33 protein-coding genes, 2 tRNA genes and 1 pseudogene are annotated in these 50,995 nt (G+C 60.9%); 15 read left to right on the plus strand and 21 right to left on the minus strand.

Annotated features, from left to right (window positions below):
* Both AB5Z09_RS03185 and AB5Z09_RS03190 read left to right on the plus strand, forming a co-directional pair.
* Nucleotides 1-178, plus strand: a pseudogene (locus AB5Z09_RS03185) (succinate--CoA ligase subunit alpha); the annotation flags it as partial.
* A gap of 277 nt (nt 179-455) precedes the next feature.
* Nucleotides 456-1,904, plus strand: a complete 1,449-nt coding sequence (locus AB5Z09_RS03190) for an autotransporter outer membrane beta-barrel domain-containing protein (protein WP_368194620.1) — start codon at nt 456-458, stop codon at nt 1,902-1,904.
* Between the two features lie 151 nt (nt 1,905-2,055).
* Here the strand turns inward: AB5Z09_RS03190 and AB5Z09_RS03195 are convergent, their stop codons facing one another.
* The 5 genes from AB5Z09_RS03195 to phnR form a co-directional block, all read right to left on the minus strand.
* Nucleotides 2,056-3,462 (minus strand): FAD-dependent oxidoreductase, encoded by a 1,407-nt coding sequence (locus AB5Z09_RS03195; protein WP_368194621.1) that lies wholly within the window; start codon nt 3,460-3,462, stop codon nt 2,056-2,058.
* Nucleotides 3,463-3,480: 18 nt separating this feature from the next.
* Nucleotides 3,481-5,229: a putative 2-aminoethylphosphonate ABC transporter permease subunit gene (locus AB5Z09_RS03200; RefSeq protein ID WP_368194622.1), complete on the minus strand. Its 1,749-nt coding sequence runs from the start codon at nt 5,227-5,229 to the stop codon at nt 3,481-3,483.
* On the minus strand, nt 5,226-6,320 hold the full coding sequence (locus AB5Z09_RS03205; protein ID WP_368194623.1) for a putative 2-aminoethylphosphonate ABC transporter ATP-binding protein: 1,095 nt from the start codon (nt 6,318-6,320) through the stop codon (nt 5,226-5,228). The genes AB5Z09_RS03200 and AB5Z09_RS03205 overlap by 4 nt, the downstream gene beginning before the upstream one ends.
* A 272-nt stretch (nt 6,321-6,592) precedes the next feature.
* Nucleotides 6,593-7,612 (minus strand): putative 2-aminoethylphosphonate ABC transporter substrate-binding protein, encoded by a 1,020-nt coding sequence (locus AB5Z09_RS03210; RefSeq protein ID WP_368194624.1) that lies wholly within the window; start codon nt 7,610-7,612, stop codon nt 6,593-6,595.
* A 120-nt stretch (nt 7,613-7,732) separates the two neighbouring features.
* Entirely contained in the window at nt 7,733-8,440 is a 708-nt protein-coding gene (phnR, locus tag AB5Z09_RS03215; protein ID WP_047438836.1) for a phosphonate utilization transcriptional regulator PhnR, read from the minus strand.
* A gap of 253 nt (nt 8,441-8,693) precedes the next feature.
* Between phnR and phnW the strand changes: the two genes are divergently transcribed.
* From phnW to phnX, 3 genes are read left to right on the plus strand one after another with little or no spacing between them, the layout of a single operon-like run.
* Nucleotides 8,694-9,836, plus strand: coding sequence for a 2-aminoethylphosphonate--pyruvate transaminase (phnW, locus tag AB5Z09_RS03220; RefSeq protein ID WP_368194625.1), 1,143 nt, complete (start codon nt 8,694-8,696; stop codon nt 9,834-9,836).
* On the plus strand, nt 9,833-11,272 hold the full coding sequence (locus AB5Z09_RS03225) for an aspartate aminotransferase family protein (RefSeq protein ID WP_368194626.1): 1,440 nt from the start codon (nt 9,833-9,835) through the stop codon (nt 11,270-11,272). The genes phnW and AB5Z09_RS03225 overlap by 4 nt, the downstream gene beginning before the upstream one ends.
* Nucleotides 11,265-12,104: a phosphonoacetaldehyde hydrolase gene (gene phnX / locus AB5Z09_RS03230; RefSeq protein WP_368194627.1), complete on the plus strand. Its 840-nt coding sequence runs from the start codon at nt 11,265-11,267 to the stop codon at nt 12,102-12,104. The genes AB5Z09_RS03225 and phnX overlap by 8 nt, the downstream gene beginning before the upstream one ends.
* Before the next feature lie 99 nt (nt 12,105-12,203).
* On the opposite strand, the gene AB5Z09_RS03235 is transcribed toward phnX, so the two are convergent.
* The 9 genes from AB5Z09_RS03235 to nrfA all read right to left on the minus strand — a co-directional run bounded on the left by AB5Z09_RS03235 (nt 12,204) and on the right by nrfA (nt 21,171).
* On the minus strand, nt 12,204-12,656 hold the full coding sequence (locus AB5Z09_RS03235; RefSeq protein ID WP_368194628.1) for an NUDIX pyrophosphatase: 453 nt from the start codon (nt 12,654-12,656) through the stop codon (nt 12,204-12,206).
* 54 nt (nt 12,657-12,710) lie between these two features.
* Nucleotides 12,711-13,340: a DUF2268 domain-containing putative Zn-dependent protease gene (locus tag AB5Z09_RS03240; RefSeq protein ID WP_368194629.1), complete on the minus strand. Its 630-nt coding sequence runs from the start codon at nt 13,338-13,340 to the stop codon at nt 12,711-12,713.
* 91 nt (nt 13,341-13,431) lie between these two features.
* On the minus strand, nt 13,432-14,625 hold the full coding sequence (nrfF, locus tag AB5Z09_RS03245) for a heme lyase NrfEFG subunit NrfF (protein ID WP_368194630.1): 1,194 nt from the start codon (nt 14,623-14,625) through the stop codon (nt 13,432-13,434).
* Nucleotides 14,622-15,236: a DsbE family thiol:disulfide interchange protein gene (locus AB5Z09_RS03250; RefSeq protein ID WP_245097653.1), complete on the minus strand. Its 615-nt coding sequence runs from the start codon at nt 15,234-15,236 to the stop codon at nt 14,622-14,624. The genes nrfF and AB5Z09_RS03250 overlap by 4 nt, the downstream gene beginning before the upstream one ends.
* A complete protein-coding gene (nrfE, locus tag AB5Z09_RS03255) occupies nt 15,233-17,194 on the minus strand; it encodes a heme lyase NrfEFG subunit NrfE (RefSeq protein WP_368194631.1) in 1,962 nt (653 codons plus the stop codon). Before nrfE ends, AB5Z09_RS03250 begins: the two co-directional genes overlap by 4 nt.
* Before the next feature lie 163 nt (nt 17,195-17,357).
* Nucleotides 17,358-18,311 carry a cytochrome c nitrite reductase subunit NrfD gene (gene nrfD / locus AB5Z09_RS03260; protein ID WP_368194632.1) on the minus strand — a complete coding sequence of 318 codons (954 nt, stop codon included), beginning with the start codon at nt 18,309-18,311 and terminating at the stop codon, nt 17,358-17,360.
* An 87-nt stretch (nt 18,312-18,398) separates the two neighbouring features.
* The gene (gene nrfC, locus AB5Z09_RS03265) at nt 18,399-19,079 is read right to left on the minus strand and encodes a cytochrome c nitrite reductase Fe-S protein (protein ID WP_368194633.1); all 681 of its coding nucleotides are present in this window, start codon (nt 19,077-19,079) and stop codon (nt 18,399-18,401) included.
* Nucleotides 19,076-19,675: a cytochrome c nitrite reductase pentaheme subunit gene (gene nrfB, locus AB5Z09_RS03270; protein ID WP_368194634.1), complete on the minus strand. Its 600-nt coding sequence runs from the start codon at nt 19,673-19,675 to the stop codon at nt 19,076-19,078. The genes nrfC and nrfB overlap by 4 nt, the downstream gene beginning before the upstream one ends.
* A gap of 53 nt (nt 19,676-19,728) precedes the next feature.
* On the minus strand, nt 19,729-21,171 hold the full coding sequence (nrfA, locus tag AB5Z09_RS03275; protein WP_368194645.1) for an ammonia-forming nitrite reductase cytochrome c552 subunit: 1,443 nt from the start codon (nt 21,169-21,171) through the stop codon (nt 19,729-19,731).
* A 720-nt stretch (nt 21,172-21,891) separates the two neighbouring features.
* On the opposite strand from nrfA, the gene AB5Z09_RS03280 reads away from it, so the two are divergent.
* Nucleotides 21,892-32,583 (plus strand): retention module-containing protein, encoded by a 10,692-nt coding sequence (locus AB5Z09_RS03280; protein ID WP_368194635.1) that lies wholly within the window; start codon nt 21,892-21,894, stop codon nt 32,581-32,583.
* A 99-nt stretch (nt 32,584-32,682) separates the two neighbouring features.
* On the opposite strand, the gene glpC is transcribed toward AB5Z09_RS03280, so the two are convergent.
* The 4 genes from glpC to AB5Z09_RS03300 form a co-directional block, all read right to left on the minus strand.
* The gene (gene glpC / locus AB5Z09_RS03285) at nt 32,683-33,885 is read right to left on the minus strand and encodes an anaerobic glycerol-3-phosphate dehydrogenase subunit GlpC (RefSeq protein WP_368194636.1); all 1,203 of its coding nucleotides are present in this window, start codon (nt 33,883-33,885) and stop codon (nt 32,683-32,685) included.
* 51 nt (nt 33,886-33,936) lie between these two features.
* Nucleotides 33,937-35,202 carry a glycerol-3-phosphate dehydrogenase subunit GlpB gene (glpB, locus tag AB5Z09_RS03290; protein WP_005361049.1) on the minus strand — a complete coding sequence of 422 codons (1,266 nt, stop codon included), beginning with the start codon at nt 35,200-35,202 and terminating at the stop codon, nt 33,937-33,939.
* On the minus strand, nt 35,192-36,865 hold the full coding sequence (gene glpA / locus AB5Z09_RS03295) for an anaerobic glycerol-3-phosphate dehydrogenase subunit A (RefSeq protein ID WP_368194637.1): 1,674 nt from the start codon (nt 36,863-36,865) through the stop codon (nt 35,192-35,194). Before glpA ends, glpB begins: the two co-directional genes overlap by 11 nt.
* Nucleotides 36,866-37,107: 242 nt before the next feature.
* Nucleotides 37,108-37,563 (minus strand): YchJ family protein, encoded by a 456-nt coding sequence (locus AB5Z09_RS03300; RefSeq protein ID WP_368194638.1) that lies wholly within the window; start codon nt 37,561-37,563, stop codon nt 37,108-37,110.
* Nucleotides 37,564-37,686: 123 nt separating this feature from the next.
* Here AB5Z09_RS03300 and AB5Z09_RS03305 point away from each other — a divergent pair, with 123 nt between their 5' ends.
* From AB5Z09_RS03305 to AB5Z09_RS03320, 4 genes are all read left to right on the plus strand, one after another.
* Entirely contained in the window at nt 37,687-39,354 is a 1,668-nt protein-coding gene (locus AB5Z09_RS03305) for a methyl-accepting chemotaxis protein (RefSeq protein WP_088868830.1), read from the plus strand.
* A 132-nt stretch (nt 39,355-39,486) separates the two neighbouring features.
* Nucleotides 39,487-40,698, plus strand: a complete 1,212-nt coding sequence (locus AB5Z09_RS03310; protein WP_108540956.1) for an ROK family transcriptional regulator — start codon at nt 39,487-39,489, stop codon at nt 40,696-40,698.
* A 177-nt stretch (nt 40,699-40,875) separates the two neighbouring features.
* A complete protein-coding gene (locus AB5Z09_RS03315) occupies nt 40,876-41,631 on the plus strand; it encodes a tRNA-uridine aminocarboxypropyltransferase (RefSeq protein ID WP_368194639.1) in 756 nt (251 codons plus the stop codon).
* A gap of 181 nt (nt 41,632-41,812) precedes the next feature.
* The gene (locus AB5Z09_RS03320; RefSeq protein ID WP_005333472.1) at nt 41,813-42,589 is read left to right on the plus strand and encodes a TSUP family transporter; all 777 of its coding nucleotides are present in this window, start codon (nt 41,813-41,815) and stop codon (nt 42,587-42,589) included.
* 76 nt (nt 42,590-42,665) lie between these two features.
* Here AB5Z09_RS03320 and AB5Z09_RS03325 read toward each other — a convergent pair whose 3' ends face one another.
* Both AB5Z09_RS03325 and AB5Z09_RS03330 read right to left on the minus strand, forming a co-directional pair.
* Nucleotides 42,666-43,532: a LysR family transcriptional regulator gene (locus AB5Z09_RS03325; RefSeq protein WP_368194640.1), complete on the minus strand. Its 867-nt coding sequence runs from the start codon at nt 43,530-43,532 to the stop codon at nt 42,666-42,668.
* Nucleotides 43,533-43,601: 69 nt separating this feature from the next.
* Nucleotides 43,602-44,519 carry a DMT family transporter gene (locus AB5Z09_RS03330; protein WP_368194641.1) on the minus strand — a complete coding sequence of 306 codons (918 nt, stop codon included), beginning with the start codon at nt 44,517-44,519 and terminating at the stop codon, nt 43,602-43,604.
* 168 nt (nt 44,520-44,687) lie between these two features.
* Here AB5Z09_RS03330 and AB5Z09_RS03335 point away from each other — a divergent pair, with 168 nt between their 5' ends.
* The 3 genes from AB5Z09_RS03335 to AB5Z09_RS03345 all read left to right on the plus strand — a co-directional run bounded on the left by AB5Z09_RS03335 (nt 44,688) and on the right by AB5Z09_RS03345 (nt 48,383).
* On the plus strand, nt 44,688-45,566 hold the full coding sequence (locus AB5Z09_RS03335) for a helix-turn-helix domain-containing protein (RefSeq protein WP_368194642.1): 879 nt from the start codon (nt 44,688-44,690) through the stop codon (nt 45,564-45,566).
* Between the two features lie 262 nt (nt 45,567-45,828).
* Nucleotides 45,829-47,466, plus strand: coding sequence for an ATP-dependent endonuclease (locus tag AB5Z09_RS03340; RefSeq protein WP_368194643.1), 1,638 nt, complete (start codon nt 45,829-45,831; stop codon nt 47,464-47,466).
* Nucleotides 47,467-47,663: 197 nt separating this feature from the next.
* Nucleotides 47,664-48,383 (plus strand): hypothetical protein, encoded by a 720-nt coding sequence (locus AB5Z09_RS03345; RefSeq protein WP_139732229.1) that lies wholly within the window; start codon nt 47,664-47,666, stop codon nt 48,381-48,383.
* A 94-nt stretch (nt 48,384-48,477) separates the two neighbouring features.
* On the opposite strand, the gene glgX is transcribed toward AB5Z09_RS03345, so the two are convergent.
* Nucleotides 48,478-50,541: a glycogen debranching protein GlgX gene (gene glgX / locus AB5Z09_RS03350; RefSeq protein ID WP_368194644.1), complete on the minus strand. Its 2,064-nt coding sequence runs from the start codon at nt 50,539-50,541 to the stop codon at nt 48,478-48,480.
* Between the two features lie 196 nt (nt 50,542-50,737).
* On the opposite strand from glgX, the gene AB5Z09_RS03355 reads away from it, so the two are divergent.
* Together AB5Z09_RS03355 and AB5Z09_RS03360 are read left to right on the plus strand one after the other, a co-directional pair.
* A tRNA-Met gene (locus tag AB5Z09_RS03355) sits at nt 50,738-50,814 on the plus strand.
* 94 nt (nt 50,815-50,908) lie between these two features.
* Nucleotides 50,909-50,985 (plus strand) — tRNA-Met (locus AB5Z09_RS03360).
* Nucleotides 50,986-50,995 lie beyond the last annotated feature (10 nt).

Genomic DNA, 50,995 nt, shown 5'->3' on the forward strand with positions numbered 1-50,995 from the left:
CTATATCGCGGGTGTTACTGCCCCTCCCGGCAAGCGGATGGGCCACGCTGGCGCCATCATCTCCGGTGGCAAGGGTACTGCCGCCGAGAAGTTTGCCGCGCTGGAAGATGCTGGCGTGAAAACCGTGCGGTCGCTCGCCGATATCGGCAAGGCCTTGCGCGAAGTAACCGGCTGGTAATTCCTGTTAGCCCGTTATCTCTAATAAAAGTGCCGCCCGATGGGCGGCATTTTTTATGGGTTTTAAAGTGGTTTGATTTAATCAATCATCGCGATTCAGGTGCTAGACGAATTTTATTACAGGAGACCATAAACAGTGTGGATACTAAAATAGTCTGCGATTTGAACTTGTCAGATTGATTTGTTCCTTTACCCATTGCATCGAGTGACCTGTTTGTGGGTAATGCTAAAAGTCATGCAAGGATGTCAGTGAGATAACGCAGTGTCAGGAGGACATAATGATTTCACGTATTTTGGGAATTGGCTGCCTTACCAGTATCTGCTTGCCAACAGCATGGGCGGCGGATTGCCCGAACAGGCAACCGGGGCAGCATCTAGAGTTTCTTGGGCGTTCGGCTGACAATTCGGTATCACTATGGCTTTCAAGTCCAGGTTCCGGGGGTAATTTTCGCCTCTCTGCTCCCGGGGTATCTGAAATCGATAGTTGGAATGCAAACCGCGCGTCGTTGCACTTGAGTGTCTCACCTGTAGTACTTGATGACCTTAACGGGACTCACAAACTGGATCTCCTCAATGCGGATGGTTCTTTCAACTGCTTCCTCGATTCGAGAAACCAGAACAATCCGGTATTTCCAAATATTCCCCCGATCGATGGGGGAGACAGTAACGGTGGCACTGGTGGCGGAACCGGAGGTGGTGGCGGCAGCAATGGTGGAACTGGTGGCGGAAGCGGCGGTGGGGATGGCAGCAATGGTGGTAGTGGTGGTGGCTCCGGTGGTGGGAGTGACCCGATCCGCAATATTGTGACCAGTATCAGTGCAGATGCCTTGATGGGCTATTTGAGCGGCTCTCTCAGTATTTCAGATCGTGTCGTTGTCGGGCTTGACCAATTTGAAGATATTGCCAGTCAAAAGGGGTTGTGGCAGGTATGGACTGATGTACGCCATACCGGAGTCTCCGATGATCGTAACGAGATAGACACATCCGGACATGCCAACAGCTTTTTGATCGGTATACACAGATCCCTTGGTAAAGACGGGCTGGGTGGTATTGCATTTGCCAATAGCAAAACCTCTCTTGGCACGTTTGGCAGTTCGGTACGAAATGAGGGGGACAGCTTCTTTGTTGGGCCATATGGCGGCTATAGGCTAGATACGCACTGGCTGCTGGATGGCTGGGCTGCATGGGGACGAACTGATAACGATACCGAACTCGATGTACTTAAAGGGAGTTTCAAGACAACGACCGGGTTGATCTCAGCCAACCTGACCGGTGGCTACGACGTTGGTGAATATCTGCTGCGGCCCAAGCTTGCCCTCTTTTACAGTCACAATAAATCCGATGCGTTTGATTACACAGGCTCATTGCCTTATGCAAACCAGATTTATAACGTGACATTGCGGGTTAATGAAAACTCTTTTGAATATGCCACCAGTGAAGCATCAGGGGATATCAGTCGTATTTTCACCACAACCGATGGGGTTCAAATTATACCGGCCCTGCGTCTTGGGGTTCGTTATGATATTGAGCGTCCCAATGATGGTCAGATCCTGAATGAAAATCTGACAATGGAAAGTACGACCCCGTGGAGTGGATCTGCACGGATTGCGCTGGCGGTAGCCCCTCAGCGTCATCAGCGTTTTGAAGTTATCACCGGTTATTACAGTATCGGGCGTCAGGACCTTGACCTCTGGGATATTAGATTTAACGCCGCAGTGAATTTTTAATTAGAGTTGTAACAATATATGTGCTGACCTTCGGGTCAGCACATTGTTATGGATGATTGCCGATGAAGATGTGGATAGCTCATCCACGATGAGGTCGCCTGAGAGGCCAAGCGTTAGAGCCTGGTGCAATATCAAGGTCAAGTGAAATAACTTATTTATCCGCCTTGCCCGCCGCATCGGCAAGTTTGGCCAGCTGTTTGTCATACCAGGCCACCGGGCGGTTCTCATCTTCCGCCCGCTCTTTGCGCCGGATGGCGTTGCGCACCGTCATGGCCCCCAGCCAGCGGAATGGCTCGGGCGGAAAATAGCCGCGCGGGCCGCTGACTAGGGCGCATTCGCGCCACGGTTTGTCCTCCTCCCGCACTTCATCGCGCACCAAAGCCGCTAGGATCTGGCCGCCGATCCAGCTCTGGGCCACTCCGTTGCCAGAGTAGCCGAGGCCATAGACGATATTGGGCTGCCCTCGCCAGTGGCCGAAGAAGGGGAGGCCATCGACCGAGCGGTCGGAGGCGCCGCACCAGCTGGCGGCGATGGGCACCTCTTTGAGCGCCGGAAAGAAGCGGCGCAGGGTGCGGGTAAGGGGGGCAAGGTAACGGCTGGGGGCATCAAACTCGGCCAGATGGCGGTTGGCAAAGGCGAAGGTGTTGCCCCCCTTGCCCAGCATCAGCCGCCCTTGTGGAGTGGAGCGGTAGTAATGGACAAAGGTGCGGCCATCCACCACGGTGCGACCGTGCGCGAGCTGCTGGGCGGCAAGCGCCTGTGGCGCCGGGTCGGTGATCACCATATCGGAGGAGACCAGCACGATACTGCGGCGAAACTCGCGAAAGTGCTGCACCATGGCGCTGTTGAGGGCCAGTACCACCTTGCGGGCACGTACCTCACCTTGCGGTGTTTGCACCCGCGCTGGCTGGCCCGCCTCAAGGCGCTGCATGGGGGAGTGCTCATAGACCTCGATCCCCAGTTCCCGCGCTACCCGCAGCAGGCCGCGCACCAAGAGCGCCGGTTGCACCGAGCCCGCGTGGGGGCTGTAGAGCCCCTCCAGATGAACGTGGGAACCGCACTGGCTCGCCAGTTCACCCTCTTCAATCGCCTGCCACTGGTTAAGGTCTGCGCGCTTGAGTTCCTGCAATACCGGCTCCATCAGGCCGCGCTGGGCCTCGCTGGTGGCGGTGTAGCAGGTGCCCTCGACCCTCAGCTCTGCCTCTATGTTGTGCGTTTCGCAGAAGTGGGCGATCTCGTGCACCGCCTGCTCGGATCTTTGTACCAGCCAGGCTGCCTGCTGCTCGCCAAAGAGGCGCCTTAACGTCAAATACTTGGCCGACCAGGTGAGCAAACAGCCGCCGTTGCGCCCGGAGGCGCCGCTGCCGCAGCGATCTTTCTCCAGCACCAGGATGCGCAAGTGTGGCTCGGCCTGTTTAAGGGCGATGGCGCTCCACAGCCCGGTAAAGCCGCCACCGACGATGCAGACATCGACCTCGTGGCTGCCGACTAGGGGCGTGGGCGGTGCGGGTTGTTCGGCGGCGAGCGCCTCGGCCAGCCAGAAGGGGAGAGTGGACATGATGACTCCTCGATAAGGTTATTGGTGGCGCCAGCGCTGGGTGCGATCCAGCAGGGCGCGGCTCAAAAAGAGCTGGAGCAGCTTGACGGTGGCGGCGGCCAGCAGGATCAGGGTGGCCATGGCGGCGGCCGCGGCGGTATCGCCGGAATCCTCCATGTTCAGCACGGCGATGGAGGCGAGCACGCTGTCGCTCGAGTAGAGGAAGATCACCGCCGAGGTGGTGGTCATGGCGTTGACGAACAGATAGATAAAGATCTCCAGCAGTGCGGGCAGGGAGGCGGGCAGCGTCACTCGCCAGAACGCCTTCCAGAGCGGAATGCGCAATGAGATGGCCACCAGCTCCAGCTCCTTGGGCAACTGCTTGAGGCTGGTCAGCGCCGTCATATGACCCACCGTGTAGTAGTGAATGATGCAGGAGAGCACCATCAGCGGCAGAGTGCCATAGAGAGTGCCGTATAGGCCGCCAAAGAGCGGATTGCCGTTGAAAAAGAAGATGTAACCGAGCCCCAGCACCATGCCGGGCACCGCCAGCGACAGCATGGCAAGCAGATGCAACAGCTGGCGCAGCGGCGCAAAGTGGCGTCCCTTCTCCTGCGCCCAGGCCAGCACCATCACCAGCACGGTGCCGATAAGCGCGGTATAGAGGCCCAGCTGCAAGGTGTTGGTAAAGGGCTGCCAGCCGTAGACGCTGTTGCTGTCAAAGGCGTAGTGATCCAGCGTCAGCCCGAGGTTATAGGGCCAGAACTGCACCAGGGAGCCGTAAACGGCCATCCCCACCAGCGCCAGAAACAGCAGGGCCCAGAGCGTGCACCAGCCGAGCGCCAGCAGATCACGCAGCCGATGGGGTTTGGGCTGATAGGGCACCGCCTTGGTGCTGCTCTGCTCCTGCATCTTGCTGCGCACTCTGTGCTCCAGGGCAAAGCTCAACAGTGCCGGCAGCAGCAGGGTGACGCTGGCAACGGCGCCCAGCGAGAAGTTCTGCATCCCGATCACCTGCCGGTAGATATCGGTAGCCAGCACGCTGTACTGGCCGCCAATCACCTTGGCTACCCCGAAGTCGCAGATGGTAAGGGTGAAGACGGCGATGGCGGCGCTGAGCAGGCCATAACGGGCGGTAGGCAGGGTGACGGTGACAAAAGTGCGCCAGCCGCTGCTGCCCAGCACCCGGGAGGCTTCATAGAGGCGGGCGTCGCTCTGACCGAGCGCCGTGATAAGGATCATCAGGGCGTGGGGGAAGCACCAGAAGCCCAGACCGATGACGATGCCGATGGGGCCGTAGATGCTCTCGCCGCCGAGCAGCCCCTTGGCGATCCCCTGATTGCCAAACCAGTAGACCAGACTGATGGCGGGCAACAGGGAGGGCATCAACAGCGGGATCAAACCGATGAGGCGAAACAGGCTCTTGCCCGGCATACAGGTGCGGGTGAGGGCGTAGGCGTAGCCAAAGGCGATGGTCACCACCAGCGCGGTGATCAGCACCCCGAGCCAGAGGGTGTTGCCTATGGTGCGCCCCAGATGAGGGGAGTCAAAGTAGGCGCTGAAGTTGGCAAGGCCCACCCAGAGGCCGTTCTCATCTTGCAGGCTCTTTTGCAGCATGGTGAGCAACGGCAGCAGCAGACCGCCGGTGAGCAGGGCAATGCCGAGCACCAGCAGGATCAGTTGCAGCAGCTGATCTCGGCTCCAGCCGCGACAGAGCCGCTGCCAGCGGGCGTCTTGCCGGGCTGTCGCTGGTGGCAGCAGGGAAGAGGTCGCAAAGGGGGCAGTCATGGGCGCTCTCCTTCAAACAGCTGCATCGCCCCGGCGGGCCAGTGCAGCGAGCAGCGCATGCCGCTGCGCCAGCCACCCTGTTCGTGGCGGGGCAACTCGTGGGTCGGGCGCTCCACTAGGATCTGCTGCGGGCCCAGATAGGTGTCGGCGGTGCAGATAAGACGCTGGGCGGCGCCGAGAAACTCCACCTGATCGATGGTTGCTTCAACGCCATGTTGCCCAAGGTGCGGCTCGTTCGGCGCACTCAGGGTGATAGCCTCGGGGCGGATCGCCACCTGCAATTTGCTGCCGGCCGCCGCCCGGTTGGCAAGTGTCAGCGGTTGTTCGTTGAGGCGCACCTGATTGGGGCTCAGCACCAGGGTCTCGAGGAAGTTCATGGTACCGACAAAGCTTGCCACGAAACGGCTGGCAGGCTGGTGGTAGATCTCCTGCGGTGTGCCCACCTGCACGATGCGGCCGCCCTCCATCACCACGATGCGATCGGCCATGGTCAGCGCCTCTTCCTGATCGTGGGTCACCATGATGGTGGTGATGCCAAGGCGCTGCTGCAGGGCGCGGATCTCGCTGCGAAGGTGGGTGCGCACCAGCGCATCCAGCGCGCTGAGCGGTTCGTCCAGCAGCAGCAGGCCGGGGGAGAGAGCCAAGGCCCGGGCCAGCGCCACCCGCTGCTGCTGGCCGCCGGAGATCTGGCTCGGGTATTTGTGGGACTGGGCAGTGAGATCCACCAGCCCCAGCCAGTGATCGACCCGCTCCTTGATGAGATCTCGCGCCAGCCCCTGATTCTCAAGGCCGAAGGCGATGTTCTGGGCCACCGTCAGGTTGGGGAAGAGGGCGTAGGATTGAAACACGATGCCAAAATCGCGCTCCTGGGGCGGCAGGCGGGAGATATTGCGCCCCCCTTGCCAGATCTCGCCGTTGTCCGGCAGATCCAAGCCGGCGATGGCTCTGAGCAGGGTGGTTTTGCCGCAGCCGGAGGGGCCGAGAAAGCAGATAAACTCCCCCGGCTCAATGGTCAGAGAGATCCCCTTGAGGGCCTGAAAAGCACCGAACTGCTTGTTGAGATGTTGAATGTCCAGATAGGGCTGGGTCATGGTTCGACTCGCTACTGATTTGGTATATACCAGTTTGCGGGTGAAATGTGACGGTCAGGTGATCGTGGGATGACAGCTTGATGACAGTCAAATGAGATCGGGTCGCCAGCAAGTGGCTGGGCCCTGTGTGGATGGGCGAAGCGTCACTAATTGAAGGCAATACAAACTCGGGAAGTTAAAACCAAAAAGCGAAGGCCAACAGCTGTTGGCCTTCGACTGGCAGTTTATTGGCTGCGGTGTGTCTGGCGTGAACAAACCGCCGCTCTTCACGCTTACTGCTTGACTTCGGTCTTGCCGTCGAAGCTGGCGCTCCACTGGGCCAGGATGGCGTTACGCTCGCGGGCTGCCCAGCTAAAGTCGTTGTCGATCATCTGGCCTTTGATATCCGCCGGATAGCCTGCTCTCGGTTGGGCTACATTGGGGATGGCGACCACTGCGAACGACTTGTTGTAGAGGGCGTTGGCCTGTTCGGTGGCGGCAAAGTCGAGCAGCTGTTTGGCGGCTTCCAGCTGGGGGGTACCCTTGATGATGGCGGCAGCTTCCATATCCCAGCCCGAACCCTCTTTCGGGAATACCACCTCGATGGGGGCACCCTTGGCCTTGAGGCTGGTAGCCGGGAAGTCGAAGGAGATACCGATCACCGTCTCACCGCTGGCGGCCAGTTTGCAGGGGGCGGAGCCCGAGTGGGTGTAACGGTCGATGTTCTGGTGCAGGCCGTTCATGAATTGCCAACCCTGCTGCTCGCCCATGGTCTGCAGCCAGCCCGCAACGCTCAGGTAACCGGTGCCGGAGGAGCTGGGGTTGGGCATGATCACCTTGCCCTTGTAGATGGGCTTGGTGAGGTCGGCCCAGCTGGTGGGGGCCGGGATTCCCTGTTTTTCCGCCTCTACCTTGTTGAAGCAGATGGCGCTGAAGAAGGCGTCCAGACCGATCCAGTGCGGCTCGGCCTTGCTGTCGCGAAAGCGGCTGTCGAGCTTATCCAGCCCTTTCGGTGCATAGGCATTGAGCATCTGCTGCTGATCGAGCTGCATCAGGCTGGTGGCGGCCAGTCCCCATACCACATCCGCTTTGGGCTGCGCTTTTTCTGCCAGCAAGCGGGCGGTGACCACACCGGTGGAGTCACGCACCCACTTGATGTTGATGTCCGGATGCTGGCGCTCGAACGCGGTTTTCAGCTCGTTGAGCTGCTCCGGTTCGAAGGCGGTGTAGACGGTGAGATCGGTCGCGGCCAGTGCCGGGGCGGTCATGGCAGCCAGCACGGCGGCGGCCAGCAGATGGGTTCCCTGTTTCATCCTCTTCTCCAGTTAAATTGGTTTGGTATAAACCAGATTGGTCGAGAGAGAGGCTAGGGGATCTTTATGACGTGACCGTGACAGCCCCGTGACGTTTTGCCGTTCCTGATTTGTCTGTGACTAATCCTGGGTATCCACCTCGATCTCCAAACTGTCGTGGCGCCAGTACTCCAGATCGAAGTCGAGCACCCGGCCGTGCTGATCGAAGTTGAGTCGCTCGAGGCGCAGGGCGGGTAGCCCGGCGGTGGCTCCCAGCGCCTTGGCCACCTCGTCCGGCAGGGCCGTGGGGAAGAAGCGCACCTGCATGCGGGCGTAATGAAGATCGTAATGGGCCTGGTAGATCTCGGTCAGACTGCCGTTGAGATCCAGCTCCAGCAGGCCGGGTACCCGCTCAGGCAGGCAGTGGTTTTCGCAGTAGCAGATGGCGCGCCCGTTGGCGTAGCGCAGCCGTTTGAGCAGAAACAGGCTGTCGAACGGCTTGAGCTGCAGCTGCGCCATCAAGGCGGGCGGTACCGCCTGGCGGCTTTTCTCCAGCAGCTCGGTGTGCGGCTCACCCCCTTGCTCCCGCACTATCTGGTGAAAGTTGGAGGTGCGTCTGGGGTTCAAGCGAAAGCGCGGCGGGGTGACAAACCAGCCGCGGCGATCCTCCCGATAGATAAGGCCGTTCGCCTCCAGCTGCACCAGCGCCTCGCGGATGGTAACCCGGGTGGTGCCATAGAGTTCCCCCAGCAGCCGCTCGGAGGGGAGCTTGTCGTTGGGGGCCAGACCCCCCGCCAGGATCTGGTTGGCGAGGGCATCCTTGATCTGCAGATATTGCGGTTTGCTCATGAAAATCCCTGGTTTTGCAATGAGTTGGGCAATGGGCTGGGCACAGGGCAGGACACCTGCCCGGTCGTTAAAGGGCAACATCAACATGCGTTGGTAGATACCAGCATCGCCCCTGTTGTTCAGGCTTCCTAGATTATCGCGATCCCGGCGCTGAAAATGAATTTTTTGTTGCACGTAGCGCCACCCCTTTGACCTTGGCGGGGCAGTTACCCACAATGCGCTTATTCTGGTATATACCAATAGGAGCGAAATCATGACCCATATTCCTGCGGCCCCCGCCGCTGTCGATTACCTGCTGCTGACCCCGGGCCCCCTCTCGACCACCGCCACGGTGCGCGCCGCCATGCTGCAAGACAGCTGCACCTGGGATGCGGACTACAACCAGGGCGTGGTGGAGCCCATCCGCCGCGAGCTGGTGCGGCTGGCCACTGGCCCGGAATATGAAAGTGACTACAGCGCCGTCTTGCTGCAGGGCAGTGGCAGCTATGTGGTGGAGAGCGTGCTGGGCTCGGCGATAGGTGTCGATGAGTGCCTGCTGATCATCAACAACGGCGCCTACGGTGCCCGCATGGGGGAGATGGCCCGCTGCCTCGGCCTGCGTCACCATGAGCTCGACTGTGGCGAGACAACCCGCCCGGAACCCGCCGCCATCGAGGCGATGCTGGCGCGCCACCCCGAGATCACCCATCTGGCCATGGTGCACTGCGAGACCACCACCGGCATGCTCAACCCCCTTGAGGAGGTGGCAGCGCTCTGCCAGCGCCGCGGCATTCGCCTTATCGTCGATGCCATGAGCAGCTTTGGTGGCATCCCCATCGACATGGGGCGACTTGGCATCGAGTTTCTTATCAGCTCGGCCAACAAGTGCATTCAGGGGGTACCGGGCTTTGGCTTCGTCATCGCTCGCCGCGTGGCGCTCACGGCCTGCGCCGGTCGCGCCCGCTCGGTCTCCCTCGACCTGCATGCCCAGTGGCAGACCATGGAGCAGCAGGGGGGCAAGTGGCGCTTCACCTCGCCCACCCATACCGTGCTTGCCTTTGCCCAGGCCCTGCGCGAGCTGGACGAGGAGGGGGGCATCGCCGCCCGCCATCAGCGCTACAGCGAGAATCAGCGCACGCTGGTGGCGGGGATGGCTGCCCTCGGCTTTGCGCCACTGCTGCAAGAACAGTGGCAATCTCCCATCATCACCGCCTTCTACTCTCCGGCCCACCCTGACTACCGCTTCGCCGACTTCTACCAGCGGCTCAAGGCGCAGGGCTTTGTCATCTATCCGGGCAAGGTCTCCCAGGCCGATTGCTTCCGTATCGGCAATATCGGCGATGTGACCCCTGAGCGGGTGCGCGATCTGCTCGCCGCCATGGCCAGCGCCTGCTACTGGCAAGGGGACGCGCGATGACCAGCATGCTGGCTCAGGGTCGTGATCTGCGTGGCCGCGATTTGCATGACCAGAAGCTACACGGCAGCGGCCGTGCCGATAGCGAAGGGGATATCAACCTCGGCGAGGGGCGGGCGCGCTGGTGGGCGGGTCAGAGCGAAGATGTACAGGCCGGATTGGCGGAGGATAGCCGCTACTTTCTCCATCAGGCCCTCTCCACCCCCTGTCTCGATCTGATTGAGGGGGCGCAGGGGAGCTGGTTGACCAGCGTATCGGGCAAACGCTATCTCGATTTTCACGGCAACAGCGTCCATCAGCTGGGCCACGGTCACCCCAAGGTGGTGGCCGCGGTGCAGCAGCAACTCGCCGATCTGCCGTTCGCGCCCCGCCGCTACACCCATCAGGTTGCCATCGACTGCGCCCGCACCCTGGCTGAACTGGCTCCCGGCGATCTCAACCGGGTGCTGTTTGCCCCCGGCGGCAGCGAGGTGGTGGGGATTGCCCTGAAGCTTGCCCGTTTCATCACCGGCAACAGCAAGGTGGTGTCCCTCTGGGATGCCTTTCACGGCGCCTCCCTTGATGCTATCTCAGTTGGTGGCGAGGCCTGTTTTCGCACCGGTATGGGCCCGCTGATGGCCGGAGTGGAACGCATTCCGCCTCCCACCCGCTATCGCGGTGTCTGGTATCGCGGGGAGGGGGATGACCTGCACTATGCCGATTATCTGGAGTACGTCATCGAGAAGGAGGGAGGGATCGGCGCCTTTATCGCCGAGCCGATCCGTAACACCGACGTACAGGTGCCCTCGAAGGCCTACTGGCAGCGGGTGCGGGAGATCTGCGATCGCCACAAGGTGCTGTTGATCGTCGACGAGATCCCCAATGCCCTGGGTCGCACCGGCCATTGGTTCAGTTTCGAGGAATTCGGCATCGAGCCCGACATCATCTGTCTGGGCAAGGGGTTGGGGGGCGGGGTGGTACCGTTTGCGGCGCTCATTACCCGCGACCGTTTCAATCAGGCGGCGGTCATCTCGCTCGGTCACTACACCCACGAGAAGAGCCCTATCGGCTGCGCGGCGGCCCTCGCGACCATCGCTACCATCCGCGAAGAGGGGTTGCTTGCAAAAGCGCAGGAGGATGGCCGCTTTATGGCGGCAGAGCTTGCAGCGCTTGCCGAGCGTCACCCGCTGATCGGGCAGGTGCGCGGTATCGGTATGCTCTGGGCGCTCGATCTGGTGGTCGATCACCAGAGTCGCACCCGCAATAGCCTGGCCGCCGAGCGGCTGCTCTACCGCTGTCTGGAACTGGGGCTCAGCTTCAAGGTCTCTCAGGGCAATGTCATCCAGCTCTCGCCGCCGCTCAATATCGCCCGCGCCGATCTGGTGCGCGCCATCACCATTCTCGATCGCGCCCTTGGCGAGATCGCACTTTCACCGAAACAGGAACACCACCATGACTGACTTGCAGATTGCTGTAGACCCGACCACCGACGTGGAGGCGCTGATCCTCGATTGGGCTGGTACCGTCGTCGATTTTGGCTCCTTCGCCCCCACCTCCATCTTCGTCGAGGCCTTCGCCCGCGCCTATGACTTTCCCGTGACCCTGGATGAGGCGCGCCAGCCCATGGGCCTTGGCAAGTGGGATCATATCGCCGCGCTGGGCCGTCTGTCCTCGGTGGATGCGCGCTGGCAGGCACGCTTCGGCCACCCCATGAGCCACGCCGAGGTGGACCACATTTATCACACCTTTATGCCGCTGCAGATTGCCGCTGTGACCCGCTTTGCTGCCCCCATCCCAAGAGTGCTGCCGGTGCTGGACGCTCTGCGGGTGCAGGGGATGAAAATCGGCTCCTGCTCCGGTTATCCCCGTCCGGTGATGGAGGCGCTGGTACCAGCGGCTGCCGATCACGGCTATCGCCCGGATCACTGGGTCGCCACCGACGATCTCAAGGCCGGTGGTCGCCCCGGCCCCTGGATGGCACTGGCCAACGTGATTGAGCTCGGAGTAAGCGCGGTGCATCGCTGCATCAAGGTGGATGACGCCGTGCCGGGTATCAGCGAAGGGGTGAACGCGGGCATGTGGACGGTGGGGCTGTCGGTTTCCGGCAACGAGTTTGGTGCCACCTGGGAAGAGTTTGCCGCCATGAGCGAGGCGGAGATCGCCGCCCGGCGCGCACCGGCCGAGGCCAAACTGCGGGCGGCGGGGGCGCACTATGTGATTGATACCCTTGCCGACATCGTCCCGGTTATCGCCGATATCAACCGTCGTCTGGCCGCTGGCGAGCGGCCGTAGGCCATCGGCTTGGTTTAACAAAAGCGCTTGGCTGGCTTTAGATACAACACGCCCCCATCCGGGGGGCGTGTTGCATTTACAGGGGGAAGTTGTGCGCAGTCAGCGGATATCGATCCGCATCAGGGGAGAGGGGGCGTTGTCGACAAAGTGTTGCCAGATATGGTCGTAGAGCGCCTGCTGGCCGGGGAAACTCACCAGCGCCTTGGCTTCGGCCAGGGAACACCTGCGATAGTCTATGTGCTCGTCGTTGAGAATCACCGCCTGATTGGGCGGGCAATAGACTACAAAGACCGGCACCACCTCCACCGTATTCAAGGCGGCATCGTAGAACTGCTCCAGATACTGGCCGTTGTAGAGCTCGGTGACCCGGATCCCCGTCTCTTCGCCAAACTCCCGAATAATGGTCTGCCAGCCGGTTTCACCCGCCTCCACCGTGCCCGCCACATGGCGCCAGAAGCCCCCCTTGACCCGTTTCATCACCAGCAATTTTGTTTCGCCATCAACAGTGGTAAGGGCAATGCCGGAGACGGCTTTGCAGCGAATGGGGATCATGAGCTTCTCTCCGGATTTGTGCTCTGTAATCGCCACGAACAGTGTGAAGGCGTGTTAATTGAAATACGCTTCGGCGGGTAGGCCCATGACCTCTATTTCATTCAGGCCGCTTTTGGCCAGATAGTTGGTCACCAGATTGAACCCCACCCAGTAACTGGCATATTTGGGAAATGGCCGGTTATCACGGCAGTAGAAAAAGTCTAAATAGTTGAACTGCTTGCTGGATAGATGGGGTGTCATCTCTGCCAGGAGCGATTGCCAGTCATGGTGATGAGACTCCTTGAACAGCGAGGGGAGTTTGCCACCATTGAACCTCTGCTCAAAGTAGCAGGCCAGCCCTTCAAAAATCAGGGTCTCGGCCAGTGTTTCTGCTTCCACCTTGTTCTTCTTTTGCACGATATGGTGGACTTCGTGGGCCAGCACGGCAGGCAATTCGGTGATGATCACCTCTTTGATATCAGGCCGTTCCAGATCAAGCTGGAGTTCTACCCGATACATGTTGATGGCCCAGCCACCGATACCCGAATCGGGAGCATCCCCTTCGGCAAAAGGGCTGAAGGTGACATCCAGTTGGGAGAGATCGAACAAGGCATTCAATTTGTGCGCCGTCTCGGCAAAAACGTGCCTAATGGTGTCATCGAGCCCATCGAATTTGCCCGAGTCGTTTAACAGGGTGAGTTGCATCCAGACATCCTTGTCTATTGAAAGAGAGTGCTGAACCACTTGCGTGGTCGCGGCGCCATGTCACCACGATTACCCTCCTTCAATCAAGGGGTTACCCGCCCATTATGCTTGCCGTCTGGATCGCCTCGATCAGCGCGGCCCGGTTGATGCGAGGGCGCTCGCCATCGAGCAGTTGCTGCCACAGCGCAATGGCCTGACTGTAGCGACCATGCAGGAAGTGATCGGAGGCCAGCAGCATCAGGGCGCTCACTTCCCCCGCGTCCTGCTTGAGGGCGCTCTCCAGCAGGCGTGTTGCCTCGGAAGTCAGCTGCTGGCCCGCCTGATAGTAGAGCACGGTGGCCTGCGCGGCCTGGGTCGCTGCGCTGGCGCCCCCCTCCAGCAGGGCGAGACGCTGGTAGGCGAGCAGGGCGTTGTCATATTCGCCCCGATAGAGATAGAGCTGGCCGAGCGCCGCCCAGCTGTCGAGATCGGCGGGGCTGCGTTGAAGCTTCTGATGCAGACTCCCCAGCTCCTTGTCCTGCAGATCCCGCGGGCTCAACCCCGCCAGCGGATCGGGACGGGATGCATAATCCTGCCATGCCTGATAGCGGCCGGTGCTGAGATACACAGCGGCAACGGCCGCGATGGCCAGGAGGCCAAGCAGCAACAAGGCCCGCCCGTGCCGGTTATTGCGACCGCGATTGTCATGCTGGTTGGCCAGTTGCGCGCGCAGGGCCAGCTCAGCCGCCGGGATAGCGCTGGCCAGGCGGGCGGCGCTCAGCTCCCTGTAGAGTGGCTGGTCGGGGGAGAGGCCTGCTTGCTCCCCGTGCATGATCAGCCAATTCAATTTGCTGCGGGGATCGGCGGCGGGTTCATGGATGGCCTTGGCTACAGGGATGGTTTGTACCTGTGTGCGCGTGAGGCGGCGAAACAGGGTCAACAGCGCCAGCCCCAACAGCAGCAGGGGACCGCCCCACAGCAGCGCAGTGCTGGCCTTGAAGGGGGGATCGTAACGGACGAAATCGCCGAAGCGCTCTGTCATGCGGGTGATCACCTGCTCATCGCTCTGCCCCTCGTCCACCCAGCGGTAGACCTCTAGCCGCAGATCCCGCGCGATGGGGGAATTGGACTCCACCAGGTTCTGGTTCTGGCACTGGGGGCAGCGCAGGGCGCGGGCCAATTCCTGAGCGCGGGTCTGCCGCTCGGGGTGGCGAAACTCATAGGTATCGACCCCGCTGGCATATGCAGTGGCACTCAGCAGCATGCCGAGGGCCAGCAGGGAGCAGGCAAGAGAACGGCACATCATGGCTGTGTCTCCCGAGCTGATGTTGCAATAGATGGCGCAATAGATGGCGCAATCGCGGGTGCCGTTGTGGCGGCCTTCATTTGTGCGTCCGTTCGCGCCTGGTCGAGCAGGGGGGCAAACTGGCGTTGCCAGATCCCTTTGGTGAGTTCGCCGGTATGGCGGGCGAGCAGGGTGCCATCGGCATCAAACAGATAGGTCTCAGGCGTGCCGTAGACACCGAGCTCAAGGGCCAGTTTGCCGTCGGGGTCGGCCAGCACGGCGCGATAGGGGTTGCCCGCCTGGATAAGCCAGGCGCGGGCCGCATCCCCCTTGTCCCGGTAGTTGAGACCGTAGAGGGGCACTGTTGCCGCGAGCTCGCTGAGCAGCGGATGTTCAGCGCGGCAGTTGGCGCACCAGCTGGCCCAGACGTTAAGCACAAAGGGCTCCCCCTTGAGGCTGGCGGTCTGGATCGGACTCCCGTCCAGCAGATTGTCGCTCTGCCACGCAGGCAGGGTACGCCCGAGCGTCGCTTCATCTTGGCTGTAGGGATTGTTGCCAAGGCCGAGCCAAAGCAGGGCGCCGAGGCCCAGGGTCAGCAGCAGTGGAAGAAAGAGGCGCAGGCGGGATCTCATAACGCCTCCTGTTCTAGCCGGGGACGGGAGGTGCCAACCGCAACGGAACGGGAGGCAAGCAAGGGGCGACGGGCGAGCAGACGCAGGGTGCCGCCTGCCATCATCAACAGGCCGCCGAGCCAGATCCAGCGCACCAGCGGCTTGTAGTGCAGCCGCATGGCATAGGCGCCGGGCCCCATTTTCTCACCCAGCACCACGTAGAGATCGCCGAGCATTCCCCACGCGATGCCCGGTTCGTTCATGTTCATGGTGCGCACGCTGTAGTGGCGCCGCTCCGGCGTCAGCCGTGCCACCTCTTTACCGCTCTTATGCACGCTGAGAGTGATGCGCTCGGCGGTATAGTTGGGGCCGATGATCGGCTCGCTCCCCTCATAGCGAAACTCGAAGGCGCCGAGCCGATAGGGCTGGCCTGCGGCGAGGACGGCGCCCCCCTCCTGACTGTGGTGACTCACCTGCGCGATGCCTAGGGCACACACCGCTACCCCGAGATGGGCCAGCAGGCTACCGAACCGATTGAGGGTGAGCTCGCGTAGCGACGTCGGTTGCAAGAGCGGGAGCAGCAGGCTGGCCATCAGCCAGAGGCTCAGCACGTTGGCCGCAAGCCCCAGCCAGCCTCCCCGCAGCGGCTCGGGATAGGCGAGGCTCAGCAAGGTGCCCCCCAGCAGGCCGAACAGGCATGGGAGCAGCACCTTGATGCGGCGCTGGGCTGCCAGATGCTGCCAGCGCAGGCGCGGCAGTTGGGTCATCAGCCCCATCAGGCAGAGGGCCAGCGGCACGAAGATGGTATTGAAATAGGGGGCCCCCACCGAGAGCGAGCCCAGATGGAGTGACTGGAACACCATGGGGTAGAAGGTGCCGAGCAACACGCTGGCGCAGGCCACGCAAAGCAGCAGGATGGCGGTGCCGAGCAGCCCCTCTTTCGACCAGAAACCGAAGCGGGCATAGGGGGCGCGAATGTCTGCGCGCAGGGCAAACAGGGTGAGGGCGCAGGTCAATAGCAAACCGAGCAGCAACAAGAGGGTGAGGCCGCGGCTGGGGTCCACCGCAAAGGCGTGCACCGAGGTGAGCACCCCGGAGCGCACCACAAAGGTGCCGAGCAGGCTCAAGGCGAAGGTGAAGATGGAGAGCAACAGCACGGCGTGGCCGTAAGCGCCGCGCTTCTCGCAGACAATCAGAGCGTGCAGCAGGGCAGTGCCCAGCAGCCAGGGCAAGAGGGACGCATTTTCTACCGGATCCCAGAACCACCAGCCGCCCCAGCCGAGCTCGTAGTAGGCCCACCAGGAGCCCAGCACGATGCCGGCGGTGAGAAACACCCAGGAGCCGAGCGCCCAGGGGCGACTCCAGTGGGCTACTGCGCCATCGAGCCGGCCCGAGTGCAGCGCCGCCATGGCGAAGGCGAAGTTGACTGCAAAGCCGACGTAACCGAGATAGAGCAGGGGTGGGTGGATGATAAGGCCGATATCCTGCAGCATGGGGTTGAGATCGCGCCCCTCCTGCGGCCCCGGAAACTGGCGGTCAAACGGGCTGGAGAAGATCAGGGTATAGAGGCCGAACAGCCCGACGATCAGCCCCATGATGGCCAATACCCGGGTTGTAATCAGCGGATCGACCCGCTTGGAGCAAAGAGCCACCAGGGCGCCCCACAGAGCCAGCGCAAAGACGAAGAACAGCATGGAGCCCTCGTGGCCGCCCCACACCGCCGCCAGCTTGAAGCCCAGCGGCAGGGCGCTGTTGGCGTGGTGGGCCACATAGCTGACGGTGAAATCATCCTGGCCAAAGCAGCTGGCGAGCAGCAGTAGGGAGGCTAACAGCAGGAGTGCGACCAGGAGGGCCAGCGGCTTTGCGCAGCGCAGCAGGGTCGGTGAGGCGAGCCGCAATCCCAGCCAGGGCAGGGTGCCCTGCAGCAAGGAGAGTGCCGCCGCCAGTAGCAGTGAGAGATAGCCAAGCTCCGCCAGCACACAACCTCCAGTCAATCATTCGTCTATGTTATGCCGCAGCGTCTGCACCGTACCGGCGCTGGGGGATAACATCCACATTTCTGGCAACAACCAATCGCAACAACTCATCGCAACAAATAAGCGCCAGTCACCCGAAGGGCGGCTGGCGCTGGTGATCATACCTTTAAACTACTGTCATCTGGCCGGCATAGAGCACGAAGTAGCGCAGCAGCAGGATCCCCACCAGGGTCAGGCTGCAGACCAGCACCAGATGGCCGTTTCGCTCCCGCAGGGGCGCCGGGGTCAGCAGAGCCAGCAGCTGGGGCAGCAGCATGCCGATGCCCACCACCCCGAGCCAGAACACCTGAGCCCAGAAGCCGCTGCCGATGGCGGCCCACATCGCCACCTCTTTCTGGCCGCCACCGAAGTAGAGGCCGGTAAAGAAGCAGACCAGCAGCAACACCTCCACCGCCAGCACCGGCCGCTCGAAGCGATGGACAAAGCTTACCCCCTGGCTGTGGTGGTTCTCCTTGAAGAGCGTCACCGCCAGCAAGATGGTGGAGGCGATACCTGAGCTGATACCGGATACCAGAAACAGCACCGGCAGCACCGGGTTGTTCAACAGCGGATAGGTCTTGAGCGCCGAGAGCAGAAAGCCGGTGTAGGCCCCCAGCAGCACGGCAAGCAGCAGCAACAGCGGGGCCAGCAGCCGCTCGATGCGGGCAAGCCAGCCAATCAGCCCATCCACAAAAGCGAACTTCTCTTTCAGCAACCGGTGGCGCAGGGTCTCGATCTCGGTGCGAAACACTACCGCCAGCCAGGCGAACAGCACCGCCATATAGAGCTGAAACAGCATGACCCCCATCGACATCACGGAGTCGAACTGGTAGTGGAACATCAGCTTCCAGAAGGTCCAGGGGCGGGCCAGATGGAAGATAAGGATGAGTAACCCCAGGATTACGCTCGCTGGCGCCAGAATGGCGGTCGCCTTGATGATGCCGCTCTCGCTGCCTGCCCCCTTGCGGCGCAGCAGCACCGAGAGGGTTGTGGCCCCGGCGGAGATGCCGAGCAGAAAGAGATAGATAGCGATCGGCCAGTCCCATACCAGAGAGGGGAAGTGAAATGCATCATGCAACATGATCCATTCCTCCCTTTGTCACAGCAGTAGATGGCGATCGGGCAAATCCCCAGACAAGGGAGGGGAAGTGAAATGCCGCTTGCATGGTCATGACGTTATCTCCCCTTTGGGCACGCGGTACATCTTGGGCGAGGTGCCGAGCGCCTGCTTGTAGCGATAGGTAGTCTCCTTCACCAGCCGTTGGGCGATGGGGCTGTCCGGATCATCCAGATTGCCGAACACCAGCGCCTTGGTGGGGCAGGATTCCACGCACGCCGGCTCCTTGCCCGCCGCCAGGTTGGTCTTGCGGCAAAAGTCGCACTTGTCTGCCACTCGGGTCACAGGGTTGATAAAGCGTACCTGATAGGGGCAGGCGGCCAGACAATACATGCAGCCGACGCAGAGATCCGGGTTGACGTCGACGATGCCATCCTCCTTGCGGATATGGGAGGCGCCGGTCGGGCAGACGTGGACGCAGGGGGCGTTGTCGCAGTGCTGGCAAGATTTGCGAAAGAAGCGGTACTCGGCATCGGGAAATTCCCCGATGGGGCCTGAGCGGATGATCTCGAGGCGCGAGACCCCTTGTGGCACCTGATTCACCTCCCGGCAGGCATCCATGCAGGCGGTGCAGCCGATGCAGGCCGTCTCATCGTGGATCATGCCATAGCGGACCCCGTCGATGGTCTGGCTATGGGCAAGGGGGGTGGCAAGGGAACGAGTCGGCCCCGTCATCATGATAAGGGCCCCCGCGCCCATGCCCGCCATAAAGTCACGGCGAGAGCAGCTCATGATGCCTCCTTGCCGGTAGCCGGTTTGGACTGCTCCTGCCGGGCCTTGCTGGCCTCATGTTGCTTGCTGTGGCAGTCGATGCAGAGCTTGATGCGGGATTTTTCCGGGATCCCCACCATGGGCTCCTTGGCCGGATGCAATTGGTGGCAGCTGGTGCAGGTGAGCCTGGTCATGTGCACGTCGTGGGCCCAGAGCGCCTCGCGCAGTGGTTTGGGCTCGTGGCAGCTCATGCAGACCCCATTCTGCTCGCTGATGGGATAAAGCTTGATGCTCTCTTTATCCTTCAGGCTGTGGCTGAAGCGCATCACATCCTTGACCCCTTCCCGGTGCTGGAGGGAGGGCTGGCCGTGGCAGTTGGTGCAGGTGACAGGTGCCAGGTTGTTGGGATTGGTCGCCTGACCATGCTTGCCGTGCATCCCTTCGCTCTGCTCCTTGTGACAGTCGGTGCAGGCCTTGTCGGGATTGCGTAAAAATTCCACCTCATGTGTAGCTGGAACAGGGGCTGCTGCCGGCTCGGCCGCCTGACCCTGCAGGCTGGTGAGCAGCATGGCTGCCATCAGCATCAGTCGTAAAAAATCCATCGTTAAATCACCCATAGGAAGCCTCCATCCGCTGCGGGCCCGACTTGGCGCCGGGCCCGCAGGCGCCGTTACTGTGCCAGCCGTCCGGCCGCTTTAGCCTCGGCATCCCAGGCGGGGACCGTGGTCTTGAGGAACTGGGCCTTGTCGCTGTTGAACTGCTTCATATCCATGCCAAGGGCCGCTTGCGCTTTCTCCTTGGTGGAGATGTCGGGGATGGCGATCTCGTGGCTGATCCCCTTGCTGGCCAACAGGCGTGCCAGCTTGGTGCGGGCGTCAGCGGCTTTATCCAGCGCGCTGCCAAGTACCTTGAGGGCCACTTCCGGGGCGTGCATCTGCACCCCGTGGGAGGCGATGGCGTAGTCCCAGCGCCACTGGGCGTGACGGATGTCCTGCAGAATGTCCTTCATCTCTGCCTCGGTGGCGCCGGCATCCCAGGCCGCCTTGGCTTCAAAGTGGGCGTGTACCAGCTGCTTCTCGACCTTCAGCTTGGTCTCGATCACCGCCTCTTTGCGCTGTTTGACGATCCCTTGCAGCATCTCCTTGCTCTGGGTGTGGCAGTTGCGGCAGGTCTGCTCGAAGCGATCGAAGGGGTTGCCCACCTTGTGATCCGTGTAGACCTTGCCCTGCTCGTTCTGCACCTTGGGCATGTGGCAGTCGACACAAGCGACGTTGTTCTGGCCGTGAATGCCGGCGCGCCAGGTTTCGTACTCGGGGTGCTGGGCTTTTAGCATGGGGGTTTTGGAGAGGGCATGGGTCCAGTCGGCAAAGCCGATTTCATCGTAATAGGCCTCCATCTGCTCAACCGTGGTGCCCTTGTCCCAGGGGAATTTGACCGCCTTGGTGGGGCCGCTGAAGTAATACTCCACGTGGCACTGGCCGCACACCTGGGACTGCTGATCGAAGCGCCCCTGCTCCTTGAACGGCTTGCCGATGGCGGTCATGTCCCGATCGGCATAGGGACGGGAGAGGTGCAGGGCCGGTTTACCCTCCTTGAACTCTTTCGAGGCGGTGTCGTGGCAGTCGGCGCAGCCGATAGTGTTGACGATCTCGGGGCCGCCCTTGGCCCACATCCCTTTGAAGTAGCCATCCTCACCCTTCTCGTCGATAACGCGGGCCACATCCGGGCCTTTGCAGCTCCAGCAGGCCATGGGCAGCGGACCATCTTCGGCTGTTTTCGGGGCGCCGGTACGCAGGGTTTCGCGCACATCGGTCAGCGCATAGAAGTGGCCGCGCGGCTTGTTGTAATCCTTGGCGAAGGGGTAACCGCCCCACAGCACCACCATGTTGGGATCTTCCGCCAGCGCGTCGGTGCGCTCCTTGCTTTCGCTGGTGGCTTGCCAGCTGGTGAACTGATCGGCGTGATCCTTGGCGAACAGCTCGCTGCGCGCCTCTATCTTGCCATTGGTGGTTGCGTCATCAGCCAGTGCCCAGCCGCTGGTGCCAAGGCTGGTAGTCAGCAGCAGGGTGGCGAGGCCCAGTTTGATATGCCTGTGTTGTGAACCCACGTTTATCACTCCCAGATAAATGTTTTGGTCTCGTCTGACCCGTTCCATCTTGGTGTGGATCTTCCCCCCGTCGGGCGGGGTGGGCAGACATTCGCTTGCGGGTGAATAAAACCGCGCAATATATGATTGCTCGAGGGTTACCCTAACAAATAGGTAAATTTAATGATGATTTATCGGAGGGAGAGTTGTGCCAGATCAATTGGTGCACAGGATTGATCGCTGAAATGAGATCTGGATTAAATTTTATGGAAACTCAACTTCTTGTTAACTGCAGAGCATTCGATGGCAGGAGTTTGATCGATACAGTTGCGTACTGGCACTTTTTGCTGCTGATCCTGATTGCTGCCGTATTGTTCACACATTCTGGCAATGACTTATGCTGATAATTGACTGAATATGCAAATTCTCGGTGTTGTGCTGTGAGCTTTTGACCTTCGGATTATGATCCATTTATTGAAGCTGCAGTGGATTTATCGTCAAACGACAGAAATACTCACATGAAGTCTGATAGACCTATTAATAAAGGTGATGGAACTGGGTTCATCCAAATCTCATTTTATTAAAAAGGGCCTGTTAGATGCACAATCTTGTAAGTTATGGCCATTTTATGGCAATCATTGTCGAAAATAGCGAAAAGACCCACTTAGTCTGGTGCGGTATGATTATTGAACAGACAAGTACCCTGTAGGTACTGATGTTGGTGGTTAAGGTTTTGCTGGAGGTTGTATGGCAGAGTTGCAAATTGAAAAGTCCACGGTGATCACCCAACTCGAGGGCTCCGTGTTTGTCATCAGTGCAGATGGATCTGTCATACGAGCAAAGGTGGGGATGGCATTGCAGCCAGGGGATCGCCTGCAAGCTGCCCAAGGGGGCCACTTTCAACTAGCCGAGCCGGGCAGTGAGCCTGCTGGTGAGCAAGATATGGCCGCCCAACCTGAGCTCGCCACACCTGCTGCTGATGGGCAACCGGCCGATCCGGAACTGGCCTCGTTGCAGGAGGCGATCCGTCAGGGTATTGACCCGACAGAGCAGTTTCAAGCGGCGGCCGCCGGTAACGCAGCCGCTGCGGGCAATATCGGTGGTGTAGCAGGTTCCAGCTCGGGTGGATTTGTGGTGGTCGATCGTACCAATGACGCCACCCTGGCTGAGGCCGGTTTTGATACCGACCATGCGGTGCAACCTGTTGGCGATGAGCAGCTGTTTTCCGAAGAGCGTGATTTCTTTGCCGCCATCACCATCACCGAGCCCCAAACCAGCGACAACATTATCAACGCCGATGAAGCGACTGGCGTCATCATTCGTGGTGTGGTGGATGATGTGGAGGTAGGCCAGCCAGTCACTGTGACCCTTATCGATCAGGCGGGAAATTCACTGACGGTGACGACCGTGGTGCTGCCCGGCCTGGTGTGGGAAGCCAATTTTGGCGATGTGACCGGCAAGCTGGTGGATGGCCCGTTGCAGATTGTGGCCAACACCCAGGATCAGGCGGACAACAATGCCAGCGACACCGGACAGACTCTGCTCGATACCATCACCACCATTACCCTCGATCTAGCCGATGAGAGCGACACCGGCGCCAGCCAGATCGATGATCTGACCCGCGACAATACCCCGCTGCTGCAAGGGAAGGGGGAGCCCGGCGCCACCGTAACCCTGAGCCTTGGCGGCAGCGTGCTCACCGTCCTGACGGTGGATGCCGCCGGTAACTGGCAATATCAGTTGCCGCAAACCCTGGCCGATGGCCAGTACCAGTTTCAGGTCAATTCTGTGGATATTGCCGGCAACCGCGCCAGCGATACCCTCGTTATCAATGTCGATACCCAGGCCTTTATCGATATCGATGATCTCGATTCTACGGCCCTGTTTGGCAACAGCAGCGCCACCCTGAGCGGTTCCACCAGCAATGTGGAAGCGGGTCAGAGTGTCACCATCACTCTGGTCGACAGCAATGGCCAGCCGCTGTTGACCACCTCGGCACAGGTAGGGGCCGATGGCCGCTGGCAGGTATCAGGTCTTGATCTCTCCGGTATCAATCAATCCTTTGAAGTGCGTGCCAGTGTCACCGATCTGGCGGGCAACAGCGCCAGCGATGGGGCGCCGCTGATCGGTCAGAGCGAAACCCTGACGCTCTCCGAAGCCGGATTGGCCGGTGGCCCAATCTCCGCGACCGGCAGCCTCAATACCGGTGCCGGTCAGGATGGCAATCTGCAAGTCCAGTTCGCCGCCGATCAGAGTGCCTTGGAAGGTCTGGGGCTTGTCAGCCATGGCGCGCCTCTTGGCTACACCATCAACGGTCAGACCCTGACCGCCAGTGCCGGTGGGGCGACCGTCTTCACCCTGACCCTCAACAATGACGGCAGCTACCGCATCGTCTGGAGTCAGAGCCTGGATCACGGTCAGGACGCGTTGCGCCTGCCGTTTAACCTCGAATATCGCGATACCGACGGTGATCTGGTGAAGGCGCCGCTGGTGATCAATCTGGTGGACAGCAATCCGCCCAGCTTCGAGATCCCGGCCATTCCTCTGACTGAAGATGCCTTTACCAACGGCGCCGCCGTGGTGGGCGAGAACAGCTTTGTGGTCAAACACACCGCCGATCCTCTGCTGGTGGATTCGTTGGTGTTCAGTAATCAGAGCAACACCCTGACTACCCTCAACGGCTCGGGTCTTGCCAGCGATGGTCATCCGCTGACGTTTGAATTTGCCGATGATCGCACCTTGGTGGGTTACTACCTGGATGGCAGTGGCCAACGGGTGGAGGTGCTGCGCGCCGAATTGAAGGCTGAGCAGCAGGGCAGCGATCTGGCTGGGCGGGTGGTGGTCACCCTCACCGGCCCGCTCGATCATCAGGGCAGCGACACGCTTTCCCTCGGTTTGCAGGTAAGCGCCAACGAGATCGATGGCGACAGCACCAGTGCCAACCTGACGTTGACTGTCAATGATGGCAGTGATCCCGCATTGGGCATCGACAAGGGGGTCGCCCTGCAAGAAGGTGGCAACCAGAGCATCGATGGTCAGCTGCCGGTGACGGTGGGCAGCGATCGTCTGGTCTCCCTCAACTTTGAGGCGAGCCAACCGGCGCTGGCGGGGCTCACCAGCCAGGGCAAGGCGACGAGTTACGAGGTTCAGGACAACCAGCTGATCGTCAAGGATTGGCAGGGCAAGGCAATCCTCACCGTTACCATCGGACTGGATGGCAAATACAACGTCTCCCTGACCGGGGTGTTTGACGAGCCGGAAGCGACCAACAGCCTCAATCTTGGCCTGAAGGTACAGGGTTCAGATTTTGACGGCGACAAGAGCAATCTCGGCACCCTCAATATCACCATTACCGATGGCGCCTTGCCGCAGGTTAATCCAGTCTCCCTCTCGCTCACCGAAGATAGCAACTGGCAGCAGGGCCAGACCCTTGACGGTGATCTGACTATCACAGCGGGCAGCGATCCGCTGGCCAGCATCACCTTCGATGCCAATCAGCCGGGGCTGCAAGGGTTCACCTCGGGCAAGCAGGCCGTGACCATCACGGTGGCCGATCATCGTATCGAGGGGCGTACCCCAGATGGCAAGCTGGTGTTTGAGCTGACCCTCGGTAACGATGGCAAATACAGCTTTACCCTCCATCAACCGCTGGATCAGGGCAGTGCCGACAGCCTGCTCAAGGCGGGCTTTACCCTGCTCGACAGCGATGGTGACAAGGTTTCCTCCACTATTACCGTGGCGGTGGGTGATGGTGCCAATCCGACCATCTCCGCCGTGACCGGCACCACCATCACCGAGATGGCGCAAGGGGAGACGGCTGCCATCAGCACTATGAGTTTCTCGGTCGCGCACGGCAGCGATGCCCTTGACCCCAACTCTCTTGGTTTTGATATCGCCACCATCCAGAGCGCCCTGACCGGACTGACCAGCCATGGCAGCCCGATCAGTTTCTCCCTTGATGCCAACGGCCAGCTGGTTGGCACCACGGCAGATGGTCGCGAGATCCTGCGCGCCGAGCTGAGCCTGGTCGATAACAACGGCAACTGGAGCGTCACCGCCAAGGTCACCCTGAGCGGCGAGCTGGATCACAAGGGGAGTGAATCCCTCAACCTGCCGCTTGCCGTCACCCTGGCCGATAAGGATGGCGATCGCATCGGTACCACGCTGCCGCTCACCATTGCGGACGGCAAGGCGCCGAGTTTTATCCCGGGCACTGGTGTAACCCTGGATGAGGGAAACCTCACCGGCGGCAACAGCTTGAGTCAAACCGGTCACTTCGATGTGCAAGCCGGGTCGGATCGGGTGGTCGAGGTGGCCTTTGCCGATGCCAGCGAACAACCTGCGCTGACCGCCTTGGGTAAACCGGTGCAGTACGAGCTGGTGGATGGTGACCCGCTGATCCCGGGCAGCCAGCAGCTCAAGGGCTATGTGATGGTCGATGGCCAGCGGGTCGAGGTGTTCGAGGTCAAGCTGGTTGGCAGCCTCGATCAGGCGGGCAAGAACGGGTTTGACTATCAGGTCACCCTCCATCAGGGTCTTCATCAGGGCGCCAACGCCGTGACCGAGCTGCCCATGAAGGTGATCGTCAACGACTACGACAAGGCGGGCGGCAACAACGACAGCACCAGCGGCACCCTCAATATCCAGATTGGGGAAGGGGAGAAACCGACCCTGACCCTGACCGATGTAACCCTCAATGAAGGGCGCTTCGATGGCGCCAATTCTGCCACTGATGACCAGCAGACGAGCGGAAAGATCACCATCAAGGCCGACTCGGATCCGGTGACCGATGTGCGGCTGACCCTCTTCGGTCAGGTCATGGATACCAGCGGCAAGCCCATCACCCATAACGGCGAAACCCTGACCTGGAAAGCGGTTGGCACTGATGGTCACACCTTCCAGGCGGTGACCAGTGGCGGTCTGGTTGTGATGACGGTCTCCATCCCGACTGTCCCCGCCAGCATCGCCGCTCACACCAGCGCAGAGATAGGTTATCAGGTGACGGTGCATACCAACCTGGATCACGGGGCGGATAACAAACTCAACCTGACCTTGCCGGTAGAAGTCACCGACAGCGATGGCAGCAAAAACCAGGGCACCGCCACTGTCACGGTGACTGATGGCATCAACCCGATCATATCCGCCATTGAACCGGTTCGGGTCGAGGAGTCTGATCTCGATGCAGTGAACGGTCAGCATCCGGGGACCACACCTGCAGAGAGTGGAGAAACCGATAGTGGCAAGGTGACCATCACTGCCGGTTCGGATCGGGTTGCCTCCCTTGGGCTGGATGTGGCTGCATTCAATCAGGCCAATCACCTCATGTCGGGTGGCAAAGCGGTTACGCTGGCTCCACACAGCACCGGCTGGTATCTGGCTACGGCCGAGGGGGGCAAGCCCGTTTTCTGGGTCCACCTCGATGTTAACGGCAGTTATAGCGTCCATCTGGTAGGTCAGCTTGATCACGGTGCACAGGGCAAGGATGAGTTGACCATCGAAGTGCCACTGTTTGTCACCGATCACGATGGCGATCGCAGTCCGAACGTCAGTGTGACCGTGACGGTACAAGATGACATGCCTATCGGCACTGTGCTGGCTCATACCCTGAGCGAGGGGAGCAGTACCGTGACCGGCGATCTGCTGCCTACTGCCAATGAAGGTGCGGATGGTGCCCGCGTCGAGTCGATTACCATCAATGGCCAGACGTACGCCATCAATGGCTCTTTGATACAAGATGTGCTGAGCCCCGATGGCAAGCAGGTGATGGGAACCCTGACCATCTCTGCCGATGGCTCGTACTCCTTCAAGCCTGCGGCCGGTTTCAATCACGATGCAAGTCAGCTCAGTCAGGTGGTGACAGCCCATCTGGTCGATGGCGATGGCGATCGTGCAGACAGCACCCTGACCCTCAATCTGCAGGATGAAGCGGTGCGCTTTACCGTTAGCGCAGCCATTGGTAACGAAGATCAGGGGGCGCAAGACCCGAGGCTGGGTATCCCTATCAACATGCAGCTCGATATTGGCGATTTCGATCGCGGTGAGCATGTGGATCAGTTGCTTATCCAGACGCCTGCTAGTGCCGCCCATGGCACCTTCTATTACAACGGCGTTGCCCTCACCACCACGGCTGATGGCAAGTGGTTTATCGTGCCGCCAGCGGCCATGGTGACCAGTGATAATGTTCACTACACCACTCAGGGGGTGACCTTTGTGCCTTCAAGCAACTGGTCGAGCTGGAGCAATGGCGGTCAACCACTGCATTTCCAGGTGCAACTGCAGGTCGGCGTCACCGAAGGGGCGGCACCTGCGGCCGTAACGGGGGAGCTGGCTGTGACGGTGCGCGGCGTGGCCGACAAGCCGATGTGGGACACAGCCAACACCACTCGCCACTATGAAACCAATGAAGACAGCACGGGTATCAAGCTGGACGTCAAGGCGAGCCTGACTGATACCGACAGATCCGAGACGTTGACCTATCAGATCAAGCTGGAAGCGGGCAAGGGAACCCTGATGCTCGACGGTGTCGAGCTCAAGCCAAATAGCAGTGGCATCTACACCGTTTCGGCCGGCAACATCAACAAGGTGACTGTGGTGCCGGGCAAGGATTTCAGTGGTGACATCAAGCTGTCGGTGACGCCGATCAGCACCGAGAAGAACCCGATCGCTCAGGGTCAGGGTACGGCGCAGGGAGACAAAATTGATCTGGTGATCAACGTCAATCCGGTGGCCGATGACGCCAAGCTCACCGTGCGTGACATTCAGGGCAAGGAAGACACCCTGCTCGATCTGGGCAGCAAGATCGCCCTTGCACATCTGGGTGACAAACTCGATGGCTCCGAGCAGATGTTTGTCCGCATCAGTGGCCTGCCTGACGGTGCAACCTTGTTGCTGGGAGGTTCCTCCGTTGCACAGAACGCAGCCGGTTACTATGAGGTGCCCTACGCTCGCATCGCCGAGCTCAAACTGCAGCCCCCCAAAAACAGCAACGTCGATTTCGATCTGACCATCAAGGGGGTGGTGAAAGACACGGCGATATTGACCGATGCCAGTGGCCAGACCCACATCGTGGTGAACGAGAAGGAGACCGGCTCCCAGACCCTTCATGTGGATCTGGTGGGGGTGGTGGATCAGCCTCACTTCGAGCTTGGCAATACCGGCTGGGAGGTCGAGGGGACAGGCTATGCCACCACAGTGGGTGAGGATGGACGGGCACCGCTCAACTTTACCCTCACCTCGGGCGAGTGGGTCGATACCCCGCACGACACTTCCGAGAGCCTCAACGTGGTGCTGCAAGGGCTGCCGGAAGGGGCTCGGGTCTTTGATGCCAACGGCAAGGAGCTGACCCTTACCTTTGCCGGGCTCGATGCCAGCGGTAAACCGACCTATCAGGTCAATGTCTCCGATTTTGGCAACCTGCTTATCCAGCCGCCTCACAACAGCACGGCGGATTTGAACCTGATCGCCAAGGTGGTGGTGACCGAGAACGATGGTGATCACAAGAGCTTCGAGGTGCCGCTGCATATCAAGGTGGAACCCGAGATTGACGCCACCGACTACAGCAAGACCAGCCATGGCCTGGAAGATCAGTTCACCGTGCTGGACTGGCATCCGACCCTTACTGACGGCGCCGAGAAAGTCACGGCGCTGAGTCTCTCCGGGGTGGAGGATGGCTACCAGATCTGGCTGCGAGTCGGCAGTGTCGAGAGCCAGCTGACCGTGGTCAGTGGCAAGGTCACTCTGACTGCCGCCCAGCTCGACAGCCTGCTCAACGGGGGGCAACTGCTGGTGAAGGCGCCGGAGGATAGCGATCGGGATACCAATATCCAGAGCCATGTCACCGTGACCCAGCATGATGTGGATTCGGGCGCGGTGGCCGAGAAGGTGATCGATGGCAATCTGCATGTCGATATCCAGGCCGTGGTGGAGCCCGATGGCGTGCTGACCCAGAACGGTGGAGCTCTCGTGGGGCAGAGCGGTGCAGATATAGACCTGACTGGACGCTTCGTCTTTACCGACCTCGATCCCTCGAGCGTGGAGGAGGTCGACTATCTGGTGATCAACCTGCCGGTGTTGAACGGTGGTGCAGGCGATCAGTTCGTGGTGGTTGGCGGTATCAACAACGGTAACGGCAGCTGGATCGTGCCGGCGGGCAACCTCGGCAGCTTCAAGCTGCATGCGCCGGACGGGTTTGTCGGCAAGGTCGAACCGATCCGCATCGATGCCATGGTTATCGACCGGGGCGATGATGGCGATGCCAGCGCCCATGTCAAAGTGAGCCTGGAAACCAGTGCCGAATTTGAAAACAAGCCAGTGACGCCCAAGACGCCGGCGGCGACTGTCGATATCGACGACAACGCCGTGCTGGTGGGTAAGGAGGATATCCGGGTTGATTTTGGTCAGCAGCTCAAAGGCGTGATCCATATCGGCGCCGCCGATCAGGCCAGCGACGAGGTGACCATTGTCCTCAAGGGGTTGCCGGTGGGCGTCACCATCAGCGGGGCCGAGTACAACATCTCGACCGGTGAATACGTCATCAAGGTGCCGCCGTCACTGGCGGGCCTGGAAGGGTTGACCCTTGGCTTGCCACAGGACTTTGCCGGCTCGCTCAATATCGAAGTGAAGGTGGTGAATACCGATACCGCCAGTGGTGACATCAAGGTTGACAGCAGCACGGTTAGGGTCGATGTGGCCCCCGTGGTCGATGTGAATGGTGGTCGTGGCGAGCATCCAGAACTGACTCTGACCGTGCAGGACACCAACCATGACGGACAGCCGGACAATCTGGAAGATAGCGAGATCCACCTCGATCTCTCGGTGAAACTGGCCGATATCAGCCCCTCCATCGCGGGCGGCGGCCTCGAAACCGTGGAACAGGTCACCATCACGGTGGATGCGAAATATGGTTACTTCCTCGATGGCAGCGGCAAGCCGGTCAACACCCTGGTGGTCAACGACGTGGCTGCCCTCAAGGATTTGGTGTTTGTGCCCAAAGAGCACTTCAGCGGTCAGGTACCGCTCGACATCAAGGTCGATATCGTCGATACCGCGCTGGTCGGCGGCCAGCTAGTGACTGACAGCGGCAGCTGGAGCGGCCAGGTCGGCTTTGAGGTGAGACCGGTCAACGATCCGGCTCAGCTCTCGGTGCACAGCGTCACGGGGAGCGAAGATGGCACGGTCAACCTTGCCGGATTTGGCGCAACCCTTATCGATAACGATGGCTCGGAGCAGATCGTCGCGCTGCAGATAAAGGGGGTACCGGATGGCTTCACCCTGTCGGCTCCGGCGGTCAACAATGGTGGCGGCGTCTGGCAGATCCCGGTGGGGACCGATTTCTCCAAGCTGACCCTGATCCCGCCAGCTGATTTCAGCGGCACCGTGGATCTGTCGCTGAGCGCCTTTACCCTCGACAAGGGGCTCACCATTCCGCTCGAAACCAGTGGCAGCTTTACCGTCACCGTCAATCCGGTGGGGGATGCCCTTATCGCCGACATTCAGGGTCAGGCGAGCGGTACCGAAGGGGATGTGATTACTCTGGCTCTGGGGCTGGAGACCCGGGATACCCAGTCAACCGGCGGCAGTGCGGGTAATGTGCATGAGAACAAGCCCGAGCAGGTGCGGGTCACCATCGAAGGGGTGCCTGATGGCGCCGAGATCCGCTTGCCAAATGGCGTGGCGGGGACTGTTGTTGATCTGGGGGGCGGTCGCTGGCAGGTCACCACCGAGGGCGGCAAGCTGGGGGCTGTCGAGCTGGTGACCAATGATGCCAACGGTGCACTGGATCTCAAGATCACCGCCCAGAGCCTCGATAACGGCGCCCTTGGCCCCGAGGTCAATGGTACCATCCATGTGGATGTAAGCCCGGTCAACGATGCGCCAATCAACGTATTGCCAACGACCCCTCAGGTCGCGCAGGAAGATCAGCCTTTTGTCATCCACGGTTTGCAGGTGAAAGATGTGGATGCGGGCAACAGCCCCATCAAGATCACTCTGTCGGTGGAGCATGGCACCCTGACGTTGCCTGCTGGCAGTGGCGTGACGGTGGTCGGAAACGGCACCGGTTCGCTGGTGCTGACCGGCACGCTGACCGATCTCAATGCCTTGCTCTCTGGTGGGGTCACCTATCAGGGCAACAGTGATTTCTACGGCAATGACGCCCTGACCATGGTCACCAACGATCAGGGGAACACGGGTAGTGGCGGGGCACTTAGCGATACCGATGTGCTGCCCATCGAGGTGCAGCCGGTCAACGATGCGCCGGTCAATCAGCTGCCTGGCAGCATGACGGTCAAAGAGGATGGCTCCCTGTCGCTCTCTGGCGTCAGCGTGAAGGATGTGGATGCAGGAAGTGCGCCTGTCTCCATGGTGCTGCGGGTCGAGCATGGTGTGCTGACCTTGCTGGGTGCAACCGGTGCCGTGATGGTGCAGGGGGCGGGTACCAGCGAGATCTCCCTGGTGGGGTCGCTGGCTGATCTCAACCAGTTGCTGGCAAGCAACCTGCACTATGAACCGGCCAAAGATTTCTGGGGAGAGGATACCCTTACCGTCACTACCTCCGATCAGGGCAACACTGGTACGGGTGGCCCGCTGAGCGACACCGATCAGGTGACCATCACGGTCACTCCCGAGCCGGATATGCCGGGTCTGACGGTGGATCAGCATGCGTTCCATGCCTTGCAGGGGGCCGTTATCCCCCTTGGCATCAACGCCAGCGTGGTCAATCCGGCCACCGGCGAGCTCTCCATCCGCATCAGCGGCCTGAATGGGGCGCAGGTGCAGGACGAGCATGGTCAGAGCGTCGGTCATGCCGATGGCAATGGCGACTGGCTGATCCCGGCCGATCACTCGGTTCCGCTCTACTTCAGCGGTTTTGGCGACGGTGACCATGTGCTGGGGATCAGTGCCGAGTCGAGTGTCGGCGGCTCAACCGTCAGCACGCCCCTTGAGACCATTACGGTGCACGGCCAGAGTGGTCATGAGTTGGTCGGTTCCGATCAGGGGGATTGGCTGTTTGGCTCCTCCGGCGATGACCGTCTGCTGGGGGGCCATGGCAACGACATTCTCACCGGCGGGGCTGGCAGCGATCTCTTCGTCTGGCAGCACGGGGATGAGGGGAGTCAGGGGCAGCCCGCCATCGATACCATCACCGACTTCCATCCGGAACAGGGGGACAAGATCGATCTGGCTGATATGCTGCAAGGGGTCACTGGCAATGGTGTTGATGATCTGCTCAAGCATCTCTCAGCCTCGGTGACCACGGGGAGCAATGGCCTGAGCGATGTGAATCTCTCGGTGGCGCCAGCCGGGGATGGTCATGTGACCCAGCAGATCACCCTGAAGGATGTGGACCTGACCAGCTGGAATCTCACCAGCACCTCGTCCCACGATATCCTGCAGAGCATGCTGGAAGATCAACATAGCCTGATCATCCAGCACCCCTGATAGCGTGCGTGAAGCGTAAAAAAGAAGAGCCGGCAATTGCCGGCTCTTTGTTTATCTCTGCGTGGATTGTTTTTATGCGACCGCAAGGGCCGGGGGGATTCAGGCCAGCGCCTGGGCCAGCAGGTGGATCGGATGTTCACAGCGGAAGCTGGTGCTCATCTCGATCTGCCATTTGCAGGTCTCGCAATCGGTGATCACCAGATCGGGGGAGAGGCGGTTGATTTGATCAAACAGCCCCTCACCGATGGTCTGGCTGGTCTGATAGTTCTCCGACTTGAAGCCGTAGGTGCCGGCGATGCCGCAGCACTGGGACTCCAGCACCGTCACCTTGACTCCGGGAATGGCGCGCAGCAATTCGAGGGTGTAGATGACGCCCCCCATCTTCTCCATGTGGCAGGGGGTGTGGTAGGCGATGTGCAGATTGAGCGGCTTCATCGCCGGTTTGTTGCCCTTGTAGAACTCGTTCCACAGGAAGCGGGTCACCAGCGAGATGCGATCCCGCACCTTGTGGTTGTCCTGCTCCAGCAGGTGGGGGTATTCATCGCGCAGGGTAAAGCCGCAGGTGGAGGAGGTAGCCAGCAGCGGCATCTCGTTCCCCAGCAGGGAATTCTCCATCTGCTTGATATTGAAGGCCGCCTGCTGCTTGGCCTTGTCCATAAAGCCGTTGGCAATCAGTGGCACGCCGCAGCACTTCTCCCGCTCCAGCAGCTGCACGCCGATGTTCATTGCGTTGAGCACCTGTACCAGCTCCTTGCCAAGCTGCGGGTGGTTGTAGTTGACATAGCAGCCGTGGAAGTAGGCGATCTGCCGGGCAAAGCGGGCCTGAGATTCTTTTTGCTTCTTGTACCAGCCGCGGAAGGTGCCCTGGGAGTATTTGGGCAGGTCGCGGTGGGATGAGACCCCCAGCGCCTTGTCCAGCACCAGCTTCATCGGCTTGAGGCCGGTGGTGAAGTTGACTACCGGGGCCATCAGGGTAGACATGCTGCCCATCAGATCGGTGTGGGAGAGCACGAACTCGCGGATCCCCGGTTTGAAACCGCTGTACTGATACTTGGCCTTGGCAATGATGTCACCGATGCGCACCCCGCTCGGGCAGGCCACTTCACAGCGTTTGCAGTTGGTGCAGTGCTTGAGGGCGCTGTCAAAGAGCTCCGGGCTTTTGATCCGCAGCCGCTCGCCATCCGGGCCCGCCTGTTTCGGGCCGGGGTAGGCGGGGTTGGCCTTGGCCACGGGGCAGTAGGCGGTACAGACGGTGCATTTGATGCACTGATCGAAAGTTTGGTTGGCGTGATCCAGTAGCATGTCAGTTCTCCTCCCGGCGATGATGAAGACACGGGATATGGGACGTAGTAATCATTGGGCCGCGCCCAGAATATGGCCGGCAGCCTGCCAGCCGGTGGCAACCGCAACACCGGAGCCGGAACCTTCACGAATTGGGTCGTAATGGGCCAAGACACTGCCTGCGCCATAGAGGTTGGTGAGCGGCTTGCCGCCACGCAGCACTCTGAGCTTGTCGTCGGTCTTGACCCCGAAGCCCATGAAGGGGTGGTGATCGAACAGGCGGCGACCGGCCCAGGCATCGCGCTCCTCCAGACTCAACACATCGGCATCGAAGATGGGTTCGCGAATGCCACGCAGACGGGACTCCAGCCCGCGGCTGAAGAAGCTGCCGGAGGCAAGCACGAAGTTGTCTGCCTCGAACAGCTGATCATCGCCATTCTGCGTATGTACGCCGACCACCCGGTCACCTTCGTAACGGGCGCCCAGCACCCGCTCGCTGGTGAGGAAGGTGCCGCCAAGGGCCATAAAGCGGCGCTTGAGCGCCTCCTGCATCCGCATACCTATCAGAGACGGCGGCATGGTGGCCACCTCCTTGATGGTGCAGCCGGTGCGCTGTTCCAGCTCCGCCAGACGCGGGCCAACCAGCCCCAGCGACAGGCAGGCGGGCAGCACGATATGGCGGCAGCCGGGTACGCCGCTCTCCTGCACCATGCGGCTGATCTCGCGTGCCAGATCGGCCACCAGATGATGCTTGTCACACAGGCGCGCGATGTCGGCTGAGCGAAACTCGTGGGGATTGCGGCTGAATTCCGCCAGCTGGGGCAGGCGGATTTCGCCGGTCAGAATGCGGCAGTGGGCAAAGCGCGGATGGGTCGCCAGATTGGCCGCCGCCAGTGCCGGATGAAAGTCGCGAAAGCCTTCGAGGGTAGCCAGCAGTAGCACGTCCGGGATCGGTGCATCGGTGACGCAGGCGCAAGTATCGGGGGAGAGCCAGGTACGCTTGAGGGTGCCGATGGGGGTCAGGCGCTGGTGATTGGTGTCATGGCGCACCAGCGGCAGCCCCTGCTCAGCACAGTGGCGCTGCAGATCGGCCAGACTTGCCTCGATATTTTGCATCCCCACCTTGCTGTAGGGGTGATCCGGATGGGCTGCCATAAAAGCTGGCAGGGCTGCGCGGGGATCCCCCTCGCTTTCGAGCAGATCGACCGAGCCGGAGGAGAAGTGCAGGGCACTCTGGCCGGAGGCCATCAGCAGGGTCTTCTGTCCTGCCTCCACCAGCCGCAGAGCAGCCGAGAGGCCCGCCATGCCACCGCCGATAACGATATTGTCAAACTTCATGACGGCTCTCCTTGTGAGTGGTCTCGCTGGTTGGGTCGCGTGGGGTATCGGCAACCAGCTGCGGCGTCGTCCATTCCCCCAGGCCAAACAGCCCTTCGTAGATCCAGTAGGTGAACTCGGCCTCGCGCAGGGCATCGCCCCACAGAACGGGGCGGGTTCCCTTGTAACGCTCCTCAAGGAACTGACGCAGCATGACACAGGCCTGACGACCGTCAGCCTTGCCATACTCCTGCATCAGACCGGCGGCGCGGTAGGCGCACAGCTCCCCCTGACAGGGCCCCATCCCCAGACGGGTGCGGCGGCGCAGGTCGATGAGGTTGTCCACATCCAGCTCGCGCAGGGCGTATTCGATTTCGCCTGCGGTGACCATTTCGCACTCGCAGATCAGGGCGTTGGCCTTGGGATTGTCACGGAAGAAGGCGATGACCCGCTCGCCGTGGCGGTATTGGGCTGAGCCTTCGACCGGCACCGAGAGGCCGGGGGCGGAGACCTTTTCCGGATCCCGCGAGCCGGGCAGGCTCAGTTCAGCGGTCTGGCAGGGCTTGCTGTTGCCGAGTTTCTTGGCCAGCAGATCGGTGGCCCACTCCGCCATCAGGCGGTAGGTCATCAGCTTGCCGCCGGTGATGGTGTTGAAGCCCTTGAGACCATCCCGCTCGGCGTGATCGAGCAGCACGATACCGCGGCTGATGTTGCGGCCGGTGTCGTTACCGTCCACCGCTACCAGCGGGCGCACCCCGGCGTAGGCGCGCAGCAGGCGGGTGCGCGCCATGATGGGAGCGAGCTTGATCCCCTCGCGCAGCAACACTTCGACCTCTTCGGGTTCGACGGTGAGCTGGTCAATCTTGTTGTAATCGATGCGACTGGAGGTGGTACCGATGAGGGAGATGGTATCGCCCGGCACCAGAATGTCCGCATCCGCCGGTTTGCGGGCGCGGTTGAGCACCAACTGGTTGATGCGGTAATCCATGATGAGCAGGGAGCCCTTGGCCGGGAACATGCGGATGCCGAGATCGGCGTATTCGCAAATTTGCTGGCCCCAGATGCCAGCGGCGTTGATCACCTCCTGACACTCCACCTCGAACGCTTCGCCGGTGCGGGTGTTGATGGCCTTGACCCCGTGCACCCGATCTTGCGTGCGCAAGAGTCCCAGTACCTTGCAGTGGGTGAAAATGCGGGCGCCGTGCTCTTTCGCGTCCAGCACGTTGGCTGCGGCGAGGCGGAACGGGTCGACCGTACCGTCCGGTACATGGATGGCGCCGATCATCGCCGGGTTGGCGTTGGGCTCCATGCGCAGGGCTTCACCGGGATCGAGCTGGCGGGTTTCGATACCGGCCAGGGCGCAGGCATCCATAAAGGTGCGTTGGAAATTGATGTCATCTTCCGGCAGGGTGAGGAAGAGGCCGCCCGTGTCCTCGACACAGTGGCTGGCAATCCGCTTGAGGATGCGGTTTTCCTGGATGCATTCGCGGGCGGACTCCTGATCCGTCACCGCGTAGCGGGCACCGGAGTGGAGCAGGCCGTGGTTGCGGCCGGTGGTGCCGGCGGCGATATCATCGCGCTCGAGCAGGATGCAGTCGATGCCGCGCAGTGCGCAATCGCGCATGATGCCGGCCCCTGTGGCACCGCCGCCTATGATGACGACTTGTGTAGTTATTCTTTTCATTGTTGCCCGTCTCATCTCTTCCAGATGAGGCCAGTGTGGCCTACTTCTGAGTGGAAATGTTTGATATGGGCCAAATTTGCGCTCGCAAACGCTCATTTGCTCGCGCGTTAATGAGCATTATGTGACATTTGTCACGCTTGTTATCGCATCGGTTGATGGGCTGGTGGCGAATGGCAGACACAAAAAAGGGGCATCGGATGCCCCTTGTCACTGTTTGACGAGTCTGGAGGGGGTGTGATGCGTCAGGCGCAGCACTTCTTGTGCTTTTTGCCGCTGCCACAGGGGCAGGGATCGTTGCGTCCCGCCTTGAGGGGGGCCGGATCCTGCTCCCCCTCGGTGTAGACCCAGCGCCCCTGATAACGCACGAAGCGAGAACGCTCATGGAGGCAGTGACGCTCATCCCCCTCCAGAAACCAGGCTTTGAACTCCACCATCCCGGTTTCATCCTCCGGGCCGCCCTGGCTGGCGATGATCTCGAGACCATCCCAGCGGGTGTCGATGCGTGAAAGCTCTTCGGCGGTGAGACCGCCAAGGTGAGCCGGGTGCCAGCTATGGACCAGATACTCTCCCAGACCGAGCACAAAAGCGCTGTAGCGAGAGCGCATCAGCTGCTCCGGGGTGTCAGCCACTGCGCCACTGTGACGTGAGCCACAGCACAATTCGAGAGAAAGGGTTGAGCCGCAAGGACAAAGATTCATGATTTTCACGTTCTGGCCGATTTGTTTAAGGGAATTGTAACGAAAGCTGGGCTCGCCCTGCCAGCACCTATACTGATGAGTAAGCAAGGAATTCCAATAAAAACAGCTGCAAGGATGTGAAAGATGACGCTAAAGCAGAAAATCCTGTTACTGGGTGCAGTCCCCGTACTGTTGATGGCCCTGGTGGTCAATCTCAGTAACTACATGGTCTCCAAGCGCGATCTGGAGTCTGATCTGGTGGTGGCGAGGGAAAATGCCATCAAGGAGCGTAAAGCGCTGCTCAGCAGTTACATCATGATGGCCAAAACCGCTGTCGATGCCGTGTATTCTCTGCCGGATTCTCCGGAAAATCGTCAAAAGGTCAAAGAGTTGCTCAGGCCGCTGCGTTACAGCAGTGACGGCTACTTTTTTGTCTATGACTTCGAAGGCAACACCATACTGCTGCCGGTGCGTACCGAGCTGGAGGGGAAAAACCGCTGGAACGACAAGGATGCCAAGGGCAAGTTGTTGATCCAGGAGATCCTCAAGTCGGCCCGTCAGGGGGATGGTTTTACCGAATACTGGACGGCCAAGCCCTCCATCGGTCGCGATGCTCCCAAACTGGCCTTTACTCTGGTGTTGGACAAATACCAGTGGGCCATTGGCACCGGTTTTTATATCGATGATATCGACAACGAGCTGGCGGCCTTGCGGGCGGAGCGCGAGAGCAACATGCATGCCTCGTTGCAGAGCAGTGTGCTGGTGATCCTGCTGATCCTGGGTATCACCCTGGTGGCAACCGTCATTGTGGGCAACCGGGTCACCAAGCCGCTGGCGGATGCGGTGCTGGCATTGAACGATATTGCCAACGGCGACGGGGATCTGACCCAGCGTCTCAAGGTGCAGAGTCAGGACGAGATTGGCCAGCTGGCCAGCGCCTTCAACCGCTTTGTCGAGCGGATCCAGTCGGTGGTGAGTCAGGTGGGCGAGACCAGCAATCACCTCTTCAGCGCGGTCGACAAGTTGCACCATCTTAGCGAGCACTATGACCATCAGATGCAGGGTCACAGTCGCGAGACCGATCAGGTGGTCACAGCGGTGACCGAAATGAGCTCCACCGCGCAGGAGGTGGCGGCCAGTGCCTCCAATGCCGCGACGGCAACCAGCGATGCGGCCCGTGAATCGGACGCCGCTCGAGGGGTGGTGAGCGGGGCCATCAACAGTATCAACCGGTTGGTGGGGGAGGTGCATACCGCCTCCGGCGTTATCGAGCAATTGGCGCAAGAGACCGCCAAGATTGGCTCGGTGGTGGAGGTCATTCGCGGCATTGCCGAACAGACCAACCTGCTAGCGCTGAACGCCGCCATCGAGGCGGCCCGCGCCGGTGAGCAGGGACGCGGCTTTGCGGTGGTAGCGGACGAGGTGCGTTCGCTGGCCGGTCGTACCCAACAGAGCACCAAGGAGATCAACGAGATGCTGCAACGTCTGCAAGGCGGGGTGAAGCAGGCGGTGGAGGTGATGCAGGCGAGCGAGGATCGCAGCCAGGAGACGGTGCAGGAGGCGAGCCATATCGCCAGCTCCCTCGACAGCATGGTGATGGCGGTCAGTACCATCAACGACATGAACATCCAGATCGCCACCGCCGCCGAGGAGCAACACGCGGTCTCCGAGGAGATCAACAAGAACCTGGTGGCCATTCAGCAGATTGTCAGCGAGCTGACCAGCGCGGCGGTGGAATCCAACAGCACCACCCGCGATCTGGCCAGTACCGGTGACAAATTGCGCAAACTGGTATCGCAATTCCGTTATTGATCTTGCAATGGTCCGTGACGGCAACCACAAGATGCGGCCTGACCCCCGGTTCAGGCCGCACTTTATTTGGGGATTGACCAATAATGTGTGAAAATTGCCAGCCTCTTTTTTTCAGCCTTTGCCCCATACCCTATGAATGAGATCGTGAAAGGTAGTATCGATTTGATCCGGCAGCTCAACTACGGCCTGGTCTATGCCAGCCTGGAAGAGCACAAGGAGCTGTCGCGCACCGATCTCTCCCGCCTGACCGGCCTCTCGCCTGCCAGTATCACCAAGATCACCAGGGAACTGCTCGATGGGGGTCTGGTGGTCACCTGTGGTGAAAGTTCGGTGGGGCGCGGCCGTCGTCAGACTTTGCTGCGCATCAACGAGCGCCGCTTCCAGTTTCTCTCCATGCGCCTGGGGCGGGGCTATGTGGACATGGCGCTGTTTGACTTCTCCGGTCGCTCGCTGGCCCGCCAGCGCCACCTCTTTACCGAGGAGGAGCGCGCCGATCTGCTGGACAGTCTGGTGCACGCCATCAAGGTGTTTTTGCCGAGAAAGTCCCTCAGTCTGGCCTGTATCGCCCTCTGTTTGCCGGGTCAGGTAGAGCGCCACTCCGGCATGGTCAAGCACTTCCCCTTCTACGATCTGCGCAACTGGCCCCTTGGCCCGACTCTGCAACAGGCTTTCTCGGTACCTGTGCTGGTGAGCGGTGACGTGCGCACCTGGATCCAGGCCGAGCGGGAGTGGGGGGCCGCCAAAAATTGCGCCGATGCGGTGCTGGTGTTTGTCCACAACGACATCGGTGTCGGCATGGTGGTAAACGGCCAGCTCATCGAGAGCGAGAATGCGCTGCTCGGGGATCTCAGCCACCTGCAGCTCGAGCCCTATGGCCAACGCTGCTACTGCGGCGGTTTTGGCTGCGCCTGCACCCTGGTGACCAATCAGGCGCTGGAGGCGCAATACCGGGATCTGCGCGAACGGATGCAGGAGCACGACTTGCCCGAGAGCGTCACCATCCGCGAGCTGTGCGAGCTGGCGCTTGCAGGCAACAGCCTTTGTCAGGATATTCTCCATCAGGCGGCAGGTCGCCTCTCCAAGGTGCTCTCCAATCTCATCTGCCTGCTCAATCCGGGCAAGCTGCTGCTCGGGGGCGAGATCACCCGTGCCGATCGGCTGCTGTTCCCCATGTTGCACCAGTCGCTGGCCAGCCAGTTGCCCGCCGAATATCTGGTGCGGCTGCAGATTGAATCCACCCACTTCTACGAAGATCCCACCAAGCCCACTTCGGTGCAGGTGCACAAGGCACTGCGCGATGGCAGCCTGTTGCTGGAGCTGCTGCGCAGCTGTCAGGAGTCGTAAGGCAATAGGAGTTGGCACTGCGTTTGGCGAAAGGGGCAGGGATTGCTGTTCCGCCAGCGCGTAACTCGGTACAATCTTGCGCTTTTCCGGCAGCCTCCTGTTATCGTGCCCTGTGGCGCCATGACATGTTGGTATGTATTGCTGCCGTTCCTGTTTTGACTCCAGTTGTGAACCTAGATGAAGCCTGTTCCTGATCACGCCGTCAACCGCCTGCGGGCCTGGCGCAAGAGTATCTCTACCCGACCGTTTCTTGCCCGTGGCGGCACCCTGGCCCGCTGTCCGGCCTGTCAGCTGCGCGAGGATTGGTGTGCCTGCGAGTGGCGCCCCGAGCTCAAAGCGGAGGCCGGTTTCTGCCTGCTGATGTATGACAGCGAGCCGATGAAGCCCTCCAACACCGGTCGCCTGATCGCCGATGTGTTGCCGGATACCACCTGGGCGTTTCTCTGGTCACGTACCCAGCCCCATCCCGAGTTGCTGGCCCTGCTGGCCGATCCCGCCTGGCAGCCCTATGTGGTCTTTCCCGCTTGCGAGAAGGAGCCTGCCCGCCTGACCGGCGAGGTGACGCTGGCGCCCGGCAAGAAGCCGCTATTTATCCTGCTCGACGGCACCTGGCCGGAGGCGCGCAAGATGTTCAACAAGAGCCCCTACCTGGACGGTTTTCCGGTGCTCGCCATCAAACCCGATGCGCTCTCCACCTACGGCATGCGGGTGGCCAACTGCGATGAGCACCTCTGCACCGCCGAAGTGGCGGCCTGCGTGCTGGAAGTGGCGGGGGAGCTCAAGGCGGGGCAGGCACTGCAGCACTGGTTCAACTTGTTCAGCAGCCGCTACATGGCCGGTCGGGTCAGCCGTTTCCCCAGTGCCGATGAGGATCATCTCTGTGAGGCGCTGGCGGCCATCAAGGAAGCGAACGTCGCTTCACCGACTTGCTAACGGGCCCTCTGAGCTCAAATAAATGAAAATCAGGAATCAATTGGCTGCCACTGTTTCGTTAGATTCATGGGCAGTGGCCCGTTAGGATAGCGGACAGCCTGTGCAGCCCCCCGCACAACGTCGTTTTGGTTATCTCCGGTTGCTCGACCCTTCGGGCAACCCACTCTCGTGAGGTCTATGGATGGAATTGGAACTGGTTACTCTGTTTGCCCTGTTCGGTGTAGCGCTTGTCGCCGGCTTTATCGATGCCATCGCCGGTGGCGGCGGCCTGTTGACGGTGCCTGCACTGCTGGCCACCGGTATGCCGCCCGCGCTGGTGCTTGGCACCAACAAGCTGCAGAGCAGTTTTGGCTCCTTCTCCGCCACCTGGTTCTATGCCCGCAAGGGGCTGCTGGAGTGGGCCATGATCTGGCCAGCGGTGATCTGCACCTTTATCGGTGCGGCTATCGGCACGCTGGCGGTGCAGACCATAGACGCGGCCATTCTCGAGCGCCTGCTCCCTTTCCTGCTGATGGCCTTTGCCTGCTACTTCTACTTCTCGCCGCGGGTAAGCGATGCCGAGAGCTCCCGCCGTCTGACTCCCATGCTGTTTGCGCTGCTGGTGGGGGGCGGTGTCGGCTTTTATGACGGGTTTTTCGGGCCGGGCACAGGTTCGTTTTTTGCCATTGGTTTCGTGGCGCTGGCTGGCTTTGGCATGGCGCGCGCCACCGCCCATACCAAGCTGCTCAACTTCACCTCGAATATCGCTTCCCTGCTGTTCTTTGCGCTCGGTGGCAAGGTGGTGTGGAGTGTCGGTTTTTGCATGGCGCTGGGGCAGTTCATTGGGGCCCGCTTCGGCTCCAAGATGGTGCTGAAAAAAGGGGTGAAGCTTATCAAGCCGCTGCTGGTGACCGTCTCCTTGCTGATGTCTGCCAAGCTGGTGTGGAGCCAGTATCCGGAGCTGTTTGCCTGGATCTGAGCCGCGGCGAGTGTGCGATAAATCGGATGTTTACGGGGCCCAAGGGTCCCGTTGTCATATCTGGTGTTTTACATGGCTAGCGCGGTGTGACGCTGCGGTGGCGAAAGTGTTGGTGCAGGGCGCTCACCAGCCTGGCGATCCGCTCGCGCTTTAGGCTGTTTGGTCGGTAGACCAGATACAGGGGGCGGCCCAGTCCGGGCAGTGGGCGGGCCATCTCCCCCTGTTCTCCCACCAGCCCCAGCAGGCCAGCGGGGAGCAGTACAGGCCCAATGCCTGCCTTGGCGAGTTCGATGAGCGCCAGATAGGAGTCGAGCTCCATGGCGGGCTCCAGCCCCAAATCAGCCAGCGGTTCGCGCAGGTAGCGGTTGGAGGGGTTCTCCAGATCCATGGTGAGGATCTTGCGCCTGCTTTCTGTGTTGGCTGGTGGCAGGCTCGGCTGCGCCTCGCCCACCAGATAGAAGGGCTCCTCAAGCAGCAGGTCGGCGCCGAGGCCATGGCCGGGCGGGAGCCGACCGGCGCAGATGCCGAGCAGGGCATCACCGCTGCGCACCCGCGCCAGAATGACCGGCGTGTGGTGGGTAGAGAGGGCAAGGTGGGGATCGCGCTCCAGATAGTCGCGCATAAAGTGGGCGAGATAACCGGCCAGTAGGGTTTCGGAGCAGGCGATGGGGAGGGGACTCTGATCCGCCAGATCCTGGCTATCGGCCAGCACTCCTTTCATCTCTGCCAGACTCGGGGCCACTCGCTCAAGCAGCTCCTTTGCCTGCGGGGTGAGGCGGATCTGGCGCCCCTCCGGCTCGATCAGCTTCTTGCCAAGGCGCTGCTCCAGCTGGGCAATTCGCTTGCTCACCGCCGACTGGCTGATATAGAGGCGACTGGCCACCTTGGCCATGGTCCCTTCACTCGCCAGCAGGCTCAGCGTCTCCAGCCCTTCCAGTAACATCTCGCCCCCTTGTTTATCGCCATCAGGATCGTCACAGATTGATCAGCGCTACCTTAGGGGCTGACTGGCTCAGGAGCAAGGGTCGTTTGCTGCCTTGGCCGGTCGAATGCGCCACTCGCTTAAGGGCGGCGCGAAGATCACCAGATTGCCGATGAGGCTGATCACCACTCCGGCCACCGAGACCGGCTGCCAGACAAAGCCTTCATAAAAGGTGGAGAGGGTAAGCGCCACCAGCGGAAAGAGCACGGTGGCGTAGGAGGCCTTGCTGGCCCCGATGCGCCCCACCAGCGTCAGGTAGGCGGTAAAAGCGATCACCGAGCCAAACAGGGCGAGGTAGACCATGGCCGCCAGATAGTGGCCATCGGTCGGCACCACCAGTTGCTGCCCGAGCAATGTGACCCAGCCCAGCAGCAGCACCACGCCGTAAACCATGCCCCAGGGCACCAGTTGCAGTACGTGGTAGCCATGGCGCTGGCCCCGGGCAGAGACCAGATTGCCCAGCGAAAAGCAGAGGGTGCCGCCGCAGGCGAGCAGCAACCCCTTCCAGCCGTTTGCACCCAGTTGCGCATCCGCCAGCACCGGCCAGAACAGTAACAGGGTGCCAAAGAGTCCCAGCAAGGAGCCTTGCAACCAGCGCAGACTCGGTCGTTTGCCCTCGAACAGCCAGAGGTTGAGGCCGTTGAAGATGCTGGCACTGGCGAAGATCACCGCCGACATGCCGCTCGGGATATAGCGGGTGGCGTGGTAGAAGCAGAGAAAGTTGGTGGAAAAGAGCAGGGCACCGAGCAGTGCGGCGTAACGCTGGCCGTGCCAGGGGAGGCGTGGAAAGCGGCCGCTGGCGGTAAGCAGGGCAAACAGTGCCACCGCCGCCAGCAGGAAGCGGTAGAGCACCGACACCTCGATGGGGATGGGACCAAGTTGCCAGGCGATGGCAATCCAGGTGCTGCCCCAGATAAGCACGGTGGCAAGATAGAGCATCAGGTTCATCACAGTTCCGGTGAGTCAGGGAGAGATTACCCACTATGGGGCGAGCCCTGATGGCTGGATTGCACCATCTTGCGGTTTTTCATCGCCTTGCGCTGTCATCTGCGGGCGCGGTCGGTAAGATGGATGGCAGCGGCATAACACGTACACCGGAACAGGCGGCAGGGGCGAATGAAAACAGCAGGGGTATTTGATGCACTGGTCAGCACCGGCGCCCGGCTGGAGGACGCTTGCTGGCTCGAACCCGGGCTTGGCGTAGCCAGTTGGCGCAATTGCTATGACCAGACCCGCTATCACAAGCCGGGCCACCACACCCTGAGCGTCTATCTGCAAGGAGGCGAGCAGACCGAGCGACTCGATGGGCCGGGTGGCCACGGCGGCACCGGCAAGGTGTGCATCATGCCGGATCACCACAGATCCGAGTGGCTGGTGCGCGAAGAGTTTCGCTTCTTTCATCTCTACTTCACCCCGGCTCACCTCACCCGTATCGCCGAGGAGGTGTGTGACAAGGAGGGGCGCCACCTGCAACTGGTGGACAAGACCTTTATCGACGATCCGCAGGCGGCCGGACTGGTGCAGCGCCAGTTGATGCAACTGCAGTGGCAGCATGGGGTCGATCGGCTGGCGCTTTCCCACGGCGCCTGGATGTTGATCCTCCACGCCTACCGCCACCACACCGAGGAGGCTCCCGGTCTGCCGCCTCTACGCGGCGGGCTGGCGCCCGTGGTGATCAAGCGGGTGCAGGAGTATCTGCAGGCCCATCTGGCCGATTCGGTCACGCTGGCAGAGCTGGCCCAGCAGGCGGGGCTGAGCGAGTATCACTTTGCCCGCATGTTCGGCCAGAGTCTCGGCTGCCCGCCCCACCGCTATCTGCTGGGGCTGCGGCTCAAACGGGCCAAGCAGCTGTTGGCCGGCCCCGAGCCGCTGGCCAGTATCGCCAGTCTGTGTGGCTTCTCTTCCCAGGCCCATTTCGGCAATCGTTTTCGCGAGGCGTTTGGTTTGACGCCGGGGCAGTGGCGGGCACAATTGTCATCTTCCCGTCACAGATAACCCTGAGACTTTGGGCAAAAGAGGTGTACTCTTTACCACTTATCCATTGAAAGGAATGCCCATTGAATTATCGCAAACGTCAAATCCGTACCCGTCATCTCTGGTTCAGCCACTGGAATGCCCCGCAAGATCGCACCGCTGTCGTTACCCCTCCCGAACCTGCAGTGCCTCACAGTTCACGTTGAAAAAGCCCCGCCTGCGATAGGATTTTTCCGGTAACTTTGCCACTATTGCCCCATCACAATGATGTGGACATGGCTGGATGTTTCTGGAACGTATTGAAGTCAAAGGTTTTCGCGGTATAAATCGCCTGTCGCTCGGGCTGGATCAGACCACAGTGCTGATCGGCGAGAATACCTGGGGTAAATCGAGCCTGCTGCGCGCCCTCTGGTGTCTGCTGGGGCAGGATGCCGAGCCCTATCAGTTCACCGCCGAGGATTTTCACCAACCGGAAGATCCCGAATTGGCCCCGGCGCGCCACTTGCAACTGGTGCTCACCTTCAGTGAGCACAGACCCCAGATGTGTCAGCACTCCCGTCGGCTGGCCCGTCTTTGCCCCTCCTGGGTGCTGCACAAGGACAAATTCCACCGCATTCACTATCGCGCCAGCGCCGAGCTGCAGGCGGATGGCTCTGTGCTCACCATTCACGACTTTCTCGACGGGGTAGGCAAGAGCCTGCCCATCACCAACACCCACGAGCTGGTCTGCATGCTCATCACCATGAACCCGGTGTTCCGGCTGCGGGACGCTCGTACCGCTCGCAACGGGGTGGAGACATTGCAGTGGGGTGATCTCTCCGAGCATCGCCTGAGCGAACTGGCGGACAAGCTGATCGACGAACCCCAGCGGATCGGCGAGCCGGAGCTCAAAGAGGCGTTGCAGGCGGTGCGCCAGCTGATGGAACACTACTTCAACGCCCTGGCCCCCATCAAGAACAAGCCGCGCAGTCAGCGCGACATCATCAATCGCCCCATGACATTGCGCAATCCTGGCAACCTGCATACTCTGCTGCGCCGCGCCGATAACCGTGCGCTGCAGCTGGCGATGGCGGGGATGGCGGCTACCTTGTTGCAGGCGCGGGGCAACCGCGAGCTGGAGGAGGGGGCCCGTCCCATCATGATACTGGAGGACCCGGAGAGCCGGCTGCACCCGACCATGCTGGCGCTGGCGTGGGGGCTGCTGGAACAACTGCCGGGCCAGAAGCTGCTCACCACCAACTCGGGGGACTTGCTCTCTTCCCTGCCGCTCAATCAGGTGCGGCGGCTGGTGCGCCGTCAGCAGGATATCCTCTGTCACCAGCTGGGGGGCGAGCGCTACAGCAGTGACGATCTGCGCAAGATCGCCTTCCACGTGCGGATCAACCGCCCCATGTCGCTGTTTGCCCGTTGCTGGCTGCTGGTGGAGGGGGAGACCGAGATCTGGCTGCTCTCCGAGCTGGCCCAGATCTGCGGTTACAGTTTGCGGGCCGAAGGGGTGCGGATCATCGAGTTTGCCCAGTGCGGCCAGTCGCCGCTCATCAAGGTGGCGCGGGACTTTGGCATCGAGTGGCACCTGCTGACCGATGGCGACGAGGCGGGGCTCAAGTATGCCACCTCGGCCCGGGGTCAGCTCAAGGGCGAGCGGGAGCGGGACCGACTAACCCAGCTCCCTGCCGCCGACATCGAGCACTACCTCTATCACAACGGTTTTGAAGCTGTGTTTCGTCGCGAGGCCGGGGTGGGCGGGCGCGCCATGTGGAGCGCCAGTCACATCATCAACAAGGCGATCCATCACCGCAGCAAGCCGGGAATGGCGCTGGCGGTGGTGGAAGAGGCGGAGCGGCTCGGCGCCGAGCATATTCCGCCGGTGATCCGCCAGATGTTTGCCCGGGTGGTGGCGCTGGCCCGCGGTCAGGGCTAAATCCAGCGCCGTATTCCGTCCCTATGGACATGGCTGCCAGCAGGGCACCCTTCAAGGTTGGCCCTGGTGGCGCAAATTGCCCATGATTGTTTGCCCGCGATTGTTTGTCGCGATTGGGGATAGCCGCCGGTTTGGGTATACTCGCCCCTCTCTGGCGCCCCGGTGGCGCACCTCGAATCTTTACTGCTGGAGGCGTCGTGTTCGTCCAACTCCCTTTTTGGCTCTTTCCCCTCACCGGATTGATGGCGCTTGGCGCCCTGATCGCCCTTGGTATCGTGCTGTGGCGCGGTGATATCTGCCCTGGCCAGCGCTCGCGCATCAGTCAGCAGCTCTTCTCCATCTGGGTCATTACCGCGCTCTCCCTGATGCTGGCGGTCGAGGCCAAGGCGGCCAGTTGGCTCATCTGGAGTGGTGGTGTAGCACTGGTGCTCGGAGTCGGCTTGTCACTGGCCCAATCACGGCTGGAGGGCAAGCGTTCAGTCCCCTCGACACTGCTCTGGCTACCGGCGTTGCCGCTCGCTCTCTATGGCATCGGGCTGCTGCAACTGCAGGGCTGGGTGAGCGGTCTGCTGCAGATGGCGATGCTGGGGGCGGCCTTTGCTCACCTGATGCTGCTGCGGGCCCGTCATCGTCTCAAGGCATTCAACACCCTGTTGCCACTGGCCGGTCTGGTGGGGGCGATGGCCAGCCTTGTCTGGCTGGCAGTGCTGGTGGGCTGGCAAGGGGGTGAGGCCAATCTCGATGCCCTGATCCCGGCGGTGGTGACCCAGGCAGCGCTGCTGGTGGCCTCTCTGCTGCTCTGGTTCAGCCCGCTCTACTTGCAGCGTGATACCGCGCCAGTGGTGGTCTCTACCTCCCTGTGTGGCCTGCTGATCGCCCAGATTGCCGCTACCAGCGTGTTGCACCAGCTGATCTGACACTGGTGCTGAAAAGAGAAAGCCCCGAGCCAACACTCGGGGCTTTTGCATATCTGGCTTGCAGGTATCGCTGCTATCAATTCACAGCAATCGATCAATAGAAATCGTCGGCCCCGCAGATAAAGAGGCAACTGCTGCGCGGCTGGGCGAGATACTCCCGGGTCAGCCCCTCCAGCGGCATGCCGAAGGTGCAGATATCCTGCGGCGAGGGGAGGGCGGTATCGAGGATCCGTCGCCAGTAGCCGCCGACCCCCTTTGGCGGGCTCGGCAGGTTGAAGGTGAGGGGCTCCCAGTAGGCGTTGAACAGCACATAGAGCGCCAGCTTGGTTTCGCTCGACAGCGCCGACATGGCGATTGCGTGGGAGTGGGAGCTGAAATCCGGTTGCCCGGCGTTGACCCCGTGCCAGCAGATCTCGCTGTGGCGCAGGATCTCGGTGAGCGACAGCGGCATGCTCTCCTGCTCCGGGCGCTGGAACAGGTGTTTGCGGTACTGGATCAGCTCCTTCATAAAGCGGAACATCTCCTGACTGCGGGCATTGGGCAGCCAGTTCATCCAGCAGGTGGCATTGTCCTGGCAGTAGCCGTTGTTGTTGCCCCGCTGGGTGCGCAGCAGCTCGTCTCCCATCAGCAGCATGGGGGAGCCCACCGAGAGCAGGGTTGCCACCATCATGTTTTTGGCCTGACGTATCCGCAGGGCGTTGATCTGAGGATCTTCCGTCACCCCTTCGTGGCCGTGGTTCCAACTGAAGTTGTGATCGCAGCCGTCACGGTTCTCCTCCCCGTTGGCCTCGTTGTGCTTGCTGTTGTAACTGGCCCAGTCCCACAGAGTAAAACCGTCGTGACAGGTGACGAAGTTGATACTCTTCTCGGGATCGGCGTGGTGATAGTGGTAGATGTCGGGGCTGCCGCACAGCCGCTCGACAAAGGCGGTGACGCTGTTGTCATCCCCGCGCAGGAAGCGGCGCACATCATCCCGAAACTGGCCGTTCCACTCACGCCAGCGGGCGCCGGCCAGTGACCCCACCTGATAGAGTCCCCCCGCGTCCCAGGCTTCGGCAATCAGCTTGATGTCGGCGATGTTGGGGTCGGTATCTATGGTGCGCAAGGTTGGCGCATTGGCCTGCGGCTGACCCGATTCATCCCGTGACAGAATGGCGGCCAGATCAAACCGAAAGCCATCGACGTGCATCTCCTGACGCCAGAAGTGGAGGCTGTCCATGATCATCCGAAGCACCACCGGATGGGCGCCGTTGAAGGTGTTGCCGCAGCCCGAATAGTTGGTGTCCTTCTGGTTGTTGTCGAGGATGTAGTAGGCCTCGTTGTCGATGCCGCGAAACGAGAAGGTGGGGCCATCATCACCCCCTTCGGCGGTGTGGTTGTAAACCACGTCCAGGATCACTTCGATATTGGCCTTGTGCAGCGCCTTGACCATGTCGCGAAATTCGGTCAGCGGATCATCGCCGCAGGCGTATTGAGCGTGGGGGGCGAAAAAGGACATGGGGCTGTAACCCCAGTAGTTGGAGAGTCCTTTGGGCGCATCCTGAGGATCGAACTGGAATACCGGCAGCAGCTCGACGGCGGTGACGCCGAGAGATTGCAGGTAGGGGATCTTCTCAATCAACCCGATATAGGTGCCACGCAGCGCCGGATCGACCCCGGAGCTCGGGGACTTGGTAAAGCCCCCCAGATGCAGTTCGTAGATCACCGAGCGGGAGAGGGAGTGAGCAGGCAGTTTGTCTCCTTCCCAGTCGTAGTGGCGAGTATCGACCACCTTGTTCTTGGCGCAACAAGCCAGATTGCTGCCTGGACGGGCCGCCGCCCATCGATCGTAATTGGCGCCAAGCTCGATGCTGCGGCCGTAAGGGTCGAGCAACACCTTCTCGGCATCGAAGCGGGTGCCGCCATATGGGCGCCATGGGCCCTGAATGCGATAGGCGTAACGCTGCCCGACCGAGATCCCCTCCACATGGATATGCCAGTAGTAGGCGGTGCGGTTAAGGCGCGGGGAGAGGGGGATCACCTCGGGGGTCGCATCGTCTGCGCTTGCGAAGAGCAGCAGTTCGACCCGGCTGGCGAGGCGTGCCCAGATCGCAAAGTTGACGCCGTTACTGTCGGGTGTGGCCCCCAACTGACGGCAGTGACCGGCGGAGATGCGCATATTCTACCTACCCAAAATGAGGAGTGTTCACCTTATTGAGTGTAGTGCCGGATGCCTGGCAAGGACTCGATTGCCTGAAAAAACAGCATGATGCTGCTAATGACCGCACTATTTGTCCGATTAATCTACGAATAAACTTTTTTTGAGATATTTACTTGCAATCTGTGCGCTGGCGCCTATTATTGGCGACCTCAGACGCGGGGTGGAGCAGCCCGGTAGCTCGTCGGGCTCATAACCCGAAGGTCGTCAGTTCAAATCTGGCCCCCGCAACCATCTGAGATCCTGACCAGTCAAGCCGGTGTAACCGGTTGGTGGGAAAGGAGAAATCGAACTGGCTACTGCTCGGCCACTTCGAGAAAAATTCGGACGCGGGGTGGAGCAGCTCGGTAGCTCGTCGGGCTCATAACCCGAAGGTCGTCGGTTCAAATCCGGCCCCCGCAACCAACTCTTTCGT

Source organism: Aeromonas sp. R2-2 (assembly GCF_040908355.1).
Classification (GTDB): domain Bacteria; phylum Pseudomonadota; class Gammaproteobacteria; order Enterobacterales; family Aeromonadaceae; genus Aeromonas; species Aeromonas veronii.

Bases quoted from the DNA above. Each gene is read 5' to 3' on its own strand.
- AB5Z09_RS03190 (WP_368194620.1), top strand. From the start codon at position 456: ATGATTTCACGTATTTTGGGAATTGGCTGCCTTACCAGTATCTGCTTG.
- AB5Z09_RS03195 (WP_368194621.1), bottom strand. From the start codon at position 3,462: ATGTCCACTCTCCCCTTCTGGCTGGCCGAGGCGCTCGCCGCCGAACAA.
- AB5Z09_RS03200 (WP_368194622.1), bottom strand. From the start codon at position 5,229: ATGACTGCCCCCTTTGCGACCTCTTCCCTGCTGCCACCAGCGACAGCC.
- AB5Z09_RS03205 (WP_368194623.1), bottom strand. From the start codon at position 6,320: ATGACCCAGCCCTATCTGGACATTCAACATCTCAACAAGCAGTTCGGT.
- AB5Z09_RS03210 (WP_368194624.1), bottom strand. From the start codon at position 7,612: ATGAAACAGGGAACCCATCTGCTGGCCGCCGCCGTGCTGGCTGCCATG.
- phnR (WP_047438836.1), bottom strand. From the start codon at position 8,440: ATGAGCAAACCGCAATATCTGCAGATCAAGGATGCCCTCGCCAACCAG.
- phnW (WP_368194625.1), top strand. From the start codon at position 8,694: ATGACCCATATTCCTGCGGCCCCCGCCGCTGTCGATTACCTGCTGCTG.
- AB5Z09_RS03225 (WP_368194626.1), top strand. From the start codon at position 9,833: ATGACCAGCATGCTGGCTCAGGGTCGTGATCTGCGTGGCCGCGATTTG.
- phnX (WP_368194627.1), top strand. From the start codon at position 11,265: ATGACTGACTTGCAGATTGCTGTAGACCCGACCACCGACGTGGAGGCG.
- AB5Z09_RS03235 (WP_368194628.1), bottom strand. From the start codon at position 12,656: ATGATCCCCATTCGCTGCAAAGCCGTCTCCGGCATTGCCCTTACCACT.
- AB5Z09_RS03240 (WP_368194629.1), bottom strand. From the start codon at position 13,340: ATGCAACTCACCCTGTTAAACGACTCGGGCAAATTCGATGGGCTCGAT.
- nrfF (WP_368194630.1), bottom strand. From the start codon at position 14,625: ATGATGTGCCGTTCTCTTGCCTGCTCCCTGCTGGCCCTCGGCATGCTG.
- AB5Z09_RS03250 (WP_245097653.1), bottom strand. From the start codon at position 15,236: ATGAGATCCCGCCTGCGCCTCTTTCTTCCACTGCTGCTGACCCTGGGC.
- nrfD (WP_368194632.1), bottom strand. From the start codon at position 18,311: ATGTTGCATGATGCATTTCACTTCCCCTCTCTGGTATGGGACTGGCCG.
- nrfC (WP_368194633.1), bottom strand. From the start codon at position 19,079: ATGAGCTGCTCTCGCCGTGACTTTATGGCGGGCATGGGCGCGGGGGCC.
- nrfB (WP_368194634.1), bottom strand. From the start codon at position 19,675: ATGGGTGATTTAACGATGGATTTTTTACGACTGATGCTGATGGCAGCC.
- AB5Z09_RS03280 (WP_368194635.1), top strand. From the start codon at position 21,892: ATGGCAGAGTTGCAAATTGAAAAGTCCACGGTGATCACCCAACTCGAG.
- glpC (WP_368194636.1), bottom strand. From the start codon at position 33,885: ATGCTACTGGATCACGCCAACCAAACTTTCGATCAGTGCATCAAATGC.
- glpB (WP_005361049.1), bottom strand. From the start codon at position 35,202: ATGAAGTTTGACAATATCGTTATCGGCGGTGGCATGGCGGGCCTCTCG.
- glpA (WP_368194637.1), bottom strand. From the start codon at position 36,865: ATGAAAAGAATAACTACACAAGTCGTCATCATAGGCGGCGGTGCCACA.
- AB5Z09_RS03300 (WP_368194638.1), bottom strand. From the start codon at position 37,563: ATGAATCTTTGTCCTTGCGGCTCAACCCTTTCTCTCGAATTGTGCTGT.
- AB5Z09_RS03305 (WP_088868830.1), top strand. From the start codon at position 37,687: ATGACGCTAAAGCAGAAAATCCTGTTACTGGGTGCAGTCCCCGTACTG.
- AB5Z09_RS03310 (WP_108540956.1), top strand. From the start codon at position 39,487: ATGAATGAGATCGTGAAAGGTAGTATCGATTTGATCCGGCAGCTCAAC.
- AB5Z09_RS03315 (WP_368194639.1), top strand. From the start codon at position 40,876: ATGAAGCCTGTTCCTGATCACGCCGTCAACCGCCTGCGGGCCTGGCGC.
- AB5Z09_RS03320 (WP_005333472.1), top strand. From the start codon at position 41,813: ATGGAATTGGAACTGGTTACTCTGTTTGCCCTGTTCGGTGTAGCGCTT.
- AB5Z09_RS03325 (WP_368194640.1), bottom strand. From the start codon at position 43,532: ATGTTACTGGAAGGGCTGGAGACGCTGAGCCTGCTGGCGAGTGAAGGG.
- AB5Z09_RS03330 (WP_368194641.1), bottom strand. From the start codon at position 44,519: ATGAACCTGATGCTCTATCTTGCCACCGTGCTTATCTGGGGCAGCACC.
- AB5Z09_RS03335 (WP_368194642.1), top strand. From the start codon at position 44,688: ATGAAAACAGCAGGGGTATTTGATGCACTGGTCAGCACCGGCGCCCGG.
- AB5Z09_RS03340 (WP_368194643.1), top strand. From the start codon at position 45,829: ATGTTTCTGGAACGTATTGAAGTCAAAGGTTTTCGCGGTATAAATCGC.
- glgX (WP_368194644.1), bottom strand. From the start codon at position 50,541: ATGCGCATCTCCGCCGGTCACTGCCGTCAGTTGGGGGCCACACCCGAC.